This window comes from Subdoligranulum sp. DSM 23681, assembly GCF_057005535.1.
Window position 1 is genome coordinate 1,895,943 of record NZ_CM168050.1, and the last position, 57,176, is coordinate 1,953,118.

62 protein-coding genes and 1 pseudogene (2 of these 63 cut by a window edge) are annotated in these 57,176 nt (G+C 51.8%); 44 read left to right on the forward strand and 19 right to left on the reverse strand.

Annotated features, from left to right (window positions below; genetic code table 11):
* From AC127K_RS08675 to AC127K_RS08725, 11 genes are all read left to right on the forward strand, one after another.
* Positions 1-645, forward strand: the 3' end of a protein-coding gene (locus AC127K_RS08675; protein WP_483720249.1) for a relaxase/mobilization nuclease domain-containing protein. Its footprint begins 672 nt before the window's first position; the window shows 645 of its 1,317 coding nt (coding positions 673-1,317); the start codon falls outside the window, past its left edge; its stop codon occupies positions 643-645.
* A complete protein-coding gene (locus tag AC127K_RS08680; protein ID WP_483720250.1) occupies positions 602-874 on the forward strand; it encodes a DUF4314 domain-containing protein in 273 nt (90 codons plus the stop codon). Before AC127K_RS08675 ends, AC127K_RS08680 begins: the two co-directional genes overlap by 44 nt.
* Positions 871-1,605 carry a PcfB family protein gene (locus tag AC127K_RS08685; RefSeq protein ID WP_483720251.1) on the forward strand — a complete coding sequence of 245 codons (735 nt, stop codon included), beginning with the start codon at positions 871-873 and terminating at the stop codon, positions 1,603-1,605. The genes AC127K_RS08680 and AC127K_RS08685 overlap by 4 nt, the downstream gene beginning before the upstream one ends.
* Before the next feature lie 101 nt (positions 1,606-1,706).
* Positions 1,707-2,021 carry a hypothetical protein gene (locus tag AC127K_RS08690; protein WP_050005835.1) on the forward strand — a complete coding sequence of 105 codons (315 nt, stop codon included), beginning with the start codon at positions 1,707-1,709 and terminating at the stop codon, positions 2,019-2,021.
* A gap of 125 nt (positions 2,022-2,146) precedes the next feature.
* Complete coding sequence (locus tag AC127K_RS08695; protein ID WP_483720252.1) at positions 2,147-2,866, forward strand: adenine nucleotide alpha hydrolase family protein; 720 nt, start codon at positions 2,147-2,149, stop codon at positions 2,864-2,866.
* The gene (locus tag AC127K_RS08700; RefSeq protein WP_483720253.1) at positions 2,863-3,663 is read left to right on the forward strand and encodes a DUF4240 domain-containing protein; all 801 of its coding nucleotides are present in this window, start codon (positions 2,863-2,865) and stop codon (positions 3,661-3,663) included. The genes AC127K_RS08695 and AC127K_RS08700 overlap by 4 nt, the downstream gene beginning before the upstream one ends.
* The gene (locus AC127K_RS08705; protein ID WP_483720254.1) at positions 3,664-5,505 is read left to right on the forward strand and encodes a VirD4-like conjugal transfer protein, CD1115 family; all 1,842 of its coding nucleotides are present in this window, start codon (positions 3,664-3,666) and stop codon (positions 5,503-5,505) included.
* A complete protein-coding gene (locus tag AC127K_RS08710; protein ID WP_483720255.1) occupies positions 5,486-5,821 on the forward strand; it encodes a hypothetical protein in 336 nt (111 codons plus the stop codon). The genes AC127K_RS08705 and AC127K_RS08710 overlap by 20 nt, the downstream gene beginning before the upstream one ends.
* A gap of 38 nt (positions 5,822-5,859) precedes the next feature.
* Positions 5,860-6,696 (forward strand): VirB6/TrbL-like conjugal transfer protein, CD1112 family, encoded by an 837-nt coding sequence (locus AC127K_RS08715; protein WP_483720256.1) that lies wholly within the window; start codon positions 5,860-5,862, stop codon positions 6,694-6,696.
* A 21-nt stretch (positions 6,697-6,717) separates the two neighbouring features.
* Entirely contained in the window at positions 6,718-7,098 is a 381-nt protein-coding gene (locus tag AC127K_RS08720) for a PrgI family protein (RefSeq protein WP_483720257.1), read from the forward strand.
* The gene (locus AC127K_RS08725; protein WP_483720258.1) at positions 7,095-9,434 is read left to right on the forward strand and encodes a VirB4-like conjugal transfer ATPase, CD1110 family; all 2,340 of its coding nucleotides are present in this window, start codon (positions 7,095-7,097) and stop codon (positions 9,432-9,434) included. The genes AC127K_RS08720 and AC127K_RS08725 overlap by 4 nt, the downstream gene beginning before the upstream one ends.
* 56 nt (positions 9,435-9,490) lie before the next feature.
* Here AC127K_RS08725 and AC127K_RS08730 read toward each other — a convergent pair whose 3' ends face one another.
* From AC127K_RS08730 to AC127K_RS08745, 4 genes are all read right to left on the reverse strand, one after another.
* The gene (locus AC127K_RS08730) at positions 9,491-9,697 is read right to left on the reverse strand and encodes a hypothetical protein (protein WP_483720259.1); all 207 of its coding nucleotides are present in this window, start codon (positions 9,695-9,697) and stop codon (positions 9,491-9,493) included.
* Positions 9,698-9,804: 107 nt separating this feature from the next.
* Positions 9,805-10,182, reverse strand: coding sequence for a hypothetical protein (locus tag AC127K_RS08735; RefSeq protein ID WP_483720261.1), 378 nt, complete (start codon positions 10,180-10,182; stop codon positions 9,805-9,807).
* Between the two features lie 12 nt (positions 10,183-10,194).
* Entirely contained in the window at positions 10,195-10,797 is a 603-nt protein-coding gene (locus AC127K_RS08740; RefSeq protein WP_483720262.1) for an SOS response-associated peptidase, read from the reverse strand.
* Between the two features lie 42 nt (positions 10,798-10,839).
* Positions 10,840-11,523 carry a S24 family peptidase gene (locus tag AC127K_RS08745; RefSeq protein ID WP_483720263.1) on the reverse strand — a complete coding sequence of 228 codons (684 nt, stop codon included), beginning with the start codon at positions 11,521-11,523 and terminating at the stop codon, positions 10,840-10,842.
* 782 nt (positions 11,524-12,305) lie between these two features.
* Between AC127K_RS08745 and ltrA the strand changes: the two genes are divergently transcribed.
* From ltrA to AC127K_RS08770, 5 genes are all read left to right on the forward strand, one after another.
* Positions 12,306-13,985 carry a group II intron reverse transcriptase/maturase gene (ltrA, locus tag AC127K_RS08750; RefSeq protein ID WP_483720264.1) on the forward strand — a complete coding sequence of 560 codons (1,680 nt, stop codon included), beginning with the start codon at positions 12,306-12,308 and terminating at the stop codon, positions 13,983-13,985.
* A gap of 52 nt (positions 13,986-14,037) precedes the next feature.
* Positions 14,038-15,279 carry a DNA polymerase Y family protein gene (locus tag AC127K_RS08755; protein WP_483720265.1) on the forward strand — a complete coding sequence of 414 codons (1,242 nt, stop codon included), beginning with the start codon at positions 14,038-14,040 and terminating at the stop codon, positions 15,277-15,279.
* A gap of 12 nt (positions 15,280-15,291) precedes the next feature.
* Positions 15,292-15,546: a hypothetical protein gene (locus AC127K_RS08760; RefSeq protein WP_483720266.1), complete on the forward strand. Its 255-nt coding sequence runs from the start codon at positions 15,292-15,294 to the stop codon at positions 15,544-15,546.
* A gap of 230 nt (positions 15,547-15,776) precedes the next feature.
* Positions 15,777-16,910, forward strand: a complete 1,134-nt coding sequence (locus AC127K_RS08765) for a ComEC/Rec2 family competence protein (protein ID WP_483720267.1) — start codon at positions 15,777-15,779, stop codon at positions 16,908-16,910.
* 182 nt (positions 16,911-17,092) lie between these two features.
* Positions 17,093-18,697 (forward strand): M23 family metallopeptidase, encoded by a 1,605-nt coding sequence (locus tag AC127K_RS08770; RefSeq protein ID WP_483720268.1) that lies wholly within the window; start codon positions 17,093-17,095, stop codon positions 18,695-18,697.
* Between the two features lie 24 nt (positions 18,698-18,721).
* Here the strand turns inward: AC127K_RS08770 and AC127K_RS08775 are convergent, their stop codons facing one another.
* The 8 genes from AC127K_RS08775 to AC127K_RS08810 form a co-directional block, all read right to left on the reverse strand.
* Complete coding sequence (locus AC127K_RS08775) at positions 18,722-19,552, reverse strand: NPCBM/NEW2 domain-containing protein (protein WP_483720269.1); 831 nt, start codon at positions 19,550-19,552, stop codon at positions 18,722-18,724.
* On the reverse strand, positions 19,549-19,890 hold the full coding sequence (locus tag AC127K_RS08780) for a winged helix-turn-helix domain-containing protein (RefSeq protein WP_483720270.1): 342 nt from the start codon (positions 19,888-19,890) through the stop codon (positions 19,549-19,551). The genes AC127K_RS08775 and AC127K_RS08780 overlap by 4 nt, the downstream gene beginning before the upstream one ends.
* Entirely contained in the window at positions 19,880-22,297 is a 2,418-nt protein-coding gene (locus AC127K_RS08785) for a hypothetical protein (protein ID WP_483720271.1), read from the reverse strand. The genes AC127K_RS08780 and AC127K_RS08785 overlap by 11 nt, the downstream gene beginning before the upstream one ends.
* Entirely contained in the window at positions 22,294-23,052 is a 759-nt protein-coding gene (locus AC127K_RS08790; protein ID WP_483720273.1) for an ATP-binding cassette domain-containing protein, read from the reverse strand. The genes AC127K_RS08785 and AC127K_RS08790 overlap by 4 nt, the downstream gene beginning before the upstream one ends.
* A gap of 9 nt (positions 23,053-23,061) precedes the next feature.
* A complete protein-coding gene (locus AC127K_RS08795) occupies positions 23,062-24,306 on the reverse strand; it encodes a hypothetical protein (RefSeq protein ID WP_483720275.1) in 1,245 nt (414 codons plus the stop codon).
* A 188-nt stretch (positions 24,307-24,494) separates the two neighbouring features.
* Positions 24,495-24,995, reverse strand: coding sequence for a hypothetical protein (locus AC127K_RS08800; protein WP_483720276.1), 501 nt, complete (start codon positions 24,993-24,995; stop codon positions 24,495-24,497).
* Positions 24,996-25,246: 251 nt separating this feature from the next.
* On the reverse strand, positions 25,247-26,548 hold the full coding sequence (locus AC127K_RS08805; protein ID WP_483720277.1) for a sensor histidine kinase: 1,302 nt from the start codon (positions 26,546-26,548) through the stop codon (positions 25,247-25,249).
* Positions 26,542-27,261 carry a LytR/AlgR family response regulator transcription factor gene (locus tag AC127K_RS08810; protein WP_483720279.1) on the reverse strand — a complete coding sequence of 240 codons (720 nt, stop codon included), beginning with the start codon at positions 27,259-27,261 and terminating at the stop codon, positions 26,542-26,544. The genes AC127K_RS08805 and AC127K_RS08810 overlap by 7 nt, the downstream gene beginning before the upstream one ends.
* A gap of 197 nt (positions 27,262-27,458) precedes the next feature.
* On the opposite strand from AC127K_RS08810, the gene AC127K_RS08815 reads away from it, so the two are divergent.
* The 4 genes from AC127K_RS08815 to AC127K_RS08830 all read left to right on the forward strand — a co-directional run bounded on the left by AC127K_RS08815 (position 27,459) and on the right by AC127K_RS08830 (position 29,204).
* Entirely contained in the window at positions 27,459-27,854 is a 396-nt protein-coding gene (locus AC127K_RS08815; protein WP_483720280.1) for a helix-turn-helix domain-containing protein, read from the forward strand.
* Positions 27,855-27,969: 115 nt separating this feature from the next.
* Positions 27,970-28,533, forward strand: a complete 564-nt coding sequence (locus tag AC127K_RS08820) for an accessory gene regulator B family protein (protein ID WP_483720281.1) — start codon at positions 27,970-27,972, stop codon at positions 28,531-28,533.
* A 41-nt stretch (positions 28,534-28,574) separates the two neighbouring features.
* On the forward strand, positions 28,575-28,733 hold the full coding sequence (locus tag AC127K_RS08825) for a hypothetical protein (protein WP_279058883.1): 159 nt from the start codon (positions 28,575-28,577) through the stop codon (positions 28,731-28,733).
* 156 nt (positions 28,734-28,889) lie between these two features.
* Complete coding sequence (locus AC127K_RS08830) at positions 28,890-29,204, forward strand: HTH domain-containing protein (protein WP_483720282.1); 315 nt, start codon at positions 28,890-28,892, stop codon at positions 29,202-29,204.
* Between the two features lie 103 nt (positions 29,205-29,307).
* Here the strand turns inward: AC127K_RS08830 and AC127K_RS08835 are convergent, their stop codons facing one another.
* Positions 29,308-29,556 (reverse strand): hypothetical protein, encoded by a 249-nt coding sequence (locus AC127K_RS08835; protein WP_483720283.1) that lies wholly within the window; start codon positions 29,554-29,556, stop codon positions 29,308-29,310.
* Between the two features lie 114 nt (positions 29,557-29,670).
* Here AC127K_RS08835 and AC127K_RS08840 point away from each other — a divergent pair, with 114 nt between their 5' ends.
* From AC127K_RS08840 to AC127K_RS08895, 12 genes are all read left to right on the forward strand, one after another.
* Complete coding sequence (locus AC127K_RS08840; RefSeq protein ID WP_483720284.1) at positions 29,671-31,692, forward strand: ATP-dependent DNA helicase; 2,022 nt, start codon at positions 29,671-29,673, stop codon at positions 31,690-31,692.
* Positions 31,652-32,029: a recombinase family protein gene (locus AC127K_RS08845; RefSeq protein ID WP_483720285.1), complete on the forward strand. Its 378-nt coding sequence runs from the start codon at positions 31,652-31,654 to the stop codon at positions 32,027-32,029. Before AC127K_RS08840 ends, AC127K_RS08845 begins: the two co-directional genes overlap by 41 nt.
* A gap of 1 nt (position 32,030) precedes the next feature.
* Positions 32,031-32,471 carry a recombinase family protein gene (locus AC127K_RS08850; protein WP_483720286.1) on the forward strand — a complete coding sequence of 147 codons (441 nt, stop codon included), beginning with the start codon at positions 32,031-32,033 and terminating at the stop codon, positions 32,469-32,471.
* A 267-nt stretch (positions 32,472-32,738) separates the two neighbouring features.
* The gene (locus tag AC127K_RS08855) at positions 32,739-34,409 is read left to right on the forward strand and encodes a recombinase family protein (RefSeq protein WP_483720287.1); all 1,671 of its coding nucleotides are present in this window, start codon (positions 32,739-32,741) and stop codon (positions 34,407-34,409) included.
* A gap of 591 nt (positions 34,410-35,000) precedes the next feature.
* A complete protein-coding gene (locus AC127K_RS08860; RefSeq protein ID WP_483720288.1) occupies positions 35,001-35,420 on the forward strand; it encodes a hypothetical protein in 420 nt (139 codons plus the stop codon).
* Positions 35,421-35,792: 372 nt separating this feature from the next.
* Positions 35,793-36,461, forward strand: a complete 669-nt coding sequence (locus AC127K_RS08865; RefSeq protein ID WP_483720289.1) for a hypothetical protein — start codon at positions 35,793-35,795, stop codon at positions 36,459-36,461.
* Positions 36,458-36,934, forward strand: a complete 477-nt coding sequence (locus AC127K_RS08870) for a hypothetical protein (RefSeq protein WP_483720290.1) — start codon at positions 36,458-36,460, stop codon at positions 36,932-36,934. The genes AC127K_RS08865 and AC127K_RS08870 overlap by 4 nt, the downstream gene beginning before the upstream one ends.
* 609 nt (positions 36,935-37,543) lie before the next feature.
* Positions 37,544-38,842 (forward strand): ROK family protein, encoded by a 1,299-nt coding sequence (locus AC127K_RS08875; RefSeq protein WP_483720291.1) that lies wholly within the window; start codon positions 37,544-37,546, stop codon positions 38,840-38,842.
* Between the two features lie 515 nt (positions 38,843-39,357).
* Positions 39,358-40,032: a hypothetical protein gene (locus AC127K_RS08880; protein ID WP_483720293.1), complete on the forward strand. Its 675-nt coding sequence runs from the start codon at positions 39,358-39,360 to the stop codon at positions 40,030-40,032.
* Positions 40,033-40,103: 71 nt separating this feature from the next.
* The gene (locus tag AC127K_RS08885) at positions 40,104-40,784 is read left to right on the forward strand and encodes a hypothetical protein (RefSeq protein ID WP_204705193.1); all 681 of its coding nucleotides are present in this window, start codon (positions 40,104-40,106) and stop codon (positions 40,782-40,784) included.
* Between the two features lie 14 nt (positions 40,785-40,798).
* Entirely contained in the window at positions 40,799-42,283 is a 1,485-nt protein-coding gene (mobL, locus tag AC127K_RS08890; protein WP_483720294.1) for a relaxase MobL, read from the forward strand.
* Complete coding sequence (locus tag AC127K_RS08895) at positions 42,280-42,537, forward strand: helix-turn-helix domain-containing protein (protein WP_483720295.1); 258 nt, start codon at positions 42,280-42,282, stop codon at positions 42,535-42,537. The genes mobL and AC127K_RS08895 overlap by 4 nt, the downstream gene beginning before the upstream one ends.
* A gap of 199 nt (positions 42,538-42,736) precedes the next feature.
* Here AC127K_RS08895 and AC127K_RS08900 read toward each other — a convergent pair whose 3' ends face one another.
* Genes AC127K_RS08900 through AC127K_RS08920 form a run of 5 tightly spaced genes read right to left on the reverse strand, consistent with a single transcriptional unit; the run spans position 42,737 to position 46,276 of the window.
* Positions 42,737-43,117, reverse strand: coding sequence for a winged helix-turn-helix domain-containing protein (locus tag AC127K_RS08900; RefSeq protein ID WP_483720296.1), 381 nt, complete (start codon positions 43,115-43,117; stop codon positions 42,737-42,739).
* A 32-nt stretch (positions 43,118-43,149) separates the two neighbouring features.
* Entirely contained in the window at positions 43,150-43,545 is a 396-nt protein-coding gene (locus AC127K_RS08905; protein WP_483720297.1) for a metal-dependent transcriptional regulator, read from the reverse strand.
* A 45-nt stretch (positions 43,546-43,590) separates the two neighbouring features.
* Positions 43,591-44,988, reverse strand: a complete 1,398-nt coding sequence (locus tag AC127K_RS08910; protein ID WP_483720298.1) for an ABC transporter ATP-binding protein — start codon at positions 44,986-44,988, stop codon at positions 43,591-43,593.
* Positions 44,985-45,677 (reverse strand): energy-coupling factor transporter transmembrane component T, encoded by a 693-nt coding sequence (locus tag AC127K_RS08915; protein ID WP_483720299.1) that lies wholly within the window; start codon positions 45,675-45,677, stop codon positions 44,985-44,987. The genes AC127K_RS08910 and AC127K_RS08915 overlap by 4 nt, the downstream gene beginning before the upstream one ends.
* Entirely contained in the window at positions 45,674-46,276 is a 603-nt protein-coding gene (locus AC127K_RS08920; RefSeq protein WP_087294355.1) for an MptD family putative ECF transporter S component, read from the reverse strand. The genes AC127K_RS08915 and AC127K_RS08920 overlap by 4 nt, the downstream gene beginning before the upstream one ends.
* Before the next feature lie 190 nt (positions 46,277-46,466).
* On the opposite strand from AC127K_RS08920, the gene AC127K_RS08925 reads away from it, so the two are divergent.
* Positions 46,467-47,441 (forward strand): helix-turn-helix domain-containing protein, encoded by a 975-nt coding sequence (locus AC127K_RS08925; RefSeq protein ID WP_483720300.1) that lies wholly within the window; start codon positions 46,467-46,469, stop codon positions 47,439-47,441.
* Positions 47,442-47,523: 82 nt separating this feature from the next.
* Here the strand turns inward: AC127K_RS08925 and AC127K_RS08930 are convergent.
* Positions 47,524-47,787 (reverse strand): annotated as a pseudogene (locus AC127K_RS08930) (ABC transporter ATP-binding protein); the annotation flags it as partial.
* 201 nt (positions 47,788-47,988) lie between these two features.
* Between AC127K_RS08930 and AC127K_RS08935 the strand changes: the two are divergent.
* The 11 genes from AC127K_RS08935 to AC127K_RS08985 all read left to right on the forward strand — a co-directional run.
* Positions 47,989-49,131, forward strand: coding sequence for a DUF6017 domain-containing protein (locus AC127K_RS08935; RefSeq protein WP_483720301.1), 1,143 nt, complete (start codon positions 47,989-47,991; stop codon positions 49,129-49,131).
* Positions 49,132-49,146: 15 nt separating this feature from the next.
* Entirely contained in the window at positions 49,147-49,359 is a 213-nt protein-coding gene (locus AC127K_RS08940; RefSeq protein ID WP_196931875.1) for a DUF5348 domain-containing protein, read from the forward strand.
* A 46-nt stretch (positions 49,360-49,405) separates the two neighbouring features.
* Positions 49,406-49,882: a PcfB family protein gene (locus tag AC127K_RS08945; RefSeq protein ID WP_483720302.1), complete on the forward strand. Its 477-nt coding sequence runs from the start codon at positions 49,406-49,408 to the stop codon at positions 49,880-49,882.
* Entirely contained in the window at positions 49,879-51,684 is a 1,806-nt protein-coding gene (locus AC127K_RS08950) for a VirD4-like conjugal transfer protein, CD1115 family (RefSeq protein ID WP_483720303.1), read from the forward strand. The genes AC127K_RS08945 and AC127K_RS08950 overlap by 4 nt, the downstream gene beginning before the upstream one ends.
* A 30-nt stretch (positions 51,685-51,714) precedes the next feature.
* Positions 51,715-51,945, forward strand: a complete 231-nt coding sequence (locus AC127K_RS08955; protein WP_006575179.1) for a hypothetical protein — start codon at positions 51,715-51,717, stop codon at positions 51,943-51,945.
* 99 nt (positions 51,946-52,044) lie between these two features.
* The gene (locus AC127K_RS08960) at positions 52,045-52,260 is read left to right on the forward strand and encodes a Maff2 family mobile element protein (protein ID WP_076778855.1); all 216 of its coding nucleotides are present in this window, start codon (positions 52,045-52,047) and stop codon (positions 52,258-52,260) included.
* Between the two features lie 112 nt (positions 52,261-52,372).
* Entirely contained in the window at positions 52,373-53,236 is an 864-nt protein-coding gene (locus tag AC127K_RS08965; protein ID WP_483720305.1) for a VirB6/TrbL-like conjugal transfer protein, CD1112 family, read from the forward strand.
* A gap of 33 nt (positions 53,237-53,269) precedes the next feature.
* Positions 53,270-53,812, forward strand: a complete 543-nt coding sequence (locus AC127K_RS08970) for an MT-A70 family methyltransferase (RefSeq protein WP_483722186.1) — start codon at positions 53,270-53,272, stop codon at positions 53,810-53,812.
* A gap of 26 nt (positions 53,813-53,838) precedes the next feature.
* A complete protein-coding gene (locus AC127K_RS08975) occupies positions 53,839-54,288 on the forward strand; it encodes a PrgI family protein (RefSeq protein WP_483720306.1) in 450 nt (149 codons plus the stop codon).
* Positions 54,185-56,596: a VirB4-like conjugal transfer ATPase, CD1110 family gene (locus AC127K_RS08980; protein WP_483720307.1), complete on the forward strand. Its 2,412-nt coding sequence runs from the start codon at positions 54,185-54,187 to the stop codon at positions 56,594-56,596. Before AC127K_RS08975 ends, AC127K_RS08980 begins: the two co-directional genes overlap by 104 nt.
* Positions 56,593-57,176, forward strand: partial view of a DNA cytosine methyltransferase gene (locus AC127K_RS08985; RefSeq protein ID WP_483720308.1) — the 5' portion only. 337 nt of this gene lie beyond the right edge of the window; the window shows 584 of its 921 coding nt (coding positions 1-584); it begins with the start codon at positions 56,593-56,595; the stop codon falls past the right edge of the window. The genes AC127K_RS08980 and AC127K_RS08985 overlap by 4 nt, the downstream gene beginning before the upstream one ends.

The following is a 57,176-nucleotide window of genomic DNA, read 5'->3' on the forward strand; positions in this document are numbered from 1 at the left end:
TATGAGATCCGTATGGGAAGAAAGTATCCCACCTTGCGCCCACCGGGCAAAGAACGGTTTGTACGTTTCAAAACTTTAGGAAAGCAGTATACTCCGGAGGCCATCAAACAGCGCATCCTCCACTCGCAGAAAACCTACCCCGCCGAACCACACGTCCGCCATGTCCGACTACACGGAACCTACCAGAAAGCGCGCAAGCTCAAAGGCTTGCGCGTTTTCTATTATCGGGAACTGTATATGATGGGCTTTTTCCGCCGCAAGCCGTGGCATCCTTCCTCAGCTGTGAGGGAGGAAATCCGTCGGCTCGACAAACGAATTGAGCAGTACGAATTTCTGATGAACCGGGATATCCGCACTCTGGCGCAGCTGCGAGATCTCCGGGTCAAAACGGAAGCGGAGGTACGACAACTGAACGCAGAACGCAACCGCCTGTACAAGACCAATCCGAAAAGTGACCAAATCCCACTGTGCACCCAACGTCTGCGGGAACTGCGCAAGACCATCAAACTGTGCAAACGAATCGAAGAACATTCACTGGAATTGGCACAGCGCCAGGAAGAAGAACAGAAGCGCCGTGTCGAACAGGAAAGGAGAAACGCATATGAACGAAACACAATGGAAGCAGCGGCTCCAATACGCCCGTAATCACTATCCGCCCGGCACCCGCGTTCGGCTGCTGGCTATGCCCGACGATCCCCAACCCATCCCGCCCGGTACAACCGGCACGGTGGTGGCCGTGGACGATGCGGGTCAGCTGCTTATGAATTGGGACAACGGACGGGCTCTGAGCCTTCTGCCCGGAACGGATTCTTTTGAGGTGATCAGCCGTCCGAAGGCCAAAGAAACGCATCAGCGCAAAGGAGAAGCCAGATGAACTACGGCGCAGAACCGGCGGATCAGGTCGTTCGCTACTCGCTGGAGGGCACCGAGGTTGCCCTGCGTCTTTCGGGATCGGCGGCAATCACCTTTGCCAAGTTTGTGGCCGCGGTACTCAAGGATCAGAAAAAGACCCACGGCAAAACCCGGCTGGTCCGCCTGCTGCGGGAAGGCAAGCCGCTGAAGTTCTTCTCGGTGGAGAAAGAGCGGATGCGGGAGTTCGCCCACGAAGCAAAGATGCACGGACTGCTTTTTGTCCCCATGCGGGACAAAACCGATCCCGACCATATCGAGATCGCAATCCTGGCCGATGATGCCTCCAAGGTGAATCGGATCTTTGACCGCCTGCAGTTGGATGTGGTGGACACCGGCATGGCAGAAGCGGTGGACGAGGTGGCGCAGGACATGGAGGCTATGCCCACTGAAGTACCGGACACTCCGCAGAAAGAGCCTCAGAAGGAGGAAGCACCGCCGGTTTTCCCTTTTCCGGCCCGCCGCCAGGCGGAGCCGGAACCCGTCCATCCGTCCACGCATTCCTCGAACAGCAGCGAGAAATCGCCGCCTATGTGGCCCGGATTCCACGCCGACCAGGTGCGGGCCCGGGGTAAGCGTCCCAGCGTCCGACTGGAACTGGGCGAGATCCGCGCCATTCTGGCCGCCCGCAAGGAACATTCCCCCATGCCCAGGTCGCCTATCCGAATCCACCGGGATGGTCCGGTCCGCGGGTAAAAGTTTTCCGTTTGTTTTCATTTGAGGGATAGCTATTCAAGGATAGCTGTGGTATGGTTTCCGTAATAGAAACCACCAGAAAGAAAAGGAGGCATCCCCTTATGAGTGAACGTGTAATGAAGATGGACCGGAACGATAAAAGTATTCTCATCCGCGCACTCCATGCGCAGTATCGGGAGAAAAAAGCCAGTGGCAAACCCTATGCCGAAATCGGCCAGCTGATCCTGCGCATCGATGCAACAGACCCCGGACGTCTACGCCTGGGGGATGCCGAATACCTGCTGGCAAGGAATGCCCTCAATGATCTGCGCAACCAGCGCATTGCCAGTGGCGGTTACACCGATGCCGCCGATGCGGCCCTTGCCAATCTGCTGCGGGCCAAAGTGCCTTTCCATCTCTTCGGTCATACGCGCTGAATTACCATCTGTATCCTGCCAGGGAATTTTCCCTGGCATTTTTCTTTTAGGAGGTGTTGGAACCCAACAATCTGAAACCTGTCTATACCATCGCATCGCTGTCGGGTGGAAAAGATTCGACGGCAATGCTTCTTCGGCTTCTGGAGGAAGCCCGGCCCATCGATGAGATTCTGTTCTGTGACACCGGTTGGGAATTTCCGCAGATGTACGATCACCTGACCAGTCTGGAACGCTATATCGGGCGGCCCATTACCCGTCTGAAAGCCCCGATGACGGCAGAACAGTACTTCTACGAGTATACCGCCAAGTCTACCGCCCGTCTGGTCACGAACCGGGGCCTCAGCTGGCCCTCCCATTCCTGCCGCTGGTGTACCGGACGCCTGAAAACCCACGTCATCAACAAGCACCTGCGGGATCTGCGCAGGCAGTATCATCTGGTACAGTATGTGGGCATTGCGGCGGATGAAGCACATCGCTGCAAGGGCCTGCACTACCCGTTGGTGGAATGGGGGATGACTGAAGCAGACTGCCTCAACTACTGTTACGCCCGCGGCTTCGACTGGGGCGGGTTGTACGATATCTTTCGCAGAGTTTCTTGCTGGTGCTGCCCTTTGCAGCCGCTGCCGGAACTGCGGAAGCTTCGTAAACACTGCCCGGAACTCTGGCAGCGGCTTCTGGAAATGGATGCTCATACCTGGCAGCCTTTCCGCGCCGACTACACTGCCCGACAACTGGAGGCACGTTTTGCTTTGGAAGAAGAAAGAACTGAACAGGGCCTGCCCATCACCGGGCGGGCCTTTTTTACTGCCCTGCGGCAGCGATTCGAAAAGGAGGGATGTTCTTGAATACCGATGATTTTTGGAGTCTGATCGAACGGGCCCAACAGGTGGCCGACCCGCAGAATGAAGCCTCCATGATGGAAGCCTTGTTTTGGGAACTGACCAAGCTGCCTGACCGAGATTTCTTTGCCTGGTACCGGCTGCAGGAAGCCTTCATGCAGCTGGCCGACACGCCCAAGCTGTGTGCGGCGGCCTCTGTCATCAACTATGGCACTTCCGATGACCGTTTCATGGATTTCCGCGCCTGGCTGGTCATGCAGGGGCGGGCCGTGTATTTGTCTGCCCTGGCAGCCCCTGACCGTTTGGCCAGGATGCGGGTGCCCTTCGGGGAAGCCGAATGGGAGCTCTGCGGATATATCGCCATGTATGCCTATACCGGCAAGAAATATCTTGCTCTGTTCAGACCGGATGCCCCCGATGGTCAGGCACTGCGCCGCCGCTACCCGGATTGCAAGGATCTGCCGCAACAGGTGGAACGTATCTGCATGAACCGTGCACTGATCCGAAGATACGATGTGGGTGGGTTTGACCAAGACCTGGAACACCAGATGCTGCAGACCGAGATCGAGTACCGGCTGCATCGAAGCAATATCCCCAGGGATTTCTTTTCGGCTCAACACAAAGACGAACCCAAAGAGGATCTGGCTGAAGAACTGGCCAAGACGCTCACCATCGATACCGCAGAAGTGGACCCGGCTTTACCGCACGCCCTTCCTGCCCTGTGGCAGAAGCGGACAGACTGGGAAGCCAGCCGGCTGCAGCAACGAAGCGGCATCACCCGCCACAAACAGGCTGAACGCTGATTGCAGAAAACGCCAACCCCATGGTGGATCTGGCTGCTGCCTCTTCCGCTGATCTGGTGGGCCGCAGCTGCCATGGCTATGCGCTGGCAGCCCGGCATGAATCTGTCCGGCCTGCTGAGCGCCTGCAATGAGATATTGGCGCAGCCGTTTCCCCTTGCGTGGAGCAGCCAGACCCCGCGCTTCCTGCTGATCTTCACCGGCATGTATGCTGTGATTGCCTTGGTTGCATCTAGTGAACACCGCAACACGCGCCCCGGGGAGGAACACGGTTCCGCCCGTTGGGGAAATGCCAAAGAACTCAACCGTCGCTACCGGGATACGCAAGGTCCCAACCTGCTGATGACGCGCAACTTCCGCATCGGGGTGGATGGCTATAAGCACAAGCACAACACCAATGTGCTTATCGTGGGCGGCGCAGGTGCCGGCAAGACCCGTACCTATGCGGTCCCCAATGTGCTGGAGTCCGGGCGTATTATGGTGGGCAAAGGTGCTTTGTGTACCGGCTGCTCCATGGTGATCACCGACCCCAAGGGAGAGATCCTGCGCAAGACCGGTGGCTTTCTCAAGCAGATTGGGTATGAAGTCCGGGTGTTCGATCTGCTTAACCCTGATGCATCTTTCTGCTATAACCCCTTTCGGTATGTGCGGGATGACAAGGATGTGTTGCAGCTGATCTCCAATCTCATTCAGAACACCACGCCGCCCCATGCGCAGAGCTCCGATCCGTTTTGGGAAAAATCCGAGACTGCGCTGCTCCAGGCCCTCATGTTGTATCTGCTGCATGAGGCTCCGCCGGAGGAACAGAACTTCGCTATGGTTATGGAGCTGCTGGGCAGCGCCCAGGTCAAGGAGGAGGACGAGAGCTACGAGTCACCGCTGGATATCCTCTTTGAGCGTCTGGCCATGCGTGACCCGGAAAGCATTGCCGTTAAGCAGTATGGCATCTACAAGCAGGCTGCCGGAAAAACCGCCAAGTCCATCCTGGTGAGCGTCGGTGTCAGACTGGCTGCCTTCAATCTGCCTCAGATCGCCCGGTTGACCATGGCCGATGAACTGCATCTGGACGAGCTGGGAGAAAAACGGGTGGCCTTGTTCTGCTGCATCCCGGATGCGGACCGTTCCCTGAACTATCTGGTTGGCATGGTCTACACCCAGCTGATCCAGACGCTTTTCTACCAGGCAGACCGTGTCCATCGGGGACGGCTTCCTGTGCCGGTCCACTGTCTGATGGACGAGTTCGCCAACATTGCTTTGCCCAAGGACAGCTTTCTGTCCGCACTGGCCACCATGCGCTCCCGGGGCATCTTCTGTTCCATCATTGTGCAGAACATCGCCCAGCTGAAATCCATGTACAAGGATAGTTGGGAATCGCTGGTAGGCCTGTGCGATGAGTTTCTCTACCTGGGCGGCAACGAGCAGGGAACTCACAAATACGTTTCCGAGCTGATCGGCAAGGAAACGGTGGAAACCACCAGCCGAAGCCTTTCCCGAGGCCGCAGCGGCAGCAGCAGTACCAGCCACCAGCAAGCGGCCCGCGACCTGATGACTCCCGATGAAGTGCGCCTGCTTTCCAATGACAAGGCGCTGCTGTTTGTGCGCGGGGAACGTCCGGTCATGGACTGGAAGTACAATCTGCTCCGGCACCCGAACATCCGCTTCACCGAAGATGGCGGCGCGCCGCCCTATGACTACACCGCTGCGCCGGATGCCCACGAGGATCTGGCGGGCGATGCCGAAAACTACGAACTGCTGGACATGGACGATTTCCTGCCGGCAGCTGAACAACCGAAACCCATGTTTACTTATCCAAGGAGGGATGCCCATGCATCGCAACAAGATTGATATGCCCCGCACCAAACGTCTGACCCGCCGCGCCTTCGCGCTGTATGCCGCTCTGGTTCTGGTCTGCTGCGCCGCCACGCCGGTGTTTGCCGACGGTGACCCGCTGACCGTTATCTCCAATCTGAACACCTTCATTTTCAGCGTGATTCGCGCCGTTGGCCTGATCCTGCTGGGGTGGGGTATCGTTCAGGTAGGCCTGTCGCTGCAGAGCCATGACCCCAGCCAGCGCAGCCAGGGCTTCCTGACGCTGGCTGGCGGCATCATCATCACCTTTGCCAAAGAAATCCTGGACCTGATCGTCGGCACCGGGGCCTGAGATGTGCCGGTGCGTATCAGGGAAGGAGGTGATGCACCGTGGGTGACAGTTGGATCGTAAGCAACCTCAACGCCGCCCTGAGCACCTGGAATGACAAGCTGGGAGAGATCTGGCAGCTGCTGACCCAAAGTCCGCAGACCTTCAAGGATGGCCAGGTATGGGCCGTGATGGTGGGCATCCATGGGGCGCTGCAAGCTATTGGCTACGGGCTGTTGGTACTCTTCTTCGCAGCCGGTGTGGTCAAGACCTGCGGCACCTTCGTGGAGGCCAAACGCCCCGAACAGGCCCTCAAACTCTTTATCCGTTTCGCCCTTGCCAAGGCTGCCGTGACCTATGGTCTGGACCTGATGCTGGCCATTTTCCAGATCGTGCAGGGGATGGTCTCCACGGTGATCAACCGCTCCGGCGTATCGGGAATGAGTTCCGTTACCCTTCCGCAAGAATTGATCGATGCCATCAATGAGGTGGGCTTCTGGGACTCCATCCCGCTCTGGGCCGTGACGCTGATCGGCGGGCTGCTTATTACCGTATTGTCCTTCGTGATGATCCTGACCGTCTACGGGCGGATGTTTTCCCTTTGGATGTATGCGGCCATTGCGCCCATTCCGCTTTCTTCCTTTGCGGGGGAACCTACATCTAATGTGGGTAAGAACTTCCTGCGCAGCTACGCCGGAGTCTGCCTGCAGGGTGTAGTCATCGCCTTGGCCTGCATCATCTTCTCCGCTGTGTCCTCCAGCCCGCCCGCTGTGGATACCAGCGTCTCGGTAGTGACCGCCGTCTGGACCTATGTGGGAGAACTGGCCTTCAACCTGCTGGTGCTGGTTGGCGCGGTGAAGGGATGTGACCGGATCGTCAAGGAAATCATGGGCCTGTAACAGAAAGAAAGGTGATTGCCTATGGAAATCAAAATCCCCAAAGAAGTCCGGGACTATCATGAGACCATCTTCTTCGGTCTCAATACCCGGCAGTTTATCTGCTCACTGCTGGCCCTCGGGGTGGCGGTGGGCGTTTATTTTTTGCTCCGCCCGCTGCTGGGAACAGAGGAAATCGGCTGGGTATGCATCCTGGCCGCCGCGCCCTTCGCGGCCTGCGGATTTTTCTCCTACCACGGCATGACCGCTGAACAGTTGTTTTGGGCGTGGTGCAAATCCGAGCTCCTGAGCCCCAAGCGGCTGGTCTACCGTTCCAACAGTTATTACTACGATGCAATCCAAGGAGGGATGCGTATGAAGAAACCCAAACAGAAAAAGGGCAGCCATAAGGAGAAGCGCCATTGATCAAGACCCTGTCCAAAGCGCGGAAACAGGAGCGTGTAAAGTTCCGCATTCCGCGCAACGTGCAGGACTGCATTCCCATCCGCCGCATCTGGGCGGATGGAATCTTCCAGGTGGGACACCAGTTCTCCAAGACCTGGTCGTTCACCGACATCAACTATTCCATTGCAGGCAAGGATGATAAGACGGCAATGTTCCTGGACTACTGTGACCTGCTCAATGCACTGGACTCCGGAGCCTCGGCCAAGATCACTCTGTACAACCGGCGGATCAACAAGGAGGAATTCGAGCGGTCTGTTCTGCTGCCTCTCAAGGAAGATGGCCTGGACAACTACCGGGAGGAATTCAACGAGATGCTGCGCGCTCAGGTCACCGAGAGCAACAATAGCATCGTCCGGGAGCGGTATCTCACCATCAGCGTGGTCAAGCGCAACATCGAGGAAGCCCGCACCTACTTTGCTCGTGTCGGAACCGATCTGACCACCAAGCTGGCTGCACTGTCTTCGGTGGCACAGGAACTCTCCCTCAATGAGCGCCTGCGGATCTTCCGCGACTTCTTCCGCCCGGCGGACCCGCCTGCTGCGGAGTTCGATATCCACCAGAAAGCCCGGCGTGGCCAGCATTTCAAAGACTGGCTTTGTCCCAGCAGCATGGAGTTCTCCGCTGACCATTTCAAGATCGATAATCGTTTGGGCCGGGTACTCTACCTCCAGGACTTCGCCAGTTATCTGAAGGACAGCTTTGTGTCGGAGCTCTGCGACCTGGATCGGGAACTGATGCTGTCCATCGACATCTTGCCCATCCCCACCGACGAGGCCGCCCGCCAGTTGCAGAATACGCTGCTGGGTGTGGAAACCAACGTGACCAACTGGCAGCGGAAACAGAACGCCAACAACAACTGGTCGGCCATCGTGCCCTATGACATGGAACTCCAGCGCAAGGAAACCAAGGAAATGCTGGATGATCTGACCACCCGCGACCAGCGGATGATGTTCGGCTTGGTCACCCTCGTCCACGTGGCCGATACCAAGGAGCAACTGGATGATGATACCGAATCGCTGCTCTCCGTTGCCCGCAAGCACCTGTGCCAGCTTTCGACGCTGCGCTGGCAGCAGCGGGACGGACTGGACACCGTGCTGCCCTATGGACTGCGCCGTATCCAGGCACTGCGCACCTTGACTACCGAAAGCACGGCGGTGCTCATTCCGTTCCGCGCCCAGGAGATCATGCAGCAGAAGGGGATGTACTACGGCCAGAACGCCGTCAGCAAGAACCGCATCGTGGTGGATCGCAGGCAGCTGCTTAACGGCAATAGCTTCCGGCTGGGGGTGTCCGGCTCCGGCAAGTCCATGAGCGCAAAAGAGGAGATCGCTCAGATAGCCCTGTCCACGGAGGATGACATCCTGATCCTGGACGTGGAATCTGAATTCGGACATCTGGTGGAAGCCTTCGGCGGCGAGGTCATCCGCATTTCGGCTACATCTGACACCCACATCAATGCGTTGGATATGGATCGCGCCTATGGTGACGAGCGCAACCCCATCGTGTCCAAAAGCGAGTTTGTCTTGAGCCTGTTTGAGCAGCTGATCGGCAGCGGGCTGGTCACCGCCAAGGAGAAATCCATCCTGGGCCGCTGCACGGAACAAGTCTATATGCCCTATGTCCGCAATGGGTACAAGGGAGCGGTACCCACCCTGAAAGACTTCTACCGCCTGCTCAAGATGCAGCCGGAACCGGAAGCGCAGGGGCTGGCCCTTTCCTCGGAACTCTTTATCACAGGCACCCTGGGCACCTTTGCCCAGCCCACCAACGTGGATACCAAGGCACGGATCATAGCCTACGATATCCGCGAACTGGGCGAGCAGTTGATGCCTCTCGGGATGCTGGTGACGCTGGATGCCATCTACAACCGCGTGATCCAGAACTGGAAGCGCGGGCACCGCACCTGGATCTTCTGCGATGAGTTTTATATCCTGTTCCGGTACGAGTACAGCGCCAATTTCTTCTATAAGCTCTGGAAGCGCATCCGCAAGTACAACGGCCTGATCACCGGCATGACCCAGAACGTGGACGAACTGCTACGCTCCGATACCGCCCGCCTGATGCTGGCCAACTCGGAGTTCTTGATCATGCTCAACCAGAGCGCCACCGACCGGGCGGAACTGGCCAAACTTCTGAACATTTCGGACACCCAGCTGGGGTACATCACCAACGTGCCGGCTGGCTGCGGGCTGATCCGCTGCGCAGGCAATCTGGTTCCCTTCACCAACAATTTCCCCAAGGATACGCAGCTCTACCGCCTGATGACCACCAAGCCCGACGAGCAATTGAAAGGATGATGTGAATGAAACAAAAAAATAAAGGGCCGCCGAAGCGACCCTGCAAAAACAGAAGATTAATAATTCCAAATGTTGTTTTCCAGTCCACGCAGCCGCGCGCGAAAATCCGCGACCATCTTTGAGGCATCTTCGCAGTCTGGGAAGGTGACCAGATAGTCATCACCCGACTGATGAAACGTGATGACACCGGCAAGTCCTGCCATCTCGGCCACCTTGACCAGTGTATGAAAATCATATTCCATGGAACTAATCATGATATTCACAGCAAATACACCTCTGATCTGGATTTACCTGTATCAGCATAACATAGGACGGTATCAGATGCAACCGAACCACTAATATATCCGGCAGAAAGAAAGCCGCATGGTAGTTAAGAATCCCTTGTGGATGGTGCGTGTAACATGTGCTCGAGTAAAGCGTGATATTCAGGCAACTGAGAATCGTACGGTTGTACCTTCTTACAAAATTCATCCTGTATGATTTTTGGAGCATCGCCAATCGGACCTTCGCAATTGTGGTCTAGCAATATGTCATTGCCCATTTCCCAATACACCCGTTCACAGATCATATCAGCTGAATCTACAAGTTCAGATTCTTCAATGGAACTCCGGGTATGGTCAATAAACAAAAACACATAATGCTGTAGTTTGTCACACCAGAGATAGTCCATAAAATCGGCTTTAGCCAGGTACGGCTTAAACACTGTCAGAACTCGCTCAATCTCGTGCTTCTGCTTATTCGCGTTCATGGACGACCTCCTTTATGCTAAATCTTCAAAACTTAATTGTCCATCTTCACGAGTGTATTTCAACAGCGGTGGAACAATGGTAAGCAGGCGTAGTGCTGCTTGAGGATCAGTTAACCAGGGGCGTACCTGCTCGTGGGACAGAATCAGCGGCATGCGGTCATGAATATCTGAAACAGATGCATTAGGCACAGTGGTCAACACAACATAACAGTTGATCCCTTCAATATTGTCGTAGATTCCGGCCAGATAGATGGGCTTGCCAGGAATCTGGAAGAAATATTTGTGCTTCCCAGCGTCCCATTCGTAGTACCCACTGGCAGGAATCACACAGCGCTGCGCAGCCATGCTTTTGCGGAACATAGGCTTCTCGCAGACTGTTTCGGAGCGGGCATTGATCATCAGACCACCGCGCCAGCCAGGTATGCCCCAACGCTGAAATTCTGCGACTACTTTGTTACCGCTTGCGATAAGAACTGGTGCCGTGGATGTAGGGGCAATATCTCCGGCCATAGGAAAATTCAGTTCGCCGTGCTGCACACTGCGGCGCTGCGCATCCTGTATGATTCTCTGAAATTCTCGATTCTCTTTAGTAGAAAACAGATACCGACCACACATTGGATTTTCACCTCGCAGTCAAAACCAATTCTTGTGTACTTATTACCCAACCACGATTCCGGCAATATGAAACTCGTCTTCTGCACCAATGGGAATAGGCTGATAGGCGGGATTCAGCGAAATCAGCGCAACGCCGTGTTCGTCACATTTTAGTTTTTTGCAATATCCTTGGCCGTTCAAAACACAAAGAATAATGGAACCGTTCTCAGCTGTTTCACTGGCACGGGCCCAGACAATCTGCCCATCTGCGAAACGAGGTTCCATAGAGTTACCGGCCAGGCGAACACCAAATTCCGCGCGGGAGGGGACAGAGTCGTCTACCTCCATCTGCTCGGCAAGATCATCATCCAACCACTGACCCGTGCCGGCCGAAGCTGGTTGCAAATAAACGGGAAGAACACGAATCGTGGGATGAATGTCCTCACAAAACTGAGGAGAGCGCAGCAACAGATCCCGGTACTCTTCCAGACGGTTCATACCCAAATGGTTGAGCTGGGGATCTTCGGATTCGTTGAACAGATCAGATACCTCTCGATATCCCAGCGCATGAGCCAAGGCAATTGCCTGAGTGACCCGCGGCTCTGTGTCGCCGCTCTCCCAGGATACCAGGGTACGGGTGGCTACACTTTTTTCATGGGGAAGAAATTCCCGCATCCGGGTCACAACTTGCTCACGAGTAAGTTTTTGGGCTTCCCGGGCCTGTTTGATTCTGTCATTCCAGCTCATGGTAGTTCACCTCACTCATAGTATACCACTGCTGTAATTGTAAAGTCAATGGTACGTTTACGTGGATTTTCAAAAATAGAGTATTGAAATTGAAATAACATGTAAATATAATGGGCGTAAGGGGGAATGACTATGACCAGACAACGGCACATTCTGCATTGTGACTGTAACTGCTTCGTGTGACACGCAAGTCACTTGATTGATTGTCCTCCAAATGAGAGGACCCGCCGTACCGTCGGCGGCGCCTACCGTTCACAAAGTGGTCAGTAATGCCCATGAGGAAACGGAACGGGACACAGTAGCCCTTTCTCAGAACGAGAAGGAGCGGCAACCGCGAGGAAGCTGCAAGACTGTTAGCAACGATACAGTCAGGGAGCAGGCGAAGATAATATGACTAAGAAATCTGAACTGCTGATAAACGTCGTTATTGCAGAACAGGCCAAAGTTGCTGTCAGGCCTGACCCAAAACGGGGCTGAAGTCGGATGTTCCTCTGAATGCATAGGAACACACGGTCGAATGGCTTCCGGCGAAAAGGCAGAGTCTACGTTATCTGTATCGATCAAGTGGAACGTGGTAAGCCCGTACCTTCCCATAACTGTATGGAAGGTTTCCCGCGAGGGACGCTAATGAAGGTGCGGGTACAGGAGGACGGAAAAAGCGAATGCCTGGCTGTAACGGCCGGGATAGAGGTTGCAACATTACCTTGCCCGAAAGGGTGCAGACTTCCGTCTGGTCTTTCTTTGCAAGAGAATTTGAGAAATTTCTGAAAGGGGTAAAGCAGATGAACAGGAAACTGTGTGCGACTCCTCGCGTCGGTCAGCACTGGCAAGACATTGACTTTGCCAATGCAGAAAAGTGCGTGAAGAAACTGCAAATGCGTATTGCAAAGGCCGTAAAGGAAAGAAAGTGGGGCAAGGTCAAAGCCCTGCAATGGACACTGACGCACTCGTATTATGCGAAAGTGCTCGCAGTGAAACAAGTGACAGAAAACAGAGGGAAACGAACTTCCGGTGTTGACCATGAACTTTGGGACACCCCCGACGGTAAATTGAAAGCGATCGGAAAATTAAAACGACACGGCTACCGACCGTTACCGCTTCGGCGTGTGTATATACCAAAGAAAAACGGGAAGCTTCGTCCCCTCAGCATTCCAACCATGACAGACAGAGCCATGCAAACCTTGTACAGGTTCGCGCTCGACCCCGTTGCGGAAACAACGGCGGATGCTCACTCATACGGATTTCGCAAAGGACGTTGCGTGCAAGATGCCATTGAACACTGCTTCACAAGTCTAAGCCGCGGCACATCACCGGCTTGGATTCTAGAGGGAGACATCAAAGGATGCTTTGATCATATCAGCCACAAATGGCTGCTGGATAATATTCCGATGGACAAAGAAATCCTTGGAAAATTTCTAAAGAGCGGTTTCGTGGATGGCGGTATCTTCCACAATTCGGAAGAAGGCACCCCGCAGGGCGGTACGATTTCGACTGTGCTTTGTAACATGACGCTGGATGGATTGGAGCCCTTACTGAAAGAGAGATTCGTGCGCAAATACAGGAACGGTCGGATGTACAATCCAAAAGTCAACTTTACTCGATATGCCGACGACTTTATTGTGACGGGAGAAAGTCCCGAGCTGCTGGATGAACAAGTAAAACCACTCATCCGGCAATTCCTCCAGGAGCGAGGCCTTACCCTGTCAGAAGAAAAAACCAAGATTACGCATATCGAAGATGGGTTTGATTTCTTGGGATGTAACATCCGAAAGTTCAAAGGAAAATTGCTTACACGGCCATCCAAAACATCCGAAAAAGCGTTTCTCGCTAAAATTCGAGCGGTGATTCGGGCCAATCGGATGGCACGCCAACAAGACCTCATTGCCAAACTGAACCCTATTATCCGAGGATGGACAAACTTCCACCGTTTCAACGTCGCTTCCAGGGTGCTTCACCATGCCGACTTTCAGATTTACCAAGCATTGTGGAAATGGGCAAAAAGACGGCATCCTAACAAAGGAAGTAGCTGGATCGCCCAACGATATTTCCATCGCATTGGTAATCGTACCTGGACATTTTCTGTCCAATGGCGGAGAACGGATGGCAGTACAGGGTACTATGCCTTGGAATACGCGAGCGATGTGAAAATTGCTCGCTATCCCAAAATTCAGGACGGAGCCAATCCCTATGATGAGGAATGGCAGCTGTATTTTGAAGAACGGGAAACGGATAAAATGCGTATCAGTGTAAAAGGCAATGCCACGCTCAGGAAAATCTTCCGAATTCAGAAAGGGCGCTGCGCGCTTTGCGGTGAGCGTTTAACCCTGGAAACTGGTGCGCGGTGTCACAAATACACCGATGGAATGCGTACGATGAACTATTTGGTTCATCCAAGTTGTCACAGGAAAACCCATTCTTTTCCATTCTTGCGACCGGCTTATTGCGGCAGTAATAGGCTTTGAAAGGCTTGAGCCGTATGACGGGAAACTGTCACGTACGGTTCTTAGGGGAGGGGTGGGCAGTAATGCCCATCTCTTACCCGACTATGCAAGTGTAGAGATGCAGGAAAATCCTCAGTTACGGGGAAAGCGCATTGCGGTTTGCGGAAGCAAAGAAGATCGTCATGGGATTGTGCTTACGGCCAGCTATCCAGCAAAACGGATGGGGGTCAAGACGGGCATGGCCATCTGGCAGGCACAGCAATGTTGCCGCGATTTGATTATTGTGCCGCCGCACTACCGGGAATATATGCGGTATAGTGGGTATGTGAGGGAAATCCTGCAAAACTACTCCGACCAGGTAGAGGGGTTTGGTCTGGACGAAAGTTGGGTGGATGTGACCGGCAGTGTAGGGCTGTTCGGAAATGCGATGTCTATCGCCAAGGATATCAGTGACAGGGTAAAGCGAGAGCTGGGGATCACAGTAAGCATTGGCGTTTCCAACAACAAAATCACAGCAAAATTGGGCAGTGATTATAAAAAGCCGGATGCTATTACACGAATTGAATCTGACAATTATCGAGAAATCGTATATCCGTTGCCGGTGCAGGATCTGCTTTATGTAGGAGCCGCAACGCAGAAAAAGCTGAATCACTACGGCATTCGGACAATCGGCCAGCTGGCTGAAACAGATCCTCGAGTATTGCAGGGATGGTTTGGTAAAGTTGGGTACTCGCTGTCTGCCTTTGCTCGGGGACTGGACGCTTCGCCGGTTGCCAAGCAGGATCACAAAGTGGCCATCAAAAGTGTTGGAAATAGCGGAACCACACCACGAGACCTGGTGAGTGATACGGATGTATGGTTGATGCTGAACATCATGAGTGAGAGTGTAGCCATGCGGATGCGGGAACTCGCCATGAAATGCACGGTAGTGGAAGTATCGGTGCGGGACAGTGATCTCTGTGGATTTGTGCGCCAGCGCAAAATAGAAACTCCAACCAATGTAGCCTTGGAAATTGCGCGGGAGGCGTTTGCGCTGTTCAAGGCCAATTACCGTTGGGGAAAGCCTTTGCGCGGTGTAGGTGTGCGCGGAGCAGGACTCGTGCCAGAGGACTGTACCATTCAGCTTGGATTTTTCAGCAATGAAGAAAAACGGGAAAAGCTGGAACGCATCGACAAGGCTGTAGATACTGTCAGAGAGCGGTATGGGTATACCTGTGTACAGAGAGCGATTGTCTATACGGACAACCAGTTGAGTAAGATAAACCCCAAGGATGACCATACCGTCCATCCGGTGGGATTTTTCAATGCTGGATAAGGAGGCATCTGCATGGCACGGCAAATTACCAAACGTGAAAAGCGATATGTAACGGTTGATGTACGTTTTGAAGAGGATGGACACCTTCGGCCATTGACTATACGATATGGCCCCGAGCAAATCTATGAAATCGATGCTGTCAAAGACGTGAGCAGGCGGGCCGCCGAGGTCGGTGGCGTCGGGGATCGGTATCTTTGTGTCATAGCGGGTCAGGAGAAAAAGCTCTGGTTTGAGAAAGGCCGGTGGTTTGTGGAAGCAAAGGTGTGAGAACGAATAGAAACGGATGGCATACGGGCTTTATCTGTTACGGTTATGGAAATCGATCAAACAGGAAAATGACCGACCGACTTTGATGACACCATTTTAGTAGTTGGTTGCTTGCCCAGAAAAGGTGAAAGGAGCGTTTATCAGAAAAATGTCATTGTTCGTCACGTTTCGCGGAATTTCTCCTTTACACTAGGATAAGCAGAATTGTTAAGGTAATAAAGGAGGTTTGAATGAAGCGAGAAGTCTTCAATAGATGGTTATTTGGTATTCTGGCGGTTATTGAGCTGATTGCAATGACAGGCTGTAATGGCTCCCAGAGTCAAGCACCAACTGCCGAACAAATCCGACCGGAAACACAGAACGAGGTGGATATATCGACCGACGATGCCGCATTTTCGCTCACCGTATTGGACGTTGGGCAAGGATTATCGGTTCTAGTGAAAGCTGGCAATGACTGTTTGCTCTATGATGGCGGTGGTCGAGGAGCATCTTCCTATGTGGTTTCCTATCTGCAACAGAACGATGTGACGGAATTGGATTGGCTGATAGCTTCTCACTATGACGAAGATCATATCAGTGGACTGGTGGGTGTGCTCAACACAATATCTGTAGATCAGGCGCTTATGCCGGACTACTCCACAGACACGCAGATATATCAATCCTTACAAAATTCTTTGGAAGAGAAAAGTGTACCGGTAACTTACCCAACACAAGGAGAAAGCTTCACACTTGGTGATGCAGAGATTCAAGTTGTAGGGCCTTTCGATTATACTTATGATTCGGATAACAGTAATTCAATCTGCTTGAAGATTTGTTATGGAAATTTTAGCTGTTTACTGACCGGTGACGCAGAACAAGACGCAGAGCATGATATGATCGCTTCGGGACAAGATCTGACCTGTGATGTGTATGTTGTAGGACATCATGGCAGCTCATCATCTACTAGCGAGGAATTGTTGAATGCGGCGTCTCCTGAATATGCTGTTCTCAGTGTGGGGGCGGATAATCGCTATGGACATCCGGCTGAACAAACGATGAAAGCCTTACAAAATCACGGTGTCGAATTGTATAGAACTGATAGGCAGGGAGAGATAACCGTCTATGCCAATAAAGAGCACTTCTGGTTCAATACGCCCCCTAGCGAAGACTGGAGTGCTGGCAAGCAAACTGCTCCAGATACGCCGCTTGCCACGACGATTTCTGATGATGCTAAGTATGTCTTGAATATACACACGAAAAAGTTCCATTTACCAGCTTGTCCAAGCGTTAACCAAATGAATGAAAAAAACAAAAGTTTTACGGATGAGGCTCGTGAAGAATTGATCGCCCGAGGATATACACCTTGTGGGCAATGTAATCCGTAAAAGGATAGACAGAAGCGGTATCTGCCCAATGGAGTAGATACTGTTTTTTTATAACCATTTCAATGGCAGGTGATTCAATGAAAGATAATAGACATAAGGACCCTAGGCAAAAACCATTGGGCCAGTCAGAAAGAATCCAGACAGGATCCCGATTACCGAAAATGCTTGCACGGGAGGTTTGGGTGAAAAGCAAAGAAAACCTGATTTCGGCAACACGCACAAATCCCGATAGCAACTACGCTTACGCACAGGAGATGGAAGAATATAGTGTTCAGCAAGCAGAAAATTGTTTGGAAGATGCTACTCTTTTAGCGTTGCAAAAGGCAGGTGCCGTTTCCAAAGACAGGATCGCCCGCAAGAGGGAACTGAATAAACCCCATCAGGAGGGTTCCAGGTATAGGAATACTCTGGAACCGAGAGATAAGAAACCTGTAGTTCGAGAACCCTCGAAAACCAATCCGCAAGGCACCTCAAAGAAAGAGCAGCAACGGCGCACTGTTCAGAAACAAAGGCACAAAGTCTTAGAGCAACAGGTCAAAAAAGTAGCTTGGGAAATACGTGGCGTTGATATAGATCAAAAACAACTCCGCACTTCAGCCAATACTGCCCGCAAGGGAAAAAAGGCAGATCAAGTAGCACAACGTACACAAAGAATGATCTACCGAGCCAAGCAAGCCGCTAGGGAAAGCGAAAAAGCAGCCAAGAAAGGGATTGCTGTCATACGCTCGGCGATTCGACATTGGATGACTGCCATGCAGAGCCTTGCAACTGCACTGATTGCTGGTGGCTGGGTATCCGTGTTTATCATCCTGCTGATTTGTTTGATAGCCTTAGTAGCCGGGTCAGCTTATGGCATCTTTTTCGCAGCAGAGTCCCCTGATGAGAATGCTATCAGTGTGCAAGAGGCCGTAGAACTGCTTACCGAAGAATATCGGGACCGGTTGGAAGCAATCGAAAAAAACGCAGAATATGACCGCCAGGAAATCGAGTCCAACGATGGCAGCTATGCCATTGCGTGGCAGGATGTCCTGGCGGTCTTTGCTTCTCAAACGGCAGGTGATGCCAACGGTACTACTGTTGCCTATTTGGACGAGGACAATGTAGATCGGCTGCGCACCGTTCTTTGGGATATGAACGAGCTGGATTGGCGCACCGAAAGCCAACTCCAAGAGGTGGAACAGACAAATGAGGAAGGTGAGATAGAAACCACAACCATCACCGAAACCGTTCTGATCATTGAACTGACTCATCATACACTGGAAGAAATGCGGGAAACCTATCACTTTACAGACAGGCAGAATGAATACCTGACATTGCTCTCAGGAGAAGAGACCACAACCCTTTGGGGTGAACTGTTGGGCGGTTTTATCCAGGGAAACGGGGAACTCATGGCGCCCGGTATGGATACAGTGTTTGCAGACGGGGCCCTACAATGGCCGCTGCCGGTGGCGGGTACGATCACCTCGCCACAAGGCTACCGAACCGACCCGATTACTGGCGAAACCAGCTACCACAGCGGCACCGACATCGCCGTGCCCGAGGACACCCCGATCTTGGCTGCTGCCGATGGCGCTGTGACCATTGCCAACGCCACCGACAGCTGGGGGGGAAGCTATGGCTATTACGTCAAAATCGACCATGGTGGTGGACTGACTACGCTGTATGCACATTGTTCCAAAATCTGCGTCACAGTGGGGCAGGAGGTAAAGGCAGGGCAGGTTATAGCCTATGTGGGACATACAGGGCGTGCCACTGGAGCGCATCTGCATTTTGAAGTGAGAAAGTAAGACTGATTGCCGATATAGATGGCATCATTGCAGCAAGGCCAAGTTTGTGTCGGAAACGTAGCAATAACTGTTGCCTGCAGCATTCGTGTTTACTGCTTTGACCATTAAAACTTTGCCACCGTTGACACTTACACTGATAGGACGAACATTTTCATCACGAACGATATCGTCAACCCGTCCGACCAAGACATCGTCTACATAAATTTCAATGCTCATGTTGGCGTCACGGTTTGTGTCGTCAGAGGTTACGATGTTTGCTTCAAACGTATCATACTTTCCATCCAGCTTGAATTTGGCCCAAGCTTCCTGCCAGGGATCAAATTTATAAGAAACACTGTGTGTTGTGCCATACAGGTCTTTTACAGATGATACTTGTTCACAGCGTTCGCTATCCAGCATTTCCAAATTATCCAACCGCTTCGTTTCTACTTCATCTAAGTAGCCTTGGGCAACAACTTTATCAACTTCATCCATTGAATAGGTATTCAGAAGTACTGACTTGAGGTTTTCAACCTGTGCTTTAAGGGCTTCATTTTCGCTTTGTAGTGTTTGGGCTTCACTTGTCAGCTGCACATTTTGAGTTTTTGTCGAATTATATACACTGATTAGCTGATCGGTTGCAGCTACCATGTCACCGGTTTCGGTTAGTTCACTAGTCTTAGCATCATCCCCTAAGGTGGAAACAACATTTACAATTGTCTGTTGTGATGCGGTCTGAAGACTGTTCACCTCGTTTTTTAACGTAGCAGCCTGCTGAGCCTGAAAGATTCCAAAGATACTGCCAACAATACCGATGACTGCTGAAAGAATCCCGAGAATACGATTGATCTTTTCACTTTTCTCTTCTGTTTTCATGGGTTACAACGTTCTCCTTCATTTCTATTTGTGGGCAAACGGAGCTTATAGCCGACTTTAAAAACAGTTTGCAAGGAACTGCCCAGTTTGAGTTTTTTCCTTAGCTGGCAGACATGAATATCTAACGTGCGCGTCTTCAAACCGGGTGGGCTTCTCCATACCGACAGCATAAGAGTCTTGCGTGAAAGTGTTTGCCCTGGATGCTGAAGAAAATAACATAAAAGTTGATATTCCATTTCTGGTAGATGAATTTCTTCCCCGGAGGAATACACAGTATGGGTTAAGGGGTCCACCGTAAGCGAATTATACACGGTCCATGCCTGTGCATTATCTGTCATTCTTCAGGTTCCGTCCTCTCATCGCATAAGAATCTTGTAAGCAAATAGCTAGAAACCAAGAAATAAATAAAGCAGTTGCCAAGAGTAGAATGATAATCCAAGAAAAGTTGTACGGTTCACCATCAGTTACGCTATAACCTTGTGTAGTCAAAAAGGCTGCTGCATGGAACAGGGGCCAAAAACCCAGCCATTCAATCCCCCCTTTCATCCCGGAGAGGCTCAGGAGTGCAGGGAGGCAATAGGCTACAGCACTGATGAATAAGGCCGGAAGTAAGTTGCCGAACATGCGTCCCAATGTCAAAGTTATTGCGCACATGCACAAGCAAGCTGCTACCCGACAGAGAAACCAGAACAACAGTACATCGGACAAGGTAAAGATGGCCGGGATACTCTCAAATTCAGAGATGCTCATGGCTGGGGCAAGCATGGTAGGTAGACCGTAGTCCCGCAATACCTGAATTAAATGTGGCAGGCAGGATGCCACCGCGATGCCCACTGCCACAACCGTGCTGACTGCGAGTTTTGCCCGTACCGTTTGCTTACGGCCCAGCGGCGTTGTGCAGAGGATGGTCTCCATGCCGCCGCGGCGCTCCATCGAGAACAGCCCTGAAAAGCAGAGCGCGCAGGCCAGCCCGGCCAGCAGTGCATCTTGCACATCAGCCTGACCAGTGAAGCCAAACAGTTCCTTGTATCCGCTTTCATATACCAGCCAGGCGCCAGGGTGTTCTTTCAGATAGTAGTTGATATTCTGGTTGATTATCTGAGTGTACACACTATACTTTTGCTGCAAAGAACTGAACGCCAGCATTGCGTCGCTGGAAAGCTCGCCGGCTGCTACCTTCTGCTGGACTTCGAGCATCGGGGCAAATTCCTCGCCCTGCTCTTCCAGCCAATCGTAGGTCTCCTGAGTAAAGGGGCCCGAGATATGTTTCATGTAGTAGGCGTAATAGATTTCATCTGGCCCGATGTAACTTTCAGCTGTTACACCCTGGTAAACGCCAAATCCGATAAAGGCGGCCAGCACCACCGCGGAGCCGTTGAGCAGCAGCAACTTGCGTGCCTCCTCTTTATAGATAGAAGTGGCACGGGTCTTGTGCCGCAGACCCAGCAGAAATCCGCGCTTGGCGGCAGACAGCAGTTGCGCACGGGCAAACACCCAGCAAAAGGCAAAGGTCAGAGCTCCGCCGTAAAGAACAGCTGCCGTCCACTCAACCAGCGGTAAACCGATAGGAGTGCCGAACCAATATAGATTGCGGTAGTTCCCCAACAGCTCGTTTGTTTGCAGCAAGCTGGCAAGGTTTGCGTATTTGATGACATTCAGCCGGCTGGTAGCCGGGATTGCGGCTCGGATGCCGAACATCATGAGCGGCCCAACCAGGGCGGCAGCCCATCCGGCAGCCGCCCGGCGGGCAATCAGCGCTGCCAGCATGACCCAAAGCCCCATGACAAAGGCCCCGGCCCACTTGGCTAGCAGAAAGCGGAACAGATACTGCCCAACCGTGATTTGCATTGTACAGCGCATCAGGGCGGGTACACTCTGGATTGTCCGGGACAGCGGGCCGAGGCCATATGTCGCACTGCAGTAAGCGAGATTCACACCATACAAAAGCGCCAGCACGGCCAGTAGGCTCAATGCAAACGCCACCAGTTTTGCAAGGGCCGTTTGCAGACGTCCACCGGGCAGGCTGCGCACCAATGAGAGCAACCCGCTGTCCCGTTCCTGCCGGACGAGCAGCAGTGCTAGCACCAGCATGGATGCCAGCAGAATCAGGTCGGTGAAAGCATAGGAGATGGCGGTATACAACCCTTTCTGCGGGTAGTAATCAATGGCCGTTTCGCCTAACCCGGCATAAACCTCTGCTGTGACCTCGATGTTTCTCAGGTCATACCCGGTCTCATCGTTTTGGAAAATCGAGATGCCCGCCAGCTGTCCGGCATTGGTTTGCACGCTTTCAAGAAAATCGGTGTACCCGGCTACCGTATCGTACTCGCTAACCAGTTGGGAGAACAGTGCATAGTCCAACCATAAACTGTCGGTGTATAGGGTATAGGTCTTATCAAGGTAGGTCTGCTCGTAGGTCTCGAACAGTGCGGCGTTTTCCTCGCGGTAACGCTGCAAGTAGACGCTGCTGCCGTAAGCGAGGTCGCGGTAGTAGCTTTCGAGCCGCAGAAGCGACTCGGCCTCGTCGAGTTTGCTGTGCAAAAAGTCGCCCTTGGCGGTCATATCAGACCCCAGGGCAGCCAAATCAGCCCCCACGGCGCGGTAGGCCGCGGCGGGGGGCTGGTTGGCGGTGGGACGTGTGCCCATCCAGAGTAATAACAGATTGGCGGCCACGAGCACGGCGAGCAGCATCGGGAACAAACGGTTGCCCCATACCTTGCGCAGCTCAGCAGTGAGCAGACTCATTTCCCGTCCCCCTCCCCGAATACTACGAGGTACACATCCTCAAGCCCTTGGCCGGGGGCGTATTTGGCAATAAGGTCCGGCACCGGGGCAGCGTCCACGATTTTTCCGGCACGCAGCAAGATCACCTCCGTAGCGACGGTCTCCACATCACTGACCACGTGAGTGGCCACCAGAATAATGCGGTCGGCAGCCATTTGGGCCAGTAGCTCCCGCAGGCGGACACGTTCCTTGGGGTCAAGACCGGCGGTGGGCTCGTCCAGAATCAGCAGCTTGGGGTCGCCCAGCAGGGCGGACGCCAGCAACAGCCGTTGCTTCATGCCGCCGGAGTAGGCGGACAGGCGCTTGTCCAGCTCAGACGAAAGATTCACTGCCGCAGCAACACGGTCCACCTCGGACGGGACGCTTTTGCGGGGTAGCTCTTTCAGTGCCGCCATGTAGGTCAGAAAGCGCCGACCGGTATAGCTGTCATACAACCCCTGCTGCTGTGGCATATACCCGAGCACACGGCGGAACCGGATGCCACGCGCCGGCTTGCCGCACCAGAGTACCTCGCCCGAATCCGCGGCCAGCGTGCCGGTGATGATGCTGATTAGTGTGCTTTTGCCCGCGCCGTTTGGTCCTAAAAGGCCGTAAAGCCCTGGGCCGAGGGTCAGGGATACCCCGGCCAGGGCTTGCCTGGGCTTCTCTTTTTTGCACAGGGAGGAACCAGCATATGACTTTTTCAGGTCGTGGATAGCCAACAAATCAATTTGCATTTTTATATTCTATTGCTGTGCGGAAGCTGTCGCGGGTGCAACGCCGTTCCAATAGTCTTCCTGGGGAATCAGAGAGTATTCTTTTTCACCGGTCGCCACATATTGGGCGTTGGTGCTCGTTTGCACAGGATTCTCTCCGGTGATGACCAGATACCGGTCGTCAGAAACAGAGGTTATACGATCAGCTGGCATTGCGTTCTCCCCGGAGGTATAAAGGAGGTCCCATTTCTGCGGCGTTTCATCTCCGGTTACCATGTAATACCCATCCTCCATACTTGCACCGTTTTGGTGAGAGGCTGTTTCAATCTGGAAAATCAGATGGGTGGCATCAGCGTCCACAAAATTAACAAACGCTTCCTCGTCGCCGGGAAGTTCAAAACCGCTCAGATGTACTGTGTTGCCCGATGCTAAGTCCAACAAATGGCAGTACCCGTCTTCTTTATATACCAGTGTTGTGTCCTGCAGCAGCGAATTAACCACGGCATCGCTCACGGTTCGAACAGTCTCGCGCTCGCCTGTGATCGGGTCAAAGGCTGTGTAGTTTCCGTTGGCGTCCAGCAGGATGAGCCGGGAACCTGCACCGCCTTTCACCCATTCCTGATTCAAGGGGCATATCGTTTCGGTTGCGCCGGTGCCGGGGTTGACTTGGATCAATTCTGCGGTCATGTTTCCGTCTTCGGTCGCCGTGTCGAGTTCGCAGTAGATGTTGGTTCCATCGGTCACAAGGGGACGGTTGATTTGCTGTGACGCCTCAAAGGTGACAGTGGTTTTGCGGTCGGAGCCGTCCAACCCCATGACTTCAATGTGCGGCAAAACGGTAGAGGAAGCCGGCACGGAGGCGCGCACATTACCGGGGAAAATGAGAACCAACTGATCTCCCACAACGCTGCACAAAATTCCGCCGGCCGAGTAGGGCAAAAAACTTGTGCAGGCTTCCGTGTCATGGCTGCAGTTAGGCTGACTGCACAGGTAAATCGTCTGCATGGTTGCGTAGTCGAGATACATCAGGTTAGTCGAACCGTCCTCACTTACCGTAGAGCTGACATAATAAAATCCGTCTTGTGCATATCCGCCATAGTTCCAACCACTGCTTCGTTGCAGAGCGGTGAACACGGCAGAATTTTGTGAAGAAGTCTCCTGCTGAGCGGCTTGCTGTGAGTCGGTTTCATCCAACGGCTGTTGCGCAGGGCTCCTGCAGCCAAACAGAAGCAGGGCAGGAACCAGAATTAGAGCGGGCATCAATCTTTTTTTCATGGGTACGACCTCGTAAGTGGATTGTGGATGATTGTGCGGAGCGGTGTTGTACGGTGCAGAAGATGAGTAAAACACGACGGTACGTATCGAAGGTGATGCGTCCGTAATACCACGAGACGCCAGCCCGAGGTATGCTATCGGGCTGGCGTTATGATGTATCAGAAAATCAAAGCGGGGGAGGAGGGCAGTCAGGCCAGCTCGTTCCAGATATGAGCCGCGTTGCCCCAGATAACGTCGCGCCCGCTGACAAACGCATACATGTTACTGTGGTATGTCAGGCGGATGGTAAAGGACGCCATATTACCATTGATGGACACAACAGAATCCGCATTATTGCTGGACACATCCTGGTAAACGTTGCAGTTGTAGTTGGAGTTGTTGATGTTGAGCGTATAGGAATTTCCGGCGCTGTCGGTCTTGCTGTTGTAAACTTTTTTGCCGTTACCCCTGTTTGCGATAGACCAGAGCTGATCGCCATCATTTGTGCGCGAATACACGGTCACATCGCGGTTATTGTAAGGGTTGCCACTGCCTTCCATATTCATGTAGTTGTTTCCGCCCATCGATTCGTTGCGGATATGGTACGCATTGTAACCGTTATCGAAATCGGCAAAGGCGGGAATAGCCAAGGCACAGGCCATTGCCAGAGCCAGGCAAACGGTCAAAATCTTTTTGGTCAGGGTTTTCATCGCACAAATCCTCCTTCTCATGAGATTTTGTGATTTGGGGTGGTTTCGGAGCAGACTAGTCATCACCCGCGCGCCAGTGATGACCATTACAAGTCGCGGTCAGTTCCCGGGATCACTGACCCTTTCCCGTATGCGCACTATAGCATACTGCATACAAAATTTCCAAAAAAACGTCACAAAATCAAAAAATACAGCACAAATGCAAAAACTCCCTGCTGCAGACGATGAATCCGCAGCAGGGAGCTTTTGTTTTAATTATTTATATCAGGCCAGTCGACGGTAAAAATAAAACGGCCATTCTCGAACAAGAAGGTGTATTCAGCGTGATACCTGTCCAGAATATCCCCCACATTGCGCAAACCGTAGCCGTGCAACAGCGGTTCCGGCTTGGTCGTGGCAATCTGCCCGCCTACGATCTGGACTGGGCGGCTCGGATTGATGATGGAAATAGATAATAGCCCTTGTCCATACAGGATTTGGACGCTGACCCAGCGCTCAGATTCCGGCATCTGGATGCAGGCTTCCATAGAGTTGTCAAGCAAATTGGCAAGCACAATGGTCACATCGACCCGAGGTAGTTTCAGCACCGAAAGATCATTCACACGAAACCGCATGTCGATTCCTTGCCGCTGCGCGATATAGCCCTTCTGGTTCAGCACTGCGTCAATTGCCGCGTTGTGTGTATTAACTAGCAAGATGCGTTCGCTCTGATGAACTTTCATCTCTGATAAAAACGATTGAGCCTCCTCCAGATTTCCCTGTTCTAACAATGACGACAGAGTGGAGAGCTGTGTGCGATAATCATGAGTCATTTTCCGTTGACCTGCGTATGCCTGGCTTAGAGCCTGTATGTTTTCGTCCTGCACGTGCGCACGCTCTGCAGCGGCTATCAGCTTTTCCCGGTTTACGGCGCTCTGCTCAAGGTGATCGAGCAGAAGAAGGAACACCACATCCACCACGTCGAGAATCAGCAGGCAAAGATGCCATATTTGCTGTTCATTTGGAAATGTGTAAATCTGCCAAATAATAAGCAGCGTACTCAGAGGGAAAACAACGGACAATGACACCCAGGCGCGGGCCTGTTTGCCAACGGATAACGGTGGGTGGTATTTTCGAATTATCAGTGCTACTACAAGGAACGAGAGCGGACGGAGAAGAAAGACCGCTGAATAGAGGGGAACATTCCAGATATATTCCTCGTATGTCAAGTTTAGGGCATACATGCATAAGGCGTCAAGCCAGTAAGCCGAGGAATACAGAACCGCATAGGTTGTTACTATAACGAACAGGCGGCGATCCCAGCGGCTTTGGTACAAGAGGGCGCATAATGCATAATAAGATGCTACTTCGAACAGAATCTTGGACGCGTAACCAAAACTACTCCCCACAAAAAGCGAAAACACGAAAAAAACTGATATTCCCAGAGTAACAAAAAAACAATAAGATTTTCCGAACTTTTTACGCGGAAAGAAAGCGTCAAATAGAATGAGTCCAATCCATGCAGAAACTATACTGCCAATCAAGCTGAGTAGATTTCCCCAAAGCTCTACCATAGCTGCTGCGCCTTCCAGTTGACAAATTTTTTTTGATTTTCGCGGTAATTGCGGGCACTTGCCTTCAAACTTTTTCCCGTGGTCAAAACAGCACCAGTACTTTGTAGAGATTGCAGATACGTCATGTTCACCAGATACTGTTTATGGATGCGCAAGAACCCCTGCGGGAACAACAGTTCTTCCAATTGGGCCATTGTCAGCCGCGTATACAGCTTTTCTTTCGACCAGCCAATCATGTACAGGCACTGTTCGTGTCCCTGACTTTCCACATAGGAAATTGCCTGTACGGGGACCGACATACTCTCTCCCTCACAAAAGATTTCAACTTTTCGTTTGCGCGTGCGGCATACGGCGAGTGCGTCCGAAAAATAGCCGGGCAGCTTTCGGTCCAGTTCTGCTTTGGACAGATAGCGGAAAGCATTCACCTCATAACCTTCCGGGGCATACTCACTGAAATTGGTCACCAAAATCAGGACAGCCTCAGCGTTATGTTCCCGAATAATCCGTGCCAGTTCGATACCGTTTTTATTTCCCAAATCAATATCCAGAAAAAGAATATCGAACTTCGTCAACACCCCGGCGCTCATGGCAGTTACATCCGTCAGGAGCTGCACATTCATAGACTTGGGAGAATAGGCTGGCAAGGCCTGTATCTTTTTCGCCATGTCCTGCGCAAAAGCGGCATCATCATCGCAGATCAAAATGTGTACCATACTTCCCCCTATGGTGACATACTTCTCGGTAGTAAGACGTCTCTGTGTTTTCAAAATAGTAAATCCTCCAGTAATTGTCAAGGCTGTGGGGATAGTTTTCTTATTGTATAGCATAAAGCTGTCCATAAATCAAATTTTGGACAGATAACAGTCCAACCGAATTGTAAACTATACCTATGCAAGGAGGGGGGACACACATGGTAGATGAATTTGGGGCGCGTATTGCAAAACTGCGAAAAGCGCGGAATCTTTCTCAAAGGGCCCTGGTGGATCGCGCCAAGGCCCTTGACCCTAATCTGCGCTTATCCCACTCTGCTCTTGGCAGTTATGAGAGAAATTCAACCGTGCCACGCCTTGCCGAAGCCGTAGCGCTGGCTGATGTGTTAGACGTTTCGCTTGATTTTTTGCTAAGAGGGGAAGCATACCGAACCCTGCCGCTTAAAAATCTTACAGACGAACAGACACAGTTGCTTTTAGATCTTTCTGTATATTTTCGGCAGCAAAACAGTTCAGATCGGGAAAAAAAGAGTATGGAACCCACCAAAGAACAGGTGGCGTTATTTGCAAAGTTGATGAAAGAAGTGTTCGGATAAACAGTATGCAGCATGACGCTTTTTTGCGTTCATGCTGTATTTTTTGCATTCGTGCTGTTTTTTTGGTGATTTTATTTCGAAATTGATAAAATACCAACATCAGGAGTTGATTCCAATGGAGACTTTGGCAACAAGCGTAACTCGCTTCTTTCTGCAAAAGAATTACATTGAACCAGACCAAGCCGAATGGTTTCAATACGGCCTTATCCGCCGGATGATAGGTTCCCTTACCTTCCTTCTGCTCCTCCCTGTCGGAGCTATTCTTGTCGGATGGATCGGATCTTTTCTTTACCTGTACACCTTTCGCTTCCTGCGAACACGGACCGGCGGTTACCACGCGAAAACACCGCACGGCTGTCTGCTGACCTCGCTTGGCACCATGTTCGCGGCGCTGACCCTGGCAAAAAATCTTTATTCGCCGCTTCTCATAGGAGCTGTTTTGTTTGCCGCGGCCTTGTGCATTTTTGTACTGGCGCCCGCAAACAACGCTTCGCTCCATCTGACAGCCAATGAAATCACCGCCATTCAGCCACGAGCTTGGCTTCGCCTTGCTGGTACTGTCCTCATTGGGAGCCTGCTGTTGTACATCTGTGCGCCACTGGCAAGTTGTATGGCAGTCTCGCTGCTGGCGGTCGCTGTCATGCTCGTATTGGCAAATTTGGGGCTTGGCGCGCAGTAATGCGCTTTGTAGGCATTTGATTATTTAGGAGGGAAACTGCCATGAAAACGAAAGAACCTTTTGTACAAAAGCTCGTCCATAAGGCGGCGCAGGGCATTGTCCGCCGAGAACGCTACGGCTGGCCGCCGGACAGTCCCTGGAGTGCTTACCAGCCCCACCGGCCTGAAAAGCCCCTACCTCAGCCGCAGGACAAAAAGTAAGCAAATACGTGATTTCTAATAACACCATCGCGCCCGCCGCATTTTGTATGCGGCGGGCGTTTTTTATTTCAAAATTTTTTTGTGTTTAATGTAAAGGTCTATTTGACATTTGGCATCTACAATTTTGTCAGAGCCAAAATGAGGTGGTGAAGGGAAGTGGACGCGAACTGGCGAAGAGATGCGATTGTTGAGCTCCTTCGCCAGAAAGGAAAGGTGAAAGCTCGAGAACTAGCCAAGCGTTTTCATGTGACACGTCAAACAATCTGCCAAGACATAACTGTCTTATCGCTTCATTGCGATATTTACACAGAACGCGGTCAGAACGGTGGAATCTACCTTTTAGAAAAAAAGAGGCCCACTCGTAAATCGCTTAGTTCATCTCAGATTCAAGTCCTTGAACAACTTTTGCCTTCTTTATCCGAGGAAAAGCGTCTTATCATTCAGTCCATTCTTCATGATTTTGGCTCCTAATAGGCAACGTGCCTTACCTTGACAACTGAATACCCAGCACGGAGGCACGTTCCCAGAGCAGGAAGCGTGATCAGAGAAGCGCCATGACGTACAACGCCACACCTCACAAAGCGGTGAGATTGTACCGAGCGATCCATTCTACTGAAAAAGCAGTAAAAACTGTTTCGCCATGATCTGCAAGGGAGATAATGATACGCCTGTTGCCCCGCACGTCAGACGGGGTGGCCGACCTTGGGTTGAAATCCTTAGACCCCTGGAACACCAGTGAAAGCTGCGCAAGCGGCTTGCCGAACGAAAGTGAACCGTGTTCCCGGATGCCAGGGGAGCGAGCTGCAAATATGGCATTTTGCATGTTATTCTCTTTTTTCTGAACATCAACAGCCCCCATGTGTTGATGTCGAACCCGTGCGGCGCAGTACAGACTGCTGCGCCGCATTACTTTGCCATCAACCGAGGAGATGATCCAATGACAAACCCGGAAACCGGTTATGAGAAAGCCCACCGACAGGTAGAACATGTCTACCGACAGTTTTTTCCGGCCAGAGGGATGGTTACACGCGAGGGCCAGATCCGACTATGCCACACGATGCTGGACGCCCTGTTTGGCCGGGATGTGGCCCTGTGTGACGCTGGTGTGGGACTGGGGAAAACCTACGCCTATCTGGTCGCCTGCGTTCTGTGGCAACTGCAAAGACCACGGCAAATGCAGCGGCCGGTGGTGATCTCCACTGCCAGTATTGCCCTGCAGAACGCTATTCTCACAGAATACATTCCGTTTCTGTCAGAGATTCTAATACAAAACGGATATATCAAGAAACCTATTTGTGCTGTTCTGCGAAAAGGCAAAGAACATTTTGCCTGTGATAAGCGCCTTCTCATACGCCAAAAACAAGTCGGTGTCCGTGGCGAACGCTTCCGCAGGAGGGCAGCCGCATTGCGTGCTGCCAACCAATGCCTGGACCTGGATCTTTTGCCAGGAATATCCCGTCATGATCGACGTCTGATCTGTGTTCCGGAGCGTTGCAGCCGCAGCTGCATCTTACACTCCGATTGCCGGTATCGACAGTATTTGAAAGATTCCAACGGTGCGTCGGTTACCATTCAGGTCTGCAATCACAATTACCTGCTGGCAGACGCGGCTCACCGTCAAAACGGGTGGAAGCCCCTACTGAAAGACTACCAGGCACTGGTCATCGATGAGGCCCATAAACTGCCGGAAACAGTTCGCCAAATGAGCACCCGGCGGATTCGTTCGTCAGACTTGCTTCATTTTGAAAAAATCTTAACCACCGGCCACTGCACATTGGGAGCCCAGAAACTCCGTGGTGCAAGGATGGCGTTCCTGACAGCATTTTCGTCTGCAGAGAACGATTCAGAAAGGGAAAAATCATTCTGCTTGACAGATGAGCAATCCGCCTCCTTGCAGCATTTGGACAAAGCAATTCAGGAAATTCTCAAGCTGGAGAACAGGGAAGTACCAACCGTTTTGAGCAACAAACTTAGTGATACTCGAGAACTCATTCATCTTTTCCTTAGAAGCGATACGACTTTTGTTCGCTATGTGGAATACCATCAGGTAAATGGGGCTCTGGCCATTGATCTGTGTGCAGTGCCTATCGATTTGCCACAGTGCGTCTATGACGCGCTCTGGAGGGAGCATAAGCCTGCCATCCTTACATCAGGGACTCTGGCGGTGGGGGAGGATTTCACCCATACGGAACAGCAATTCGGACTGGATCGCGGGACCTCTTTGCGCACGCTTTGCATCTCATCCCCCTTCCAGTACGATAAAAACTGTTTGCTTTATTTTCCAGAACCATACAAAAAGAAGGCTTCACGCAAACAGAATACGGACCGCGTGGCCCATCAGATCCAGGAGCTGATCAACACTGCCAACGGACACACGTTGGTGCTGTTCACATCCTACGATCAGATGGGCCGTGTCTATGAAAAACTGAAAGATAAGTTCCCGGTGCCTGTACTGCAGGCACAACGCAACCCACAGATCTATCTGGAACGCTTCAAGCAGCTTCCCAACGCCGTCCTGTTCGCCAGTGGGGCCTGCTGGGAAGGTGTGGATTTCCCCGGGGACATGGTTTCCTTGCTTATCATTGTGAAGCTGCCATTTCAGGTGCCGGACCCGCTGGGAGAAGCCATGCGGAAGCGGTACAGCAATCTGCACAGTTATATCCGGGCCGAAGTCGTGCCTGAAATGCAAATCAAGCTGCGACAGGGCTTTGGCCGTGCAATCCGAACCGAAACCGACAGCTGCGTGGTCGCTATTCTCGACCCTCGCGCGGCACCGGGAAAGCGATACCATCAGGCCGTTCTGGATGCCTTACCATTGATGCAGGTTTCGGACAAACTAACGGATATCCAGTGCTTTTTACAATCCAAGAAAAAGCCCAGTTATTTCGAGCCCCGATTCACTAAGGAGGTTGATTTTTATGCGGGCAATTTGCTATGTGCAGGAAGTCAAGAACAGTGATCTCACCATGCGGCAGCAGATTCTGATCTGTCGTAAAGCACTGCGCAAGCTGCGTTGGCCTTGCGTACAGGAGCTGTATGCTCAGGCAGGAACAGAAGAACAACCGCTTACGCTGCGCCCCGGTGTAATGGACTTGCTTCACGCCGCGGCAAATGGTGAGGTAGATGTTTTGATTGTGGTGGATATCAACCACCTACATTGCGGCCGACCCGAATTGGAGGGATTGCTTGCATCTTTGCTGCAGTACGGTGTGCACACTTTCGGTGTCCAGTGCGGTTGGATCGAGCCGGGTGGCCGGCACTGGATGGTTCTTCCGAATTATGATTCGGAGGTGTGAGATGGACCACACCAAGGCAACAGCCCTGTATTACCCCCGGGTCTGGCTGTACGCACGGACCGGCAGCAGACATCGTTCTGTGGCCGAACACCAACTGGACGAACTCCGCGACTGGGCCATGCGCAGCGGGTACCGCGTAGTCGGACAAAGCTGCGAGCGTGTCCGGGACAACGCTTTATGGCGTCCGGGTTTGTTTGCAATGCTGAAGGCTGTGCGCCGGGGCGAGGTGAATGCCGTGGCGGTGACGCGGTTGTCCCGATTTGCCCGCAAGAGAAGTAAACTCTGCAAGATCCTTGCCGAATTACAGGCAAATGATGTGGTGCTGATCACCACCGATGTGAGTTTGCGGTATCAGATGTACCTTTATGGTCTGGATCGGGTACTTGCAAATTGCCCGAAAGAAAGGAACCAGTGTGCAGGAATACATACAGCAAATGCCTGATGGGCGTACTCGCCTAGTGCGGGAGGTGGAGGGGGTACCCGTTACCATATATTTTTCGGAAAAGGACGATGCGGATACGCTTGAAAAGGTGAAATCCATGATCATGGATGCCTACGCAGAAAGAAAACTTCGTGAGAGTAAACCGTCAAATTCCGCCTCGTAATAAGGCGGGTATTTCTCCCTTTTGGTGATAGCTTTCCTGCCCCGGAATGAGTATTGTTGGGATAGGCAAATAACTCGAACTAAGTGAATAGGGGAGGAACAAGGATGACTTTTTGGGACCAACATGGTCAGGAAGTGGAAATTTCGCAAGCTGATCAGAAGTGGCTGGATGACGCATACTTTTCTACCCAGCAAATGCGGCTGCCCGTGGATTCGCCGCGCGCCGCTTTGTCCTACCGTGTGTCGACCAAGGGCCAGGTGGATCATGACGATATTCCCATGCAGAAGATTGCCTGCCGGAAGTTCGCCCAGGAGCATGGATGGCGTGTAGTGCTGGAAAAGGCCGAAAAAGGCGTTTCTGGCTCCAAAGTTTCCGCAAACAAGCGGGACGTCATTCAGGAACTGCGCAGCGAAGCCGGCAAGGGAAACTTCGATATCCTTCTGGTGTATATGTTTGACCGACTGGGACGCATTGAGAGTGAAACGCCGTTTGTGCTGGAATGGTTCGTCCAGCACGGCATCCAGATGTGGAGTACCCACGAAGGCCAGCAGCGTATCGAGAGCCACGGCGATAAGCTGATGAACTATATCCGGTTCTGGCAGGCAGCAGGGGAGAGCGAAAAGACCTCTATGCGAACCAGGGACCGTATCCGTCAGCTCGTTTCTAGTGGACATTTTGCTGGAGGCTTTGTCCCTTACGGATATCGTGCCGTTAATAAAGGTAGAGTCAATAAGAGAGACCAGCCCGTAAAGGATCTGGAAATCAATCCAGATGAAGCGGAATGGGTCCGGGAAGTATTTATGAAAGTGGCGGAAGAAGGTGCCAGTGGGTATGCCATGGCACAGATGCTGAACCAACGAGGACTGCGTACCCGCCAGGGGGCGGAGTTTCAGTCTTCCAACATCAAGAGAATGATTCAGCATGAGGGGTACACGGGATATATCATTACCAAGGCGGCACGGTCAGAGTTCATGCCGCAGCTGCAGATCATTGATGAGGCTTTGTTCGCCAAGGCCAACGAGATGATCAGCAAAAGAAGCAAAAAGGCACTGAAAGATAAAAACGCTGCCCAAAAGAGCAGCAATCCAACATTATTGGCTGGCATCGTCGTCTGCGCACATTGCGGGGCGAAGATGTCGGCCTTTTTGCATAAGGATCGGTATAAGCTGGCTGATGGGAGTATCCGGGAAAGGGTGCAGGCCAAGTACAACTGCTACCAGCGTGGCCAGCATCTGCGGGAATGTGATGGTCAGGCCCTATATCTGGCAGAACGGGTGGACAGAATTGTACTTGCCTATGTTGATGAGCTGTTCCGCAAGATCAAAAGTGAGCCGTATGACAAGAGCATTGAACAGAGAATCCGGCAGCAGGATGCTGAACATAACAGACAAAAACAGGCTGCCGAGAAGAAAATCAAGGCAGCCCAGTATAAGCAGCAACGCTATGAGGATGAAGTGTTGAAATGTTTGGATGGAACGAGTGTATTTTCGCAGGAGATGCTGGCACGACTGATTGCACAGGCGGAAGCAGAGGTCAGACAAGCCAAAGATGAATACGCCACCTTATTACAGAACAACGACCATCGAGCAACAGTCCAACAAATCCGCAATTACTATAATGAGTTCCTGGGATGGGCCAACGAGTTCGATCTGGCTTCTGTCCCACGAAAGCGAGCCATTTTAGCGGAGCTGTTTGAAAAGGTGGAAGTTGGTAGGGGATATAAGGTGACGATTCATGTGAAGGGGAGTTATAAGCAGTTTCTGAAGATTGAGTAAGAACCAGGCAATGATGATGGTGGTGGATTTAGCCCCGTAAACAGCAGGTGACTACTTATTATAGGCACAATGCTTTATAGAAAAATTGCACTTACATGTATTATGTATCCAACATGTCGTTAGGGGAGAATCTCGAAATGTAACGCATTCCCAATAAATATAGTTCAGCTTTGGAAATAAATCATCAAATTTTTTACAGTTCGAAGTAAGCATAATAGGGTGATGGTGCGCGTAACTATCCATGGAGTAGCTTTCTTGAGAATATATAGAACTCTATTCGTTATAAAACAAGAAAAAATATAAAAAAAGAATCTGTAGGGGGTTGAAAATGGCGCCAGAAAGAGATATTATAGATATGTAGCTATGCATTTTACTGTTAAAGTGATTGGTTTGCTACAGAAGAAGTTGGAAAAGTGAATATGAGTAAGGTGATACGTACGACACTGCGATGCGCAATGGCGGACCAATTTCGATAACCTGAAATAGGGAAGACTGGCAACGCTGCAGTGGTGGTTTGCCAGTTTTTGTCTTTTTTGTCTGAATGTTTGTGCTGATATTTCACCTTACCAAGGTAAGGGAGTGCCATAAAGGATGGGTCAACACACGGTGTTAGGAACAGGCATATCGTTCATGTGTTATGTTTCAGCTTATTTGTTTTTCGCTTATTCAGTTTTAACGAATAATGAGGGCTGGATAATGGTAAGCGCACTTATCTATTTTCTTCCAGTGGTCGTTGAACTTGGCGAATCCTTTCAATGCGAAAGGGTCAGTTCTAAGAAGGCTTTTATGTTTAAGACTGGTTGTTTCGTTTTAGGGGTGATTTATCTTGCAATCCTCCTTTTCGGTCTCAATGTGAAAAAAGAAACAATGAATGAGTCACTATGGATAGCGTATCGATTGCTGCTGGCGGTGTTGCCGGTAGTTTATATCTTCCATCGGGCGATTCCCTTCTTTACGACAGTGATGCAGGCGTACAATAGATCACGTGGAGCAGAACGACAACAGGGTTAAATGATAGCAAACCCGTAATAAGCAGAAAGTACTTTGTTTGGCTATACTAGCCCTACAAAATTCCCCAATAATTGGGTAACCAATTAATTAGATGGTAATGACAAAAGGTGTGATGCAGTAATGATTGGTAACAACTTGTTTTTTGGAATGTTCGTTGTTGTTATTGTCCTTATTGTTGCAATTTTTATCGTGGTAGTTATTTGCCACAATAAAGTGTTGAAAAACAAAGATAATGGCGCATGCTCAGAACCGTTGAATGGTGATGTAAAGTTGGACAACATAAGTATAGATAAAATAACTCTCTGTAATGTGGATATGTCAAAAGCTAAGTTCTCATTCTAATTCAAGTGGCTAAACTAGGGAGAGTATGGCATGAGATCGGAGATATATGATAGTATCTGGAACAGACTCATAGAACCAACATTTCAGTCCTTTGTAACCAGAGATGGCGGGTTGGTTTTGCCTCAGCAGGCGAAAGAGGAAATTAAAGTTTTCTATGATGAGCTTATCTGCTATGCAAAAAAACATTATATGTCTGCAGAGACAAAGCTGTTAAATAGACACAAAGTAGCTGCAGCAATGATGATTGCGATTTTAAAAGCAAAGCCGATAAAAAAAGCGGACCCACTATATTTTATGGAAAATAAGGAAACAGGGAGGTTGACTCCTTGGCCGTTCAATGAAAGGTTGGCAGTAACGGTAGGGTTTTCGGTTCTACATAGCTTTATTATGGAGCGTTTAAGTAAGGCTGCAAGTGAACGTGATGAGGAAATAATCAAGCAGGAGCATTTAGAAGTTGTTTGTAAACAAGACGCAGTGATATTTGCAGATGGGATTCCCATAGATGAAGAAGATCAGAAAAATCTAGTATGGGAATTGTATCAAGTGCGGTTAGACGGTGCGTATAATATACTTACACTTGCGCATATCCTTAAAGACGTGGAGCGATTAGCGAGGTATGATTATTTCCTGAACCATAAAAATGAAGAACCTGAATTCTTCGCTTTGAAAAGTGGAGATAGCAAAATAGAGGATTTTTGACGCTGTTTAGTATATTGATCAGCATTCCTCATATTAAAGTAAAAAGAACGGCAGGGCTCCAAAGGAGTTTGTCCTGCCGCTCTTTTTCGTTGATGTTTAAAATTGGTGGTCACATATTAATTGTGACATTGGCTGTTTTTGAGGTGGTTGAATCCGATGAAGAAGCGGATGTAGTACTACTGACCGGTTGGCTCCGTGTGGAGAACAACTGGGGAGAAAAGTATAAGATAATGGCAATAATACATACAGCGGCGGCTAAGCTTATAAAAAGCTGCTTGCATGAAAGCGGAAGAAAACCGTGCTTACTATCTTCCTTATCAGACGTTGGAAATCTGCATATGAGCTTGAACCACGTCCACAGCGATAACTCTAATGTTGTAGAGGCTTTGGGATCAGGCGCGGCGGGGGTAGAAGAGTCAGAAGGGCAGGGGATTGTATTAGAAGCTACAGGCTGGAATTGGTCTCGATTATGAATAACAGTAGCAAGGCCCTCGCTTGTAGCCTCTTTCCCGTTCTTTCTTTTTTTCTTTTTAGACTTTTTGCGTTTTTTTTTCGACATCGTGGTACTCCTTTCAAGCGATAAGAAATACACACCAATGAAGAACGATACAAAGTCTTCATCTGGCATGGTAACGCCAGTGCAAATCTGACGCTACAAAAGATAAAATTGAAATTTTATAAGCATTTTGCACGTCCTTAGGGAAAGTTGAAATATGGCTTGACCAATTGGAACCATACAGCTACACTGTGTGTGCTTAACCCACTTTAAAAACTATACTCACTTATTCCTTACACCAATAATATTATACATTAGACGTAATCAAACGTGTGCGCTCACTTTGATTATGGTTATTATACCGTGCGTGCCGCAAAAATGCAATTGCCTATACGTAAAAAAATTGTCGGCATGGATTCAAAAAGTCTGTTGACTTGCCGAAAAAATGAAAAGGTATTGACATTGTTGTTTAACGTGCTGAAAATATAATTTTGTTTGATTTTTGGATACAAATTTGCTATCATCTAAATTGAAATAGCAAAATAGATATATTAATCTGTCAAACCTATAATTTTGGAGGGCGTCAATGGAAAATGTGGAATTAACAGAGAACGAATACAGAATCCTTGACGAAATTCGCAGAACACAAACCAATGATAAAACATATCTCTCCTCGGTGACAAATTTGTCTTGGCCAACAGTAAGCAAAGTTATCGATAGCTTGAAAGAAAAAGGATATATTTTGGAATGTGAAGGTCCTATTTCTCTAAATCCAAAAGCAGTATTTTATATAGGAATCGCGGTAGGAGCAAGAGAAATCAAGGCTGTTTTGTGCGACTTTAACTTTGATGTGGTAAAGTTATCTGAACTGGAGAAAAAGTGTGAAATTAGAAACATATTAGATAAATATCCTCCAAATGATAAGAACGATGATGAGAGCCGTGTGGATGAGGATGTATGTTTATCGTCGGCACAGCAACTGGATCAAATTGCAGAGAGACTATGCGCTATTCTTAAAGAGTTTTTGTCATTAGATATTAATGTGGGGGCAATAGGTATCGCATTTCCTGGTGCCATTAATACAGCAAATAATGTAATTGAGACATGCCCTAATATTCCTTGCCTTACTGGTAAAAGCGTATTCGATTTACTAAAAGAGGACTTGCGTAAAGAACTTTTAAAAAGAAATATTGACATTGTCATACAACATAATGCCAAAGCATGCTTTATTAGCGAAAAGGAGCAGCTATACCATTCAGAGAATAATCAACGCAAAGGTTTAGCTAATAGTAAAGATATAATTTGCGTTTACCATGGAACAGGTATTGGAATAGGAGGATGTGTCAATGGTATGTTCCTGACAGGAACAACCAATTCTTTTGGAGAATTTGGGCATATATTGGCTCCGGATTTTGCGAACGAAGACGGTGAGGAAGGTAACAGTTTTAAGTGCCCATTTTGTCAAAAGAAGTGCTTGGAATCGTTGATTCGGACGCGGGTTTTTAGATCAAATGATTTGGAAGCGTATAAGGCAAATACTCATAGAAACAAACTGAAGAATTTTGCTTCTACAGATAGAATGCAGTATGAGATACTTGTGAAGTATGTAGGATTTATTATAAATACAATTGTTAATATTTTTAATCCGCAGGTATTGATCCTTACAGGGCGCCTATACGATTGTGTTGATGAGTTATGGAATGATATGCAAATAATAAAAGGTGAAAATACTTTGTCTTATTCGGGTAATGCATGCACGATACTTGATGGTAGTAGAAGGCAGGATACGGTCGCGATTGGAGCCGCAATGTTTGCGTATTATAAAACTACTTCGTATAAAGATGGAATAATATCGTGGCCAATGTCAACTCTAAGTAATACATGATTCAGTATTATTGATTTTGCTTGCGGAAAATCATACCAAATGGTTCGCTTAAACATAATAGAATAATGTTCAAAATCAGAGATGAGAGATGTAATATAGCTATAGTATAAGCCGTTAGGGAGAGCAACTGACTCTTAATCAGTGGGTCCTGGGTTCGAGTCCCCGATGGCGCACCATAAAATCAAAACGGTATAGATGCCACTGGCGAAAAGCCAGTGGCATCAACCGTTTCCGGGCTTTTTTCGCTCGGAAATTCACGAATGATTCCATAGATGCCAACCACTGTTTCCCCCTAACTGGTGGGATTCGAACCCCCTTTTTTTGGCGATTGGCATATTCGGAACCATGTGGCGCCCTTTTTGAAGCGGTTATTTTCAAAAAGGGCGCTATTTTTCTATCAATAGAATACACAAAGTTTGAGGCGTCAATTTGTTGGTCACGACGGGCCATCGAATTGGCGCCCTTTTTGTTTTCAGATAATTTCAAAAAGGGCACTAAATGTCAGGAGGTAGTAAATGAATCGAGAACAGTTTTTTCAAGAATTTCGTACCGCTCTTCACCGTGAGGGTTTTGTCCCGCAGCCGGAACAGGACGAATTGCTTCCTGTGGAGTGGGATGGTCTCCCTCTCTGCCGAATCACAGCGGACGGAAGCGTTCGCTACTGGCAGGAGGATGTAGCGACACCGGAACGGGAACGCGCCTGTGAGCGAGCCACCGATCTGGCCTGCACCGTGCGGGAGTACATGACGCTGCTGGAACAGGCTCCGCCTCAGCAAGCCCAGAGCCTGACCGGTGACTACCGCCTGCTGGCTGACTTCAATGGAGCCGTGCTGGCTGCCCATCCCACCCGGCTTGGCGTCCAATTCGTCACATGGGACTGGAGCTTCGACCGCACAGGTCTCAACCAGGGCAATTACTTTCAGGAAAACTATGTAGGTGCCAAGCAGGACTTCGCCATCCGCGCCGGCCTCATTTCCAAACAGCAAATCTTCAAGCAGGAGCAGCTTATCGAAATCTACCGGTGCTGCTCTGACACCTTGGACACTGGTTTTGACTTGACTGCCGAGCAGGAAAAGTGCATCCGGGGCGTTCAGGAACAGATTGCCATTGCGGCTCCCGATGCTCTGGATCGCATAAGGGAGCAGGAGCAGCACCCCATGGAACCCTACAACCAGGAACCGATCATGTAATATTCAAGCGCCGGAGTTTTAGAAATAAGACTCCGGCGCTTTTTTGCTTTACTGAAAGGAGCACACCGCCAATGACACGCTATTTCATGCGGGATACACCGCTGTGCCAGATAGAACAGCAGATGATGACCCCGCCCTATTTCAAGCCCAGAGGCCATGGCCGATACTATCCCGGTTTCCAATATAGCAGAGATGACATGGAGTGTCCATACTGCATGAACTTCAGACGCAATCATCCCTGCCCTTTGGAGCAGTGCGTCTGTCTGGATGAACGGATCGTGGCCGGTGCAATTGACCTCAACCAGTTTGTCAGGGATTGCTTCTTCCCTGAAGCGGGAGTGCAGCTTCAGGCCCGCTTAGAGAGGAGTTTCAATGGCTGCTCCATTGGATTTTTCCTGAGCGATAGTCATCGGGAGCGTTGGCAGCACTGGCGTGAGCGCTGTTTTCGAATGCCGAACCGTAACCTGGCCGCACTGTTTCTTCTCACGGCGTATGGGGACATCTGGCGCAGGATGATCTGGAAGTTTGATGCCAGTGGGTTTGACTTCCAATCTGTCCAGCTCGCCGGCATCCAACCGGAGCTGTACAGTGTTTATCAGGCGGCCAAAGCCATCTCCACCGGCAGCCCCAATATCACTCTTGCCGATCTCGCATCCCCCGAATTGGTCACAGATGAGGCGTTCCACCTGATTGTCTGCGCTCTGCTTCTGGCCAAGTACGGAGATGCGATTTTGAATTTTGAAGGAAAGTAAGGTGATGCAATGTGATGATGGAAGCAGTTCTGAGCAACGCTGACCACCCGGAATACGGTGTTGCGACGATCCCTCTTCCCATTCCCAGAAATCAGTACGACCACTGCGTTTCGCTGTTGGAGGCACTGGAGATCGGCGATGCCTCTGAAGCCGACTGCCGCTTGGACTCGCTCGACAGTGCCTGGCCTGTGCTGAATCGGCTGGTATGCACCAAGGTCAACCTTGATGAGTTGGGCTATAAAGAGCTGATTGAAGCGGCGCAGGATACCATGCGGGAGCTGATTCAGAAGATGGAGCATCGGCTCTGCGACAACCCCGTCATCGAGGAACAGATGCGCCAGTTGGTGCAGGCCCTGGAAACCACCACCGGGAAAAAGCAGTATGGCTATCTGAAGAAACCGCTCAAAGCATTGGTGGACACCATCGTGGACGAGCTGGCCCGGCAACCGGAAGTGGCGAAGTGCTATGAAACATGGAACCAGATCCGGGATGAGCTGAACGAGTGCTATGGCAGCCGCACACCGCGGGAGCAGCTCCCACTCTCGCAGCAGAAAGAGTTTCGCCGGATCAAAAACGATATCATCCGGGAGGCCGAGAACATCCGCCTCGGCCTCCCGACTTTTGAAGATGAGAAGATGCAAGATGAGCCAGAGCCGGAGGCGGCACATGAGGAGCAGCGATCCAACAGCGTATATGAACAGGCTCGACGCTATCGCGCCGCCAAAACAGTCCTGCAGGATGTCTATGCGCTGGACGAGGAACACGCTGAAGCCGTCCGGGTTCTGGAACAGCTCTGGGCGGAAGGATACACGGTGGCGGCGCATCAGCTGGGAAAGTTCTACCGGGATGACCTCTCCACCATGCGAGATCATGAAAAAGCGGAGCGGTGGTTTCGCTTGTCCGCAGAGGCCGGAAATGACTTTTCGGAATACGCACTCGGGAAGCTTCAGTCGCTGGCGCAGCTCGAAAAAAATTACGGAAAAGAGGGCTGCGAGATCATTCAGGACAACTGCCAGGACACCATCTTCGGCGGCTTCGCCCCCAACAGCCAGACTGCGGAGGTGCTGTCCAAAGCCCTGGGCAGCCGCACCGTCCTCTCCGGCTCGGTGAGCCGGGGCAAGAACGATCCCAGCCAGAGCCTCCAGATGATGGAGCGCGCCCTGCTGACGCCCGACGAGCTGAAATCCATTCCCAAGGGCAGCTTTATCGTCATGAAAACCGGCACCCATCCCATGCGGACCCGGCTCCAACTCTTCTTGAACTGGGGCATTACCTTCGGGGAGCCGTATGTGGTGCCGGAAAGAGCCAATCGAGCGGTGGCCTATGCCAACCGGGTGGATCTGGAGCGGAATCTCCCGCAGCTCAGTGAACCGGAGGAGATGGATGAAAGCCGTGGCTATGCGGTATCCAGCCGGGGTGGAATCGCCCATACCCCGGCCCAGGAGAGAGCTGTAAAGCGAGGGAAGCAGATGAAGACATTCGGAGAGGAGGAACGATGAGTTACTTCGGAACGATTTACGCCGACACTGAGCTTCCCTCCAGAGCGAAGGCAGTCTATATGTACCTGCGGGATCGCTCCGATGCCGAGGGAAGGCGTTGGCCGGACATTCAGACCATTGCCTCGGACATGAAGCTGTCCCGCTCCACAGTCAAGCGGGCGCTGCACGATCTGGAGCAGCACGGCTATATCCAAAAGGATTTCCGGCACAGGTCGAATGGGAGCAGTACCTCCAATCTCTATACCGTGAAATAAAAGGGAGAGTGGTTTGTACCACAATGCAGTACAAACCACTCTCTGAATCAATGGCAATTTCAAAATCTTCCGCCAAGGGAGAACTGCACCCATTCGCTGGACCCAGGGGCGGTTCATTGTGAACCACCCAGAAGGACTCACTCTAACGGAGATTTAGAGCAGAGAAAAGACATCTATAGTATAGGGACTGGTGGTGGAATTATGGTTCATCGACATCCAGGCAGTATCCAACCTCTCGCACAGAGCGAATGTAGAACGGTGCATCTGGATTAGCCCGATATAGCTTCTCGCACAGGTTGCAGATATGAAAGCCTATTGTATTGTTCTCATTTCCTGTGGTGAAATCACCCCAGACCTGTTCGTAGATCTGTGCATAGGTCAGCACACGGCCTTTGTTGGCGGCCAGCAGCAGGAGAATCTGATATTCTTTTGCGGTAAGCTGAATCTCCTGGCGATCCCGAAACACCTTCCGCTTGCTTGGAAAGATCTCAAAACCAGGGAGCGACATTATCGGTTCCTCGTCGACCTCGTTTTTTTCTATCTCAGGGTGGTTTTTGAGGATAGACAGAATCTGCTTCAAAACTTCCGTATCTCTTTCGTGCAGCTCCAAAATCATGACTCGTTCGATGATATCACCGCTTTCTCACTCAGTTTACGAGCTGCTTTCAGTCGCTTAAAGGTTTCCTTACTGATTACATGCTCAATCCGGCAGGCGTCCCGCTCGGCAGTAACAGGATCGACACCAGCTGCTACAAGCATCTCTGTAAAAAAGCGATGCTTTTCGTAGGTATCCTCGGCAACCTCACGGCCAAGGTCAGTCAGGTGCAGGAAGTGATCTCCATCCATGAGCAGGAAACCGCCCTTTTTCAGTGTAGCCACCGCATGGCACACGCTGGGCTTGGACACATCCATGTGCCGAGCCACATCCACGGAGCGTACCACGCCTCTTTGCTTTTGGAGAACAAGAATCGCTTCCAGGTAATCTTCACCCGATTTGTGTAAAGGCATAGTCAGTCCCCCTTCCGTTATATAGGTGGCTATTTCCAGGACACTTCATTGCCGCTTGTCATTTGGCAGCCAATCTGCAGTCCAGGCCCCGCTCTCCCGCAGGAATTCGCCGTCATGGGTGATGACCACCACGCATAGTCCCTGCGCCGCCAACTCTCGGAGACGCTGGCTCACCTCCAGCATATGGGCGTAGTCCAGACCGCTGGTAGGCTCATCAAAGATCAGCAGCTCCTTTCCGCTGAGGCAGCCGTCAGCAACGGCCAGTCTCTGCTTCTGCCCGCCGGATAGAGCCATGGGGTGAGTATCCGCATACTGAGCCAGATCCATTCGGTCCAAGGCGGTCAAAGCATCCTGTTCTGCGGCCGTATTTCCCAGCCGGACTTCCGCCAGCACACTGTCTCCAAAAAGCTGGAGGTTCACATCCTGCATGATAAGAAACGCCTTCCGCCTTCTTTCCGTTCGGCGCAGAGGCTTTCCGTCCCAAAAAATCGTACCGCTTTGTTCTTTCATCAAACCGCACAGACACCGGGCCAGGGTGGTCTTGCCCGCCCCGTTGTGGCCGGTAATGGCGGTAATTTTCCCCCTGGGCGCATGGAAGGATACGCCCTCCCATACAGTCGCACCGTTATAAGCCGCGCACAGCTCCCGCACCGTCAAGCCGTCTGCTTCCATCGCTGAGCTTGACTCAGGTGAGGACACCGGTATCTCCGCAATGCTTCGCAGTCCCATGGAGCGGCGTTCTTCCTCGGGCAGAGCGAGGAAATCTTTCCCGTAATATTCCCGTTCCAGCTGCCCGCTCCGCAGATAGAACACCCGATCAGCCAGATCGGCAGCGTACCACAGGCGGTGCTCTGCCATCAGCACGGTCTTCCCGGCCTTTTTCAGCTGATTCAGAATCTCCCGGAGCTGGCGGATACCCTCCCCATCCAGATTGGAGGAAGGCTCGTCCAGTACAAACAGCTCCGGCCCCATGGCCCAGGCGCTGGCGCAGGCAATGCGCTGTTTCTCTCCACCGGACAGAGCAAAAATGCTCCGCTCCAGCAGCGGCCCCACTCCGCAGACTTGGGCGGCGGATTCCAGAGCCTGTGCCATTTCATCGTGGGACGCTCCACGACTCTCCAGCCCAAAAAGCACCTCGCTGGTGGTGTCCAGATTGAAGAACTGGGACTTGGGGTTCTGAAACACCGAGCCCACCGTCCGCGCCAGTTCCCACAGCGGGGTCCGTGCCACATCCTGGCTGCCGACCATAACAGTTCCCGCCAGCGTCCCACCTCCAGTATGCTGGAGCAGACCATTGACCAGCTTGATGATTGTGGTCTTGCCGCAGCCGCTCTCACCGGTGAGCAGGATAAGTTCCCCCGGTTTCACAGAAAAGGTGCAGTCCCGAAGGCTTGGCGTCTCCTTGCCCTCATAAGTATAGGTCACATGGTCAAAGCTAATCATGGCAGCACCCCCTTGCAGCAGATCCCACCCACGCAGAGGGCCAGAAACAGTAGTGTGACCACCACATCCTGGATGTGAAATCCGATGGGCCGCCAGGAGGACATCTTTCCTGGGTACTCGATGCCCCGAGCGGTGGCGGATTCGCTGAGTTCTTCTGCTGTCTGGGCTGCCCCCATGAGCATTGGTACATAAATGCACTCCAGTTTCTCCTCAAAGCCACGGATATTTCGAAGATCCATTGCATCCCGGATATGACGCAAATCCTGCCGAAGCGCAGGCAGAAAGCGCAGCGTCACCGCAAGGGTAATAGAAAAACTCCGGGGAGCGCCCATCCTCTCCAAAGCAGCCATGAACTGGCTGACGCTGGTGGTGGCAATCAGATAGGCACCGCCGGCAATACAGGGGAACACCAGAATGAAGTAGGTCACCGTAGCAAAGACCGTAGCCAAAGAGCCGGGCAACAGCGGCAACAGCCAGTATTGTATCGCCAGGATAGCCAGATATGTCGCCAGCAGCCCTGCCAGCATGGTACCTTTCCGTTCTACCAGAAAGAGAATCAAATAGGCTACCATGACACCGAGCTGGAAAACCGCAGAGCTCCAGGTGAACACCACCACATTGGCCAACAGCCAGATTAGAATCTTGGTCCGAGGATCAAGAAAAGAAGGGTAAATATTCTTCGTCCTCATTGGGCCAGCCCGGCCTTGACAAAATGCTTACGCATGAGCTTCATACCCAGCAAGGACCCCAGAACAGAACCCACCAGAATGCTCAGTACAATGACCCCGAACACCGGCCAGGTCAGCAAGCCCTCCATGGTGGCCATATAGCCAGCGTCCATCATCTGGGCGGCATACTCCAAATAGCTCTCTTTGGTAAACCAGAGGGGCAGAAAGTCACCGATAAAGCCCAGATTGAAGCAGAAAAAGCCCAGCATCAGCCAGCTTTTCCGCCGGAACTGTCCAGCTCGCAGGCACAGCTCACACAGGATTCCTCCCACCAGTCCCGTGATGGGGAACATCCAGGTTGCAGCCACCAGCACCACGCCGGTGATCAGGCTGGTGAGAAGAAAGGGGCCGTTTTTCCGCACTTTGGCCACCATCAGCATGAACACCGGTCCGATCAGAATGGCATCAATAAAGTGAGTAGCAAACCATACATAGGGGCTGACACCGCCCACCAGCATAAAAAGAAAGCGGATTGCTATGCATACCGCCCCCAGTGCGCCGGCGGTGATGGCATCTTTGGCAGTCAGTTTGCGTTTTCCCTGTTCCAATGATTGAGACATATTTCATTTCCTCCTGTCAGTAATCGTTAGACATTGCTAACCATAAGACAGGATAGCATAGCTGCTTGTCTGCCACCAACTCCATACAGGCGTTTTGGCTCCAAACAGCACTCAGATTCAGAGCATTCATTGACGGCTCGTCGCCGGTCCGGTACAATCAAAACCAGATCGAGCAACGGAGGCACTGCTCATGTCCAATATGACACAACTGTTTGATGCCAGCCGTTTCCCGGGCAATGTGAAGGTTCGATCCGCCGGCAAGGCGGCGGTGATGACACTCAGCGGCCCGGAAAACGGAAGCCTGCGACTGTTCTCCCTGTGGGACGGTGTGGTTCTTTCTTTCAACCGGATCTATACCCAGGTCTGGCCTCTGGCGCAGAACGAAGCAGCCAACATCCTGCTGCTGAACTTCTGCCAGAAGGGGCGCTGTGAGGTGGTGCTGGAGGATGGGCAGTTTGCTTTCCTCGCTCAAGGGCACATGGCCGTAGGAACCCAGCAGGCTCAGGAGGAGTATCGCTACCCCAGCGGTCTCTATGAGGGTATCGAGTTGTTTTTGGATCTGGATCTGTTGGCCCATCGTCCCTATCCACTGTTTCAGGAGGGGGAAGTAAGCCTGGAGGGGATCGTAGAGCACCTGCATACCTCCCGCCGCCTGTATTTGGGACCCACGCCTGCCTGTGTGCAGACATTGCTGGACGACCTGTGGCGGCTGCGGGATTCGGAGGAAGCGGGATTGATGAAACTCCTCTCCGCCCAGCTGCTTTGGAAGGTAGAACGCCAGCCTATTGAGACCAGTCCTATGGTTCGCTATTTTACCAGCTCTCAGGTGGCCATTGCCAGGGAGACACGGAGCATCCTGTGCGCAGATCTAAGCCAGAACCATACAGCACGGGAGCTGGCAGAGCGGTTCCAGGTGGCCGAAACCAGTCTCAAGAATTACTTCCGCGGTGTGTTTGGAGAAAATCTCTCCACATTTTTGCGAGAGGCAAGGATGCGCCGGGCAGCAGAATTGCTGCAGAGCAGCGAATTACGAGTAGCGGAGATCGCAGCACAGGTAGGCTACGAAAATCAGAGCAAATTTGCGGCGGTCTTTGTCCGGCGCTTTGGCTGCCCGCCGCTGGAGTATCGCCGCAGGGCACGGCTTTCGTTTCCCGATGGCGGTTAAAGCAGACTTTCAGTTCAGAAAGAAGCCCACAGTTCTTTGTATCGGGAACTGTGGGCTTCTCTCATTTCTATTGCACAAAGAATTATGGCCTTGCCCCATTCAACTGCCACTGGGCGCTTTCACTCTGGAGCTCCACCATGTGCCGGAACAGGCCGCCCTCCGCCATCAGCTCCTGCGGGGAGCCTTGCTGCGCCACTTTTCCGTCCTTCAGCACCACGATATGATCCGCCCCGGCCACGGTGCGCATCCGATGGGCGATGACCAGTACCGTTTTGCCTGCCAGAAGCCGAGAAAGCGCCCCCTGCACCTTGGTTTCGTTTTCCACATCCAGAGAGGCGGTGGCCTCATGTTTATATACACAAATCCCTGAAAGCCGCATAAACACTGAACTTTTTAACCATCATCAAAAAACAGAATATCCCTATAACCACACTGAAAACGCCTTTTGACGGCTTCCCAGCCGATCACGGGGCGTTTTCTGGTGTCCGGCGTATCGTTTCCACGGTACGCCATTTTTTATGCCCAAAACCAGAAAGGAGGCGACGCCATGTATTTTACATCCGGCAGCAACCGCGCCTTTGAAAGCCTCATGCAAGGCAAGCCCGGTTTCGACCACTACGACAGCGGCGACGCCGGAGCGCCGGAGGATTGCGGCGACTGCCGTTTCTACCGTCCCGACTGGAAATACCAGTTTTGCGTGTATGCAGAGTGTCCCTACCAGCCGGGCAAGCTCACCGCCTATGACGCGGTTCTATTCCAAGTGAAAGGAGTTGACGACGAGATGGCAGTTTTTCGTGTGGAGAAAAACCGGGGCTACACGGTGATGTCCAACCACCACCTGCGGAACAAAGACCTGTCCCTGAAAGCCAAAGGGCTGCTTTCGCAAATGCTGTCCCTGCCGGAAAATTGGGACTATACCTTGAAAGGCTTGTCCCTTATCAACCGGGAAAGCATCGACGCCATACGGACGGCGGTGTGGGAACTGGAAAAGGCCGGGTATATCACCCGCCAGCAGAACCGGGACGGCAAGGGCAAGATGGCCGACATGGTTTATACCATCTACGAACAGCCGCAGCCCCGGCCAGAGGATGAAGAACAGCCGGGATTGGAAAACCCGGTGTTGGAAAATCCAACATCGGATAATCCAACGTCGGAAAACCCGGTATCGGGAAATCCAATGCAATTAAATAAAGATATACCAAGTAAAGAAAAATCAAATACTGATCTATCAAGTACCCAATCCATTCCTATCCATTCCCCAACCCCCTCTCCTGCGGAGGGCAAGGCGGCACAGCCGCCGGAACGGAAGCGAAAGGATGCGAATGAGGCATACCGGGTGTATGAGGAAATTATCAAGGACAATATCAGCTATGACATTCTGAAAGCCGATCTGCCCTATGACGGCGACCGTCTGGACGAGATTGTAGACTTGATCCTTGAAACCGTCTGCACCCGGCGCAAGACCATCCGTGTTGCCGGTGACGACTACCCGGCGGAACTGGTGAAATCCAAGTTTATGAAGCTGGACAGCGAACACATCCGCTTTGTGCTGGATTGCCTGAACAAGAACACCACGGAAATCCGAAACATCAAGCAGTATCTACGGGCGGCGCTGTTCAATGCCCCGTCCACGATTGGGAATTACTATTCTTCCCTTGTGGCCCATGATATGGCGACCGGGAAAATCTGAAAGGAGGACGGCCCTATGAAACAGGGTGCATTGATCTTTGATGAGCAGGCAGACCGCTACGACATCCGCTTTGATCTGGCAGACTACTACGGCGGGCTGCACTGTGGAGAAACCTTTGACGTGATGGTGGGCGGCAGGTGGAAGCCCACCCGCATTGAAATGGCCGAGGACTGGTATCTGGTGGGCATCCGCGCCGACGACCTTTCCGGCCTGCGGGTGCGGATTTAAGCCATCCCGCCGCCTGCCTGCTGGACTTCCAAAGGAGGGATAGCAGTTGCAGGAAGAAGTAGACCAGAAAACCATAGCGTTAGCGATGAAAACCGGGAAGCTGACCGGCCAAGTGTTGCAGGCGGCCATGAAGAAATTTCTGGCCGCCCGGCAAAAGGGCAAAACCAAGCTGCACCACGGCCAACAAAGCCTGCGGCAGCTCAAAAAGGACGGTTCGGCACTCTCTAACATCGAGATCACCGACGCGAATATTGGCCTGTTCCGGCCCTGCGCCAAGAAATACGATATTGACTACACGCTGCGGAAAGACAGTTCCACCCACCCGCCGCGCTATATCGTGATTTTCAAGACCAAGCAGGCCGACAATCTGGAACAGGCGTTCAAGGAGTTCACCGCCAAGAAGCTGAACCGTGAGAAACGGCCCTCTATCCGCAAGGCCCTGTCTGCCCTGAAACAAAAAGCTGCGGCCAAGACCCAGCAACGGGCCAAGGAGAAAGTCAAGGAAAGGGGGCTGTCGCTATGAAACCAGAGGTAAAAAAGCTGATCCTGTCCAATCTCCCGTACCTGATTTTCGTTTACCTGTTCGGGAAGCTGGGGCAGGCATACCGGCTGGCGGCAGGCGTGGACTTGTCGGAAAAGCTGCTGCATTTCATGGACGGCTGTTCGGCGGCCTTTGCCAATGCTGCCCCCAGCATCCACCCCTTTGACCTGCTGATCGGCGTTGCCGGTGCCGCTGCCCTGCGGCTGATGGTGTATTTCAAGGGGAAAAATGCCAAGAAATACCGCAAAGGCGAGGAATACGGCAGCGCCCGTTGGGGGACGGCCAAGGATATTGCGCCGTACATCGACCCCAATTTTGACAATAACATTTTGCTGACGCAGACGGAACGGCTGACGATGAATAACCGTCCGAAAGACCCGAAAACGGCGAGAAATAAAAATGTGCTGGTAATCGGCGGTTCCGGCTCCGGCAAGACGAGATTTTTTGTAAAACCCAACCTTATGCAATGCGTGTCCAAGGACTACCCGACCTCATTTGTGATAACCGACCCCAAGGGCAGCCTGATCGGTGAGGTGGGCCAGCTTCTTGTCCGCAGCGGCTACCGGGTGAAAGTGCTGAATACCATTAACTTTTCCAAGAGTATGCGGTATAACCCGTTCCGCTACATTCATAGCGAGAAAGACATTTTGAAGCTGGTAAACACGCTGATCTGCAATACCAAGGGCGAGGGCGAAAAATCCGCCGAGGATTTTTGGGTGAAATCGGAACGGCTGCTGTATTCGGCCCTGATCGGCTATATCTGGTACGAAGCGCCGGACGAGGAAATGAACTTCACGACGTTACTTGAGATGATAAATGCGTCGGAGGCCCGCGAGGACGACCCGGAATTTCAGTCACCGGTAGACCAGATGTTTGAACGGCTGGAAGCAAAAGACCCGGATCACTTCGCTGTCAGACAGTACAAGAAATTTCTCTTATCTGCTGGCAAGACCCGTTCCTCTATCCTGATTAGCTGCGGCGCACGTTTAGCGCCATTTGACATCCGCGAGGTACGGGAGCTGATGGAGGACGACGAGCTGGAACTTGACACCATCGGGGACGAGAAAACGGCGCTGTTTTTGATAATGAGCGACACAGACACCACTTTCAATTTTATTCTGGCAATGGTACAGAGCCAGCTTATCAACCTGCTTTGTGACCGTGCCGATGATAAATACGGCGGGCGGCTGCCCGTCCATGTTCGGATGATACTGGACGAGTTTGCCAATATCGGCCAGATACCGAACTTTGACAAGCTCATTGCCACCATCCGAAGCCGGGAAATCTCGGCATCTATTATTCTGCAAAGCCAATCGCAGTTAAAGGCGATTTACAAGGACGCTGCGGAAATCATTTCCGACAACTGCGATTGTACGCTTTTCCTTAGTGGGCGAGGCAAGAACGCCAAGGAGATCGCTGACGTGCTGGGCAAGGAAACCATCGACAGCTACAATCAGAGCGAGAACCGGGGCGCACAGACTTCCCACGGACTGAACTATCAAAAATTGGGAAAGGAGTTGATGTCACAGGACGAAATCGCAACAATGGACGGAGGCAAGTGTATTTTGCAGGTGCGCGGCGTGAGGCCGTTTTTCAGTGAGAAATACGACATCACCAAGCATCCCCGGTATAAATACCTTTCCGACGCCGACAAGAAGAACACCTTTGACGTGGACAGATATTTGTCGTCCATGCGCCGGAAGAAAAAGCGCGTGGTATCAGAGGCGGAAACCTTTGAGCTGTACGACATTGACCTGTCGGATGAAGATATGGCCGCCGAATAAGGCGGCTGGCATAGAAAGGAGCCTGACCCTATGGAACACTCGGACGAACTGACTTTTGCGGACTATTTCAATGCGGAGAAAGAAATCTATCGGAATATCACCTGCGCCGCCCTTGCTGCGCGGTGGCTGCTCGATCATGGTTTCGTAATGCCGACTGACGCCGAAATAAAAGAGCTGGTGGCAGAGGCAAACCGCAAAGTGCTGGAAGCATGGGGCGAAATTTACGCGCTTGCCATGCTGAAATGGCTGGACGGCCAATAACTCCGGGCCGCCTGCGGATTGTGACGTGCTGCTGGATATGACCGGCAGCTTTTTTGTACCCAAAACCACATCACAATCTGAATTTATGGAGGTAAATGTATGGAATTTTTCAACTCTGCTGTTGACACTTTACAGACTATCGTGATCGGCCTCGGCGGTGCCCTTTGCGTGTGGGGCGGCGTGAACCTGCTGGAAGGTTACGGGCAGGATAACCCGGCATCCAAATCGCAGGGCGTCAAGCAGCTTGTCGCGGGAGGTGGTGTCGCCCTGATCGGCCTGACCCTTGTTCCCCTGCTGTCCGGGCTGCTGGGCTGATGGCCCCATCCCTGTCCGAACCGTAACTTCTGACGCTGCATGAAACCTGAAATAATCCCCGCCGCGCCCTCTCGTTTGAACCGGGAGGGCGCGGGAAAGGAGGTGTACCCACATGATAGGTGATCTCATTGGGGATTGGCTGAAAGGCATTTTAATTGACGGCATTATGGGCAACCTCTCCGGCCTGTTCAACACGGTAAATACCAAAGTCGGGGAAATCGCTTCCGACGTGGGGACGACGCCGCAGGACTGGAACGGCGGCATTTTTAGTATGCTGCAATCCCTGTCCGAAACGGTGATTGTCCCCATAGCGGCAGCCATCCTTGCCCTTGTCATGTGCTATGAGCTGATCGAGATGATTGTCGAGAAAAACAATATGCACGACTTCGACAGCTCTATGTTCTTTCGCTGGATGTTCAAATCTGCCTTTGCCATCCTCATTGTGACGAACACATGGAATATCGTCATGGGCGTTTTCGACGCCACACAAGCCGTCGTCAACCAGAGCGCCGGGGTAATCATCGGAGAAACCAGCATTGACTTTGACACGCTGCTCCCCGATCTGGAAAGCCGCCTTGAAGCAATGGACATCGGGCCGTTGCTGGGCTTATGGTTCCAGACCCTTGTTGTGGGGCTGACGATGAACATTCTATCCATCTGCATTTTCCTTGTGACCTACGGGAGAATGATTGAAATATACGCCGTGACCGCGCTGGGGCCGATCCCCCTTGCCACGCTGGGAAACGCGGAGTGGCGCGGCATGGGCCAAAACTATCTGAAATCCCTTTTGGCGCTGGGCTTCCAAGCGTTCCTGATTATGGTTGTCGTCGGCATCTATGCGGTGCTGATACAGGAAATCGGGACGGCGGAGGATATTTCCGGCGCGATCTGGGGCTGCATGGGCTACACGGTGCTTTTGTGTTTCTGCCTGTTTAAGACCGGCAGCATCAGTAAGGCAGTTTTCACAGCCCATTGACGTTGAAATTTTTACGCAGGAGGAAAAAGACTTATCGAGGAACCGCAGAAATATCACATCATATACGCCGATCCGCCGTGGCGGTATGAGTGTAAACGAACAGGGGCGGCGGAGCATCACTATCCCACCATGAGCATTGACGAACTGTGCGCCCTGCCAGTGGGAAAGCTGCCGGAAAAGGACTGCCTGCTGTTTTTGTGGGCCACGTTCCCGCAGCTTCCAGAGGCTTTGCAGCTTATCAAGGCATGGGGCTTCCAGTTTAAGACCGTGGCCTTTGTCTGGCTCAAACGGAACAAGAAAAGCCCTACATGGTTTTACGGGCTGGGCTACTGGACGCGGGGCAATGCGGAAATCTGTCTGCTTGCCAAACGCGGCAAGCCCAAACGCCACAGCGCCGGTGTCCACCAGTTCATTATCTCCCCGGTGGAGGAACACAGCAAAAAGCCGGACGTGACCCGTGACAAGATCGTGGAGCTGGCGGGCGACCTCTCCCGCGTGGAGCTGTTTGCCCGGCAGAAAACGCCGGGCTGGGATGTGTGGGGCAACGAGGTAACAAGCGACCTGACCCTGACATGACTTTTGAAAGAAACGAGGTGATTTGATTGGCTTATGTGACTGTTCCCAAGGATTTAACCCGTGTGAAATCCAAGGTGGTACTGGGACTGACGAAACGGCAACTGATCTGTTTTGGCGGTGCGCTTCTTGTAGGCGTCCCGCTTTTTTTATTGATCCGGGGGCGCGTCCCCACCAGCGCCGCCGCGCTGATTATGGTATTCGCCATGCTCCCCGGCTTCCTGCTGGCCCTGTATGAACGCCACGGCCAGCCCCTTGAAGTGGTGGTATGGCAGATTATCCAGTGCAGCTTCATCCAGCCAAAGGAGAGGCCCTACCAGACCAACAACGCTTACTCTGCCCTTGTGCGGCAGCATCAAATGGAAAAGGAGGTAAATGCCATTGTCCAAAAAGCAAAAGCAAGAGCCGCAGGCAAAGACGCCGGTAAAACTCACCCGCGCCGAAAAGAAAGAAATTCAGGCCATCATCCGCAAATATAAGGGCGACGGCAGGCCCCATTCGGCGCAGGACAGCATCCCCTATGAGGCCATGTATCAGGACGGCGTGTGCCGGGTGACGGCCAACACGTTCAGCAAGTGCATCGAGTTTGCCGACATCAGCTATCAGCTCGCGCAGGCCGACACGAAAACCGCTGTCTTTGAAAACCTGTGCGACCTTTACAACTATCTGGACGCTTCCATCCACGTCCAGTTTTCCTTTGTCAACCGCAAGATCGACCCCAAGCAGTACGCCAAGAGCTTTGAGATCAAGGCGCAGGGGGACGACTTCGACGACATCCGGGCCGAGTACACCGGCATCCTGCAAGACCAGCTTGTGAAAGGCAACAACGGCCTGCAAAAGCGCAAGTTCCTGACATTCACCATTGAGGCCGACAACCTGAAAATGGCCCGCGCAAGGCTTCGCCGCATTGAAACCGACCTCTTAGGCTATTTCAAGAGCATGAGCGCCGTTGCATGGGTGCTGGACGCGAAAGAACGGCTGGAAGTCATGCACAGCATTTTCCACCCGGACGGGGAACCGTTTCATTTTGACTGGAAGTGGCTTGCCCCGTCGGGGCTTTCCACCAAGGATTTCATTGCCCCGTCCTCGTTCCGCTTCGGCAATGCCCGGATGTTCGGGCTGGGCGGCAAGTACGGGGCCGTGAGCTTTCTGCAAATCCTCTCCCCGGAGCTGTCGGACGAAATGCTGGCCGACTTCCTGAACACGGAAAACGGCATTGTCGTCAATCTCCATGTGCAGGCCATCGACCAAGGCGAGGCCATTAAAACCGTCAAGCGGAAAATCACCGACCTTGACGCCATGAAGATACAGGAACAGAAACGGGCCGTTCGCAGCGGCTATGACATGGACATTCTTCCCAGCGACCTTGCCACCTACGGGCAGGACGCGAAAGAGCTTTTGAAAACCCTGCAAAGCCGCAATGAACGGATGTTCCAGATCACCTTTCTGGTTTTGAACACCGCCGACACCCGGCAGAAGTTGGAGAACGAAATCTTCTGGGCCTCTGGCGTGGCGCAGAAATACAACAATTCCCTTGTCCGTCTGGACTACCAGCAGGAACAGGGGCTTATGAGCAGCCTGCCGCTGGGGGCCAGCCACATCAGGATCGAGCGTTCCCTTACCACTTCCGCCGTGGCCGTGTTCGTACCGTTTGTGACGCAGGAGTTGTTTCAAGGCGGAAATGCCATGTATTACGGCATCAATGCCAAGACCGGCAACATGATTATGCTGGACAGGAAACGGGCGCGCTGCCCCAACGGATTGAAGCTGGGAACGCCCGGCAGCGGCAAGTCCATGAGCTGCAAATCCGAGATTTTGAGCGTGTTCCTCTGTACGCAGGACGACGTGTATATCTGTGATCCAGAGGCAGAGTATTATCCCCTTGTGCAGCGGCTCCACGGTCAAGTTGTCCGGCTGTCCCCGACCAGCAAATCCTATGTGAACCCGTTGGACATCAACCTGAATTACAGCGAGGATGAAAACCCGCTGGCCTTAAAATCCGACTTTGTGCTGTCGTTCTGTGAGCTTGTCATGGGCGGCAAGAACGGGCTGGAAGCCATTGAAAAGACGGTGATTGACCGCGCTGTGCAGGTGATCTACCGGCCCTATCTGGCAGACCCCCGCCCGGAAAATATGCCCATCCTTTCGGATTTGCACAAAGCCCTGTTAGACCAGCATATCCCGGAGGCCGACCGGGTGGCACAGGCCCTTGACCTGTATGTGAACGGCTCCCTGAACGTGTTTAACCACCGCACCAACGTCAATATCGAAAACCGCATTGTGGCCTTTGATATTAAAGAGCTGGGCAAACAACTGAAAAAGCTGGGGATGCTCATTGTCCAAGACCAGATTTGGGGCCGCGTTACCCAAAACCGCAGCCAAGGCAAGGCGACGTGGTACTTCTGCGACGAGTTCCACCTGCTTTTGCGGGAGGAACAGACGGCGGCCTTTTCCTGCGAAATCTGGAAGCGTTTCCGAAAATGGGGTGGCGTCCCGACAGGTGCGACGCAGAATGTGAAAGACCTGCTTTCTTCCCCGGAGATTGAGAACATTTTGGAGAACAGCGACTTCATTTGCTTACTAAATCAGGCGTCCGGCGACCGAAAAATCCTTGCGGAGCGATTGAACATTTCCCCGCAGCAGCTACGGTATGTGGACAATTCGGAACCCGGCGAGGGGCTTTTGATTTACGAGAACGTGATCCTGCCCTTTAAGAACCCCATCCCGCAGAACACCCAGCTTTACAGGATTATGACGACCCGGTTAGGCGAGGGGGCCACGGTATGAGCAGGCTTACACATTTCAGCCTGTTCAGCGGAATTGGGGGAATTGACCTTGCCGCAGAAGCAGCCGGATTTACTACGGTATGCCAGTGTGAGTGGGCGGATTTCCCGACCGCCGTACTCAATGCACACTGGCCGACAGTACCTAAATTCCGGGATATTACAACAGTGACAAAGGAGGCATTTTTTGAAAAGACAGGACAACGAACCGTTACACTCATTTCCGGGGGCTTTCCCTGCCAGCCGTTTTCCAGCGCAGGCAAACAGCGGGGCTTCAAAGACGAAAGATACCTATGGCCTGAAATGCTCCGAGTTATCCGGGAACTGCGCCCCCGTTGGGTGCTTGGCGAGAATGTTGCTGGCTTCATCAATATGGGGCTCGACAAGACGATCCTTGATCTGGAAACAGCCGGTTACGCCGTTAGGGTATTCGTATTACCTGCTGTTGCCGTCGGCGCATGGCATGAGCGCAAAAGAACTTTCATCATCGGCTCTGCTTCTTCCAACACCCCTTGCCAGCGACACGGGGGATGTGGGGGAAAATCTGGACGTGCGGATGTCGCCGACCGGGAGCTTCAAGAAAT

Coding starts and splice junctions, on each gene's coding strand:
- AC127K_RS08940 (WP_196931875.1), top strand. CDS start 49,147: ATGAAACAGGGTGCATTGATCTTTGATGAGCAGGCAGACCGCTACGAC.
- AC127K_RS08965 (WP_483720305.1), top strand. CDS start 52,373: ATGATAGGTGATCTCATTGGGGATTGGCTGAAAGGCATTTTAATTGAC.
- AC127K_RS08845 (WP_483720285.1), top strand. CDS start 31,652: ATGCGGGCAATTTGCTATGTGCAGGAAGTCAAGAACAGTGATCTCACC.
- AC127K_RS08960 (WP_076778855.1), top strand. CDS start 52,045: ATGGAATTTTTCAACTCTGCTGTTGACACTTTACAGACTATCGTGATC.
- AC127K_RS08775 (WP_483720269.1), bottom strand. CDS start 19,552: ATGAAAACAGAAGAGAAAAGTGAAAAGATCAATCGTATTCTCGGGATT.
- AC127K_RS08855 (WP_483720287.1), top strand. CDS start 32,739: ATGACTTTTTGGGACCAACATGGTCAGGAAGTGGAAATTTCGCAAGCT.
- AC127K_RS08680 (WP_483720250.1), top strand. CDS start 602: ATGAACGAAACACAATGGAAGCAGCGGCTCCAATACGCCCGTAATCAC.
- AC127K_RS08980 (WP_483720307.1), top strand. CDS start 54,185: ATGCCATTGTCCAAAAAGCAAAAGCAAGAGCCGCAGGCAAAGACGCCG.
- AC127K_RS08800 (WP_483720276.1), bottom strand. CDS start 24,995: ATGAAAACCCTGACCAAAAAGATTTTGACCGTTTGCCTGGCTCTGGCA.
- AC127K_RS08895 (WP_483720295.1), top strand. CDS start 42,280: ATGAGTTACTTCGGAACGATTTACGCCGACACTGAGCTTCCCTCCAGA.
- AC127K_RS08950 (WP_483720303.1), top strand. CDS start 49,879: ATGAAACCAGAGGTAAAAAAGCTGATCCTGTCCAATCTCCCGTACCTG.
- AC127K_RS08935 (WP_483720301.1), top strand. CDS start 47,989: ATGTATTTTACATCCGGCAGCAACCGCGCCTTTGAAAGCCTCATGCAA.
- AC127K_RS08735 (WP_483720261.1), bottom strand. CDS start 10,182: ATGAACGCGAATAAGCAGAAGCACGAGATTGAGCGAGTTCTGACAGTG.
- AC127K_RS08860 (WP_483720288.1), top strand. CDS start 35,001: ATGGGTCAACACACGGTGTTAGGAACAGGCATATCGTTCATGTGTTAT.
- AC127K_RS08910 (WP_483720298.1), bottom strand. CDS start 44,988: ATGATTAGCTTTGACCATGTGACCTATACTTATGAGGGCAAGGAGACG.
- AC127K_RS08865 (WP_483720289.1), top strand. CDS start 35,793: ATGAGATCGGAGATATATGATAGTATCTGGAACAGACTCATAGAACCA.
- AC127K_RS08915 (WP_483720299.1), bottom strand. CDS start 45,677: ATGAGGACGAAGAATATTTACCCTTCTTTTCTTGATCCTCGGACCAAG.
- AC127K_RS08780 (WP_483720270.1), bottom strand. CDS start 19,890: ATGACAGATAATGCACAGGCATGGACCGTGTATAATTCGCTTACGGTG.
- AC127K_RS08925 (WP_483720300.1), top strand. CDS start 46,467: ATGTCCAATATGACACAACTGTTTGATGCCAGCCGTTTCCCGGGCAAT.
- AC127K_RS08685 (WP_483720251.1), top strand. CDS start 871: ATGAACTACGGCGCAGAACCGGCGGATCAGGTCGTTCGCTACTCGCTG.
- AC127K_RS08695 (WP_483720252.1), top strand. CDS start 2,147: ATGCTTCTTCGGCTTCTGGAGGAAGCCCGGCCCATCGATGAGATTCTG.
- AC127K_RS08795 (WP_483720275.1), bottom strand. CDS start 24,306: ATGAAAAAAAGATTGATGCCCGCTCTAATTCTGGTTCCTGCCCTGCTT.
- AC127K_RS08880 (WP_483720293.1), top strand. CDS start 39,358: ATGAATCGAGAACAGTTTTTTCAAGAATTTCGTACCGCTCTTCACCGT.
- AC127K_RS08825 (WP_279058883.1), top strand. CDS start 28,575: ATGAAAACGAAAGAACCTTTTGTACAAAAGCTCGTCCATAAGGCGGCG.
- AC127K_RS08885 (WP_204705193.1), top strand. CDS start 40,104: ATGACACGCTATTTCATGCGGGATACACCGCTGTGCCAGATAGAACAG.
- AC127K_RS08690 (WP_050005835.1), top strand. CDS start 1,707: ATGAGTGAACGTGTAATGAAGATGGACCGGAACGATAAAAGTATTCTC.
- AC127K_RS08875 (WP_483720291.1), top strand. CDS start 37,544: ATGGAAAATGTGGAATTAACAGAGAACGAATACAGAATCCTTGACGAA.
- AC127K_RS08955 (WP_006575179.1), top strand. CDS start 51,715: ATGGAACACTCGGACGAACTGACTTTTGCGGACTATTTCAATGCGGAG.
- AC127K_RS08815 (WP_483720280.1), top strand. CDS start 27,459: ATGGTAGATGAATTTGGGGCGCGTATTGCAAAACTGCGAAAAGCGCGG.
- AC127K_RS08720 (WP_483720257.1), top strand. CDS start 6,718: ATGGAAATCAAAATCCCCAAAGAAGTCCGGGACTATCATGAGACCATC.
- AC127K_RS08840 (WP_483720284.1), top strand. CDS start 29,671: ATGACAAACCCGGAAACCGGTTATGAGAAAGCCCACCGACAGGTAGAA.
- AC127K_RS08765 (WP_483720267.1), top strand. CDS start 15,777: ATGAAGCGAGAAGTCTTCAATAGATGGTTATTTGGTATTCTGGCGGTT.
- AC127K_RS08760 (WP_483720266.1), top strand. CDS start 15,292: ATGGCACGGCAAATTACCAAACGTGAAAAGCGATATGTAACGGTTGAT.
- AC127K_RS08710 (WP_483720255.1), top strand. CDS start 5,486: ATGCATCGCAACAAGATTGATATGCCCCGCACCAAACGTCTGACCCGC.
- AC127K_RS08785 (WP_483720271.1), bottom strand. CDS start 22,297: ATGAGTCTGCTCACTGCTGAGCTGCGCAAGGTATGGGGCAACCGTTTG.
- AC127K_RS08810 (WP_483720279.1), bottom strand. CDS start 27,261: ATGGTACACATTTTGATCTGCGATGATGATGCCGCTTTTGCGCAGGAC.
- AC127K_RS08905 (WP_483720297.1), bottom strand. CDS start 43,545: ATGCCTTTACACAAATCGGGTGAAGATTACCTGGAAGCGATTCTTGTT.
- AC127K_RS08820 (WP_483720281.1), top strand. CDS start 27,970: ATGGAGACTTTGGCAACAAGCGTAACTCGCTTCTTTCTGCAAAAGAAT.
- AC127K_RS08850 (WP_483720286.1), top strand. CDS start 32,031: ATGGACCACACCAAGGCAACAGCCCTGTATTACCCCCGGGTCTGGCTG.
- AC127K_RS08835 (WP_483720283.1), bottom strand. CDS start 29,556: ATGCAAAATGCCATATTTGCAGCTCGCTCCCCTGGCATCCGGGAACAC.
- AC127K_RS08790 (WP_483720273.1), bottom strand. CDS start 23,052: ATGCAAATTGATTTGTTGGCTATCCACGACCTGAAAAAGTCATATGCT.
- mobL (WP_483720294.1), top strand. CDS start 40,799: ATGATGGAAGCAGTTCTGAGCAACGCTGACCACCCGGAATACGGTGTT.
- AC127K_RS08740 (WP_483720262.1), bottom strand. CDS start 10,797: ATGTGTGGTCGGTATCTGTTTTCTACTAAAGAGAATCGAGAATTTCAG.
- AC127K_RS08745 (WP_483720263.1), bottom strand. CDS start 11,523: ATGAGCTGGAATGACAGAATCAAACAGGCCCGGGAAGCCCAAAAACTT.
- AC127K_RS08805 (WP_483720277.1), bottom strand. CDS start 26,548: ATGGTAGAGCTTTGGGGAAATCTACTCAGCTTGATTGGCAGTATAGTT.
- ltrA (WP_483720264.1), top strand. CDS start 12,306: ATGAACAGGAAACTGTGTGCGACTCCTCGCGTCGGTCAGCACTGGCAA.
- AC127K_RS08920 (WP_087294355.1), bottom strand. CDS start 46,276: ATGTCTCAATCATTGGAACAGGGAAAACGCAAACTGACTGCCAAAGAT.